61 protein-coding genes and 1 riboswitch (1 of these 62 running past the window's edge) are annotated in these 53874 nt (G+C 65.1%); of the genes, 37 read left to right on the forward strand and 24 right to left on the reverse strand.

The window, feature by feature from the left end; translation table 11 throughout:
* Together SE91_RS24400 and asd are read right to left on the reverse strand one after the other, a co-directional pair.
* Positions 1-393 (reverse strand): NUDIX hydrolase (locus tag SE91_RS24400; RefSeq protein ID WP_061851287.1); only part of this gene is annotated, 393 nt, incomplete at its 3' end.
* 67 nt (positions 394-460) lie between these two features.
* Positions 461-1324 carry an archaetidylserine decarboxylase gene (gene asd, locus SE91_RS24405; protein ID WP_061849415.1) on the reverse strand — a complete coding sequence of 288 codons (864 nt, stop codon included), beginning with the start codon at positions 1322-1324 and terminating at the stop codon, positions 461-463.
* Positions 1325-1359: 35 nt separating this feature from the next.
* Between asd and SE91_RS24410 the strand changes: the two genes are divergently transcribed.
* Entirely contained in the window at positions 1360-3024 is a 1665-nt protein-coding gene (locus SE91_RS24410; RefSeq protein WP_061849416.1) for an aminotransferase class III-fold pyridoxal phosphate-dependent enzyme, read from the forward strand.
* Positions 3025-3167: 143 nt separating this feature from the next.
* Here SE91_RS24410 and SE91_RS24415 read toward each other — a convergent pair whose 3' ends face one another.
* The 3 genes from SE91_RS24415 to SE91_RS24425 all read right to left on the reverse strand — a co-directional run bounded on the left by SE91_RS24415 (position 3168) and on the right by SE91_RS24425 (position 5725).
* The gene (locus tag SE91_RS24415) at positions 3168-3827 is read right to left on the reverse strand and encodes a hypothetical protein (protein ID WP_061849417.1); all 660 of its coding nucleotides are present in this window, start codon (positions 3825-3827) and stop codon (positions 3168-3170) included.
* Between the two features lie 121 nt (positions 3828-3948).
* On the reverse strand, positions 3949-4638 hold the full coding sequence (locus tag SE91_RS24420; RefSeq protein WP_061849418.1) for a class I SAM-dependent methyltransferase: 690 nt from the start codon (positions 4636-4638) through the stop codon (positions 3949-3951).
* Between the two features lie 34 nt (positions 4639-4672).
* A complete protein-coding gene (locus SE91_RS24425; RefSeq protein ID WP_061849419.1) occupies positions 4673-5725 on the reverse strand; it encodes a glycosyltransferase family 4 protein in 1053 nt (350 codons plus the stop codon).
* A gap of 275 nt (positions 5726-6000) precedes the next feature.
* Between SE91_RS24425 and SE91_RS24430 the strand changes: the two genes are divergently transcribed.
* Together SE91_RS24430 and SE91_RS24435 are read left to right on the forward strand one after the other, a co-directional pair.
* A complete protein-coding gene (locus SE91_RS24430; RefSeq protein WP_061849420.1) occupies positions 6001-6726 on the forward strand; it encodes a L,D-transpeptidase in 726 nt (241 codons plus the stop codon).
* A gap of 111 nt (positions 6727-6837) precedes the next feature.
* Positions 6838-7251, forward strand: coding sequence for a c-type cytochrome (locus tag SE91_RS24435; protein WP_061851288.1), 414 nt, complete (start codon positions 6838-6840; stop codon positions 7249-7251).
* A gap of 52 nt (positions 7252-7303) precedes the next feature.
* Here SE91_RS24435 and SE91_RS24440 read toward each other — a convergent pair whose 3' ends face one another.
* Positions 7304-7576, reverse strand: coding sequence for a hypothetical protein (locus SE91_RS24440; RefSeq protein WP_061849421.1), 273 nt, complete (start codon positions 7574-7576; stop codon positions 7304-7306).
* Positions 7573-8364 carry a DUF899 domain-containing protein gene (locus SE91_RS24445; RefSeq protein WP_061849422.1) on the reverse strand — a complete coding sequence of 264 codons (792 nt, stop codon included), beginning with the start codon at positions 8362-8364 and terminating at the stop codon, positions 7573-7575. Before SE91_RS24445 ends, SE91_RS24440 begins: the two co-directional genes overlap by 4 nt.
* A gap of 90 nt (positions 8365-8454) precedes the next feature.
* On the opposite strand from SE91_RS24445, the gene SE91_RS24450 reads away from it, so the two are divergent.
* From SE91_RS24450 to SE91_RS24485, 8 genes are all read left to right on the forward strand, one after another.
* Positions 8455-9675, forward strand: a complete 1221-nt coding sequence (locus SE91_RS24450; RefSeq protein ID WP_061849423.1) for a winged helix-turn-helix domain-containing protein — start codon at positions 8455-8457, stop codon at positions 9673-9675.
* Between the two features lie 36 nt (positions 9676-9711).
* Complete coding sequence (locus SE91_RS24455) at positions 9712-10350, forward strand: Vgb family protein (RefSeq protein WP_061849424.1); 639 nt, start codon at positions 9712-9714, stop codon at positions 10348-10350.
* A 139-nt stretch (positions 10351-10489) separates the two neighbouring features.
* Complete coding sequence (locus SE91_RS24460) at positions 10490-12052, forward strand: DUF4403 family protein (protein WP_061849425.1); 1563 nt, start codon at positions 10490-10492, stop codon at positions 12050-12052.
* Between the two features lie 96 nt (positions 12053-12148).
* A complete protein-coding gene (locus tag SE91_RS24465) occupies positions 12149-13258 on the forward strand; it encodes an ABC transporter ATP-binding protein (RefSeq protein WP_061851289.1) in 1110 nt (369 codons plus the stop codon).
* A gap of 42 nt (positions 13259-13300) precedes the next feature.
* Complete coding sequence (locus tag SE91_RS24470; protein ID WP_061849426.1) at positions 13301-14359, forward strand: ABC transporter substrate-binding protein; 1059 nt, start codon at positions 13301-13303, stop codon at positions 14357-14359.
* Positions 14360-14590: 231 nt separating this feature from the next.
* The gene (locus tag SE91_RS24475; protein ID WP_061849427.1) at positions 14591-15856 is read left to right on the forward strand and encodes an ABC transporter permease; all 1266 of its coding nucleotides are present in this window, start codon (positions 14591-14593) and stop codon (positions 15854-15856) included.
* Positions 15853-16683, forward strand: coding sequence for an ABC transporter permease (locus SE91_RS24480; protein ID WP_061849428.1), 831 nt, complete (start codon positions 15853-15855; stop codon positions 16681-16683). Before SE91_RS24475 ends, SE91_RS24480 begins: the two co-directional genes overlap by 4 nt.
* Before the next feature lie 162 nt (positions 16684-16845).
* Positions 16846-18057: an ABC transporter substrate-binding protein gene (locus tag SE91_RS24485; protein ID WP_061849429.1), complete on the forward strand. Its 1212-nt coding sequence runs from the start codon at positions 16846-16848 to the stop codon at positions 18055-18057.
* Positions 18058-18273: 216 nt separating this feature from the next.
* On the opposite strand, the gene SE91_RS24490 is transcribed toward SE91_RS24485, so the two are convergent.
* Together SE91_RS24490 and SE91_RS24495 are read right to left on the reverse strand one after the other, a co-directional pair.
* Entirely contained in the window at positions 18274-18804 is a 531-nt protein-coding gene (locus SE91_RS24490; RefSeq protein WP_061849430.1) for a PRC-barrel domain-containing protein, read from the reverse strand.
* A 227-nt stretch (positions 18805-19031) separates the two neighbouring features.
* The gene (locus SE91_RS24495) at positions 19032-19622 is read right to left on the reverse strand and encodes a hypothetical protein (protein WP_061851290.1); all 591 of its coding nucleotides are present in this window, start codon (positions 19620-19622) and stop codon (positions 19032-19034) included.
* Between the two features lie 180 nt (positions 19623-19802).
* On the opposite strand from SE91_RS24495, the gene SE91_RS24500 reads away from it, so the two are divergent.
* Together SE91_RS24500 and SE91_RS24505 are read left to right on the forward strand one after the other, a co-directional pair.
* A complete protein-coding gene (locus tag SE91_RS24500) occupies positions 19803-20558 on the forward strand; it encodes a response regulator (RefSeq protein ID WP_061849431.1) in 756 nt (251 codons plus the stop codon).
* A gap of 12 nt (positions 20559-20570) precedes the next feature.
* Positions 20571-21896: an ATP-binding protein gene (locus tag SE91_RS24505; protein WP_061849432.1), complete on the forward strand. Its 1326-nt coding sequence runs from the start codon at positions 20571-20573 to the stop codon at positions 21894-21896.
* Here SE91_RS24505 and SE91_RS24510 read toward each other — a convergent pair whose 3' ends face one another.
* A complete protein-coding gene (locus SE91_RS24510; RefSeq protein ID WP_008556166.1) occupies positions 21897-22097 on the reverse strand; it encodes a hypothetical protein in 201 nt (66 codons plus the stop codon).
* 231 nt (positions 22098-22328) lie between these two features.
* On the opposite strand from SE91_RS24510, the gene SE91_RS24515 reads away from it, so the two are divergent.
* The 9 genes from SE91_RS24515 (at position 22329) to SE91_RS24560 (ending at position 31339) form a co-directional block, all read left to right on the forward strand.
* Complete coding sequence (locus SE91_RS24515) at positions 22329-22874, forward strand: lytic transglycosylase domain-containing protein (RefSeq protein WP_061849433.1); 546 nt, start codon at positions 22329-22331, stop codon at positions 22872-22874.
* A 210-nt stretch (positions 22875-23084) separates the two neighbouring features.
* Positions 23085-23213, forward strand: a riboswitch (TPP riboswitch).
* Positions 23201-24211: an FAD-dependent oxidoreductase gene (locus tag SE91_RS24520; RefSeq protein WP_061849434.1), complete on the forward strand. Its 1011-nt coding sequence runs from the start codon at positions 23201-23203 to the stop codon at positions 24209-24211. Its footprint overlaps the riboswitch before it by 13 nt.
* Positions 24202-24399, forward strand: coding sequence for a sulfur carrier protein ThiS (gene thiS / locus SE91_RS24525; protein ID WP_061849435.1), 198 nt, complete (start codon positions 24202-24204; stop codon positions 24397-24399). Before SE91_RS24520 ends, thiS begins: the two co-directional genes overlap by 10 nt.
* A 171-nt stretch (positions 24400-24570) precedes the next feature.
* A complete protein-coding gene (locus tag SE91_RS24530; protein WP_060735160.1) occupies positions 24571-25353 on the forward strand; it encodes a thiazole synthase in 783 nt (260 codons plus the stop codon).
* A complete protein-coding gene (locus SE91_RS24535; RefSeq protein WP_061849436.1) occupies positions 25340-25948 on the forward strand; it encodes a thiamine phosphate synthase in 609 nt (202 codons plus the stop codon). Before SE91_RS24530 ends, SE91_RS24535 begins: the two co-directional genes overlap by 14 nt.
* 283 nt (positions 25949-26231) lie before the next feature.
* Entirely contained in the window at positions 26232-28130 is a 1899-nt protein-coding gene (thiC, locus tag SE91_RS24540) for a phosphomethylpyrimidine synthase ThiC (RefSeq protein ID WP_061849437.1), read from the forward strand.
* Between the two features lie 792 nt (positions 28131-28922).
* Positions 28923-29444 carry a mismatch-specific DNA-glycosylase gene (locus tag SE91_RS24550; RefSeq protein ID WP_245318518.1) on the forward strand — a complete coding sequence of 174 codons (522 nt, stop codon included), beginning with the start codon at positions 28923-28925 and terminating at the stop codon, positions 29442-29444.
* A gap of 326 nt (positions 29445-29770) precedes the next feature.
* The gene (locus tag SE91_RS24555; RefSeq protein ID WP_061849439.1) at positions 29771-30418 is read left to right on the forward strand and encodes a glutathione S-transferase family protein; all 648 of its coding nucleotides are present in this window, start codon (positions 29771-29773) and stop codon (positions 30416-30418) included.
* 228 nt (positions 30419-30646) lie between these two features.
* Complete coding sequence (locus SE91_RS24560) at positions 30647-31339, forward strand: glutathione S-transferase C-terminal domain-containing protein (protein ID WP_061849440.1); 693 nt, start codon at positions 30647-30649, stop codon at positions 31337-31339.
* Between the two features lie 110 nt (positions 31340-31449).
* Here SE91_RS24560 and SE91_RS24565 read toward each other — a convergent pair whose 3' ends face one another.
* On the reverse strand, positions 31450-31884 hold the full coding sequence (locus SE91_RS24565; RefSeq protein WP_061849441.1) for a hypothetical protein: 435 nt from the start codon (positions 31882-31884) through the stop codon (positions 31450-31452).
* A gap of 467 nt (positions 31885-32351) precedes the next feature.
* Here SE91_RS24565 and SE91_RS24570 point away from each other — a divergent pair, with 467 nt between their 5' ends.
* The 3 genes from SE91_RS24570 to SE91_RS24580 all read left to right on the forward strand — a co-directional run bounded on the left by SE91_RS24570 (position 32352) and on the right by SE91_RS24580 (position 33637).
* A complete protein-coding gene (locus SE91_RS24570; protein ID WP_061849442.1) occupies positions 32352-32735 on the forward strand; it encodes a RidA family protein in 384 nt (127 codons plus the stop codon).
* A 149-nt stretch (positions 32736-32884) separates the two neighbouring features.
* Positions 32885-33145, forward strand: coding sequence for a hypothetical protein (locus SE91_RS24575; protein ID WP_060735157.1), 261 nt, complete (start codon positions 32885-32887; stop codon positions 33143-33145).
* Positions 33146-33385: 240 nt separating this feature from the next.
* On the forward strand, positions 33386-33637 hold the full coding sequence (locus SE91_RS24580; protein ID WP_060735156.1) for a hypothetical protein: 252 nt from the start codon (positions 33386-33388) through the stop codon (positions 33635-33637).
* Between the two features lie 75 nt (positions 33638-33712).
* Here the strand turns inward: SE91_RS24580 and SE91_RS24585 are convergent, their stop codons facing one another.
* Positions 33713-34198, reverse strand: coding sequence for a molecular chaperone DnaJ (locus SE91_RS24585; protein WP_061849443.1), 486 nt, complete (start codon positions 34196-34198; stop codon positions 33713-33715).
* A 111-nt stretch (positions 34199-34309) separates the two neighbouring features.
* Between SE91_RS24585 and SE91_RS24590 the strand changes: the two genes are divergently transcribed.
* From SE91_RS24590 to SE91_RS24600, 3 genes are all read left to right on the forward strand, one after another.
* Entirely contained in the window at positions 34310-35077 is a 768-nt protein-coding gene (locus tag SE91_RS24590; RefSeq protein WP_061849444.1) for an SDR family NAD(P)-dependent oxidoreductase, read from the forward strand.
* A 202-nt stretch (positions 35078-35279) separates the two neighbouring features.
* Entirely contained in the window at positions 35280-35528 is a 249-nt protein-coding gene (locus SE91_RS24595; RefSeq protein WP_061849445.1) for a helix-turn-helix domain-containing protein, read from the forward strand.
* Between the two features lie 112 nt (positions 35529-35640).
* On the forward strand, positions 35641-36171 hold the full coding sequence (locus tag SE91_RS24600; protein WP_061849446.1) for a collagen-like domain-containing protein: 531 nt from the start codon (positions 35641-35643) through the stop codon (positions 36169-36171).
* A 139-nt stretch (positions 36172-36310) separates the two neighbouring features.
* Here the strand turns inward: SE91_RS24600 and SE91_RS24605 are convergent, their stop codons facing one another.
* Positions 36311-36532, reverse strand: coding sequence for a hypothetical protein (locus SE91_RS24605; protein WP_008556082.1), 222 nt, complete (start codon positions 36530-36532; stop codon positions 36311-36313).
* A 97-nt stretch (positions 36533-36629) separates the two neighbouring features.
* Positions 36630-36896, reverse strand: coding sequence for a DUF2277 domain-containing protein (locus tag SE91_RS24610; protein WP_061849447.1), 267 nt, complete (start codon positions 36894-36896; stop codon positions 36630-36632).
* A 276-nt stretch (positions 36897-37172) separates the two neighbouring features.
* Here SE91_RS24610 and SE91_RS24615 point away from each other — a divergent pair, with 276 nt between their 5' ends.
* Both SE91_RS24615 and SE91_RS24620 read left to right on the forward strand, forming a co-directional pair.
* The gene (locus tag SE91_RS24615) at positions 37173-37517 is read left to right on the forward strand and encodes a hypothetical protein (protein ID WP_060735153.1); all 345 of its coding nucleotides are present in this window, start codon (positions 37173-37175) and stop codon (positions 37515-37517) included.
* A 120-nt stretch (positions 37518-37637) separates the two neighbouring features.
* A complete protein-coding gene (locus SE91_RS24620) occupies positions 37638-38240 on the forward strand; it encodes an MSMEG_1061 family FMN-dependent PPOX-type flavoprotein (protein ID WP_061849448.1) in 603 nt (200 codons plus the stop codon).
* Between the two features lie 126 nt (positions 38241-38366).
* Here SE91_RS24620 and bfr read toward each other — a convergent pair whose 3' ends face one another.
* From bfr to SE91_RS36490, 3 genes are all read right to left on the reverse strand, one after another.
* A complete protein-coding gene (gene bfr, locus SE91_RS24625) occupies positions 38367-38855 on the reverse strand; it encodes a bacterioferritin (RefSeq protein ID WP_008556076.1) in 489 nt (162 codons plus the stop codon).
* Positions 38856-38989: 134 nt separating this feature from the next.
* Entirely contained in the window at positions 38990-39262 is a 273-nt protein-coding gene (locus tag SE91_RS24630) for a (2Fe-2S)-binding protein (protein ID WP_060735152.1), read from the reverse strand.
* Complete coding sequence (locus SE91_RS36490; RefSeq protein WP_156489760.1) at positions 39259-39501, reverse strand: hypothetical protein; 243 nt, start codon at positions 39499-39501, stop codon at positions 39259-39261. The genes SE91_RS24630 and SE91_RS36490 overlap by 4 nt, the downstream gene beginning before the upstream one ends.
* Before the next feature lie 370 nt (positions 39502-39871).
* Here SE91_RS36490 and SE91_RS24635 point away from each other — a divergent pair, with 370 nt between their 5' ends.
* Positions 39872-40192 (forward strand): hypothetical protein, encoded by a 321-nt coding sequence (locus tag SE91_RS24635; RefSeq protein ID WP_061849449.1) that lies wholly within the window; start codon positions 39872-39874, stop codon positions 40190-40192.
* 214 nt (positions 40193-40406) lie between these two features.
* The gene (locus tag SE91_RS24640; protein ID WP_008556068.1) at positions 40407-40688 is read left to right on the forward strand and encodes a hypothetical protein; all 282 of its coding nucleotides are present in this window, start codon (positions 40407-40409) and stop codon (positions 40686-40688) included.
* A gap of 82 nt (positions 40689-40770) precedes the next feature.
* Here SE91_RS24640 and SE91_RS24645 read toward each other — a convergent pair whose 3' ends face one another.
* Both SE91_RS24645 and ettA read right to left on the reverse strand, forming a co-directional pair.
* Positions 40771-41997: a lytic murein transglycosylase gene (locus tag SE91_RS24645; protein ID WP_061849450.1), complete on the reverse strand. Its 1227-nt coding sequence runs from the start codon at positions 41995-41997 to the stop codon at positions 40771-40773.
* A 7-nt stretch (positions 41998-42004) separates the two neighbouring features.
* Positions 42005-43654 (reverse strand): energy-dependent translational throttle protein EttA, encoded by a 1650-nt coding sequence (ettA, locus tag SE91_RS24650; RefSeq protein WP_061849451.1) that lies wholly within the window; start codon positions 43652-43654, stop codon positions 42005-42007.
* Between the two features lie 235 nt (positions 43655-43889).
* Between ettA and SE91_RS24655 the strand changes: the two genes are divergently transcribed.
* Positions 43890-44105, forward strand: a complete 216-nt coding sequence (locus SE91_RS24655; protein ID WP_060735149.1) for a hypothetical protein — start codon at positions 43890-43892, stop codon at positions 44103-44105.
* Positions 44106-44236: 131 nt separating this feature from the next.
* Positions 44237-45199 carry a D-2-hydroxyacid dehydrogenase family protein gene (locus SE91_RS24660; protein ID WP_061849452.1) on the forward strand — a complete coding sequence of 321 codons (963 nt, stop codon included), beginning with the start codon at positions 44237-44239 and terminating at the stop codon, positions 45197-45199.
* A gap of 57 nt (positions 45200-45256) precedes the next feature.
* On the opposite strand, the gene SE91_RS24665 is transcribed toward SE91_RS24660, so the two are convergent.
* Positions 45257-46444 carry a L,D-transpeptidase gene (locus SE91_RS24665; RefSeq protein WP_061851292.1) on the reverse strand — a complete coding sequence of 396 codons (1188 nt, stop codon included), beginning with the start codon at positions 46442-46444 and terminating at the stop codon, positions 45257-45259.
* Between the two features lie 364 nt (positions 46445-46808).
* Between SE91_RS24665 and SE91_RS24670 the strand changes: the two genes are divergently transcribed.
* On the forward strand, positions 46809-47549 hold the full coding sequence (locus SE91_RS24670) for a hypothetical protein (protein WP_061849453.1): 741 nt from the start codon (positions 46809-46811) through the stop codon (positions 47547-47549).
* 141 nt (positions 47550-47690) lie between these two features.
* On the opposite strand, the gene sseA is transcribed toward SE91_RS24670, so the two are convergent.
* The 3 genes from sseA to SE91_RS24685 form a co-directional block, all read right to left on the reverse strand.
* Positions 47691-48545, reverse strand: coding sequence for a 3-mercaptopyruvate sulfurtransferase (sseA, locus tag SE91_RS24675; protein ID WP_061849454.1), 855 nt, complete (start codon positions 48543-48545; stop codon positions 47691-47693).
* 135 nt (positions 48546-48680) lie between these two features.
* On the reverse strand, positions 48681-49094 hold the full coding sequence (locus SE91_RS24680) for a rhodanese-like domain-containing protein (protein WP_061849455.1): 414 nt from the start codon (positions 49092-49094) through the stop codon (positions 48681-48683).
* 148 nt (positions 49095-49242) lie between these two features.
* Entirely contained in the window at positions 49243-50418 is a 1176-nt protein-coding gene (locus SE91_RS24685) for a vWA domain-containing protein (RefSeq protein ID WP_061849456.1), read from the reverse strand.
* Between the two features lie 122 nt (positions 50419-50540).
* On the opposite strand from SE91_RS24685, the gene SE91_RS24690 reads away from it, so the two are divergent.
* Positions 50541-50786, forward strand: coding sequence for a GlsB/YeaQ/YmgE family stress response membrane protein (locus SE91_RS24690; protein WP_061849457.1), 246 nt, complete (start codon positions 50541-50543; stop codon positions 50784-50786).
* 105 nt (positions 50787-50891) lie between these two features.
* Positions 50892-51734 (forward strand): AAA family ATPase, encoded by an 843-nt coding sequence (locus SE91_RS24695; RefSeq protein ID WP_060735146.1) that lies wholly within the window; start codon positions 50892-50894, stop codon positions 51732-51734.
* Positions 51735-52711: 977 nt separating this feature from the next.
* Here the strand turns inward: SE91_RS24695 and SE91_RS24700 are convergent.
* A protein-coding gene (locus SE91_RS24700) for a GMC family oxidoreductase (protein ID WP_061849458.1) crosses the window boundary here: on the reverse strand, positions 52712-53874 show its 3' portion. Its footprint extends 484 nt past the window's final position; only the last 1163 of its 1647 coding nucleotides appear in the window; its start codon lies beyond the right edge, outside the window; its stop codon occupies positions 52712-52714.

The raw sequence follows: 53874 nt of genomic DNA on the forward strand, positions 1-53874 counted from the left end.
GATCGGGCCGATCTGTGTGAGGAACGCGCGCTCGTACTCGCGCGACAGGCGTGCGATGGCATCGTCGAGCGTCAGCCAGTCCACCGCCTTGATGTCATTCATCAGCTTGCGGACCGGACCGCCATCGGCCTCCATGCGCCAGAAGTGCACAACCTTGCTGCGCCCGCCGGACTGGTAGACCAGCGTGCCCAGGAATTCGTGGATAGCGACGTCGTGGCCCGTCTCTTCCAGCACCTCGCGATGAGCGGCCTCCTTTGGAGTTTCGCCGTCGTCGAGCTTGCCCTTGGGCAGGACCCATTCGTTGCGCTTGCGCTGGCGCACCACTGCAATCAGCGGCGTCGCAGCACGCCGCAGCACAATACCACCCGCCGCCATCACCGGCGCCCGCGCCATCGTCCGATCCGTCGTCGTAGAATCGCCCCCACGGAGGATATAGGCGTCGGACGCGGCGGATTGAAGGCTAGTTTCGCTTCAACAGCGCTTGACCTGCGCGAATGCGCGTGCCCTCGGCAATACCGTCGCAGAAGGTGAAATCACCGGGCGCCAGAATGATGATGGTCGAGCCGTGCTCGAACCAGCCGAGCTCCTCGCCCTTGGTGACGTTGACGTCGCAGGGGAAATTGACCGGGCCGCGGGTTTGCGCGTTCAGCACCATGTCGAGGATGTGCAACCGGATGCTCGCGACCAGGATGGCGGCGACCGGCACCAGCGTCACCGCCTCACCGGACGAGAGATGCGTGCGGATCACCGCGCGCTCGTTCTTGCAGAACAGACGTTCCACTCGTTTGAGCGCGATCGGATTGACGTTCCAGACGTCGCCATGGATCAGCGTCACGCGTTCGATCTGCGCGTCAAAGGGTGCATGGAAGCGATGATACATGCTCGACGTCAGCCGCAGCGTGACGAAGCTTCCGTTGCGGTGCTGATCGACCAAGGCTGAATCGCCGAGCAGATCGAGCAACGAATAGGGCGCGCCCTTGACCTGAAACAGTTCGGTGTCGGCGATCTTGCCGTGAGCTCCGACAATGCCGTCCGAGGGGCTCGCCACCACTGACGGATCCGGATCGAACGGCCGCAGGCCCGGCTTCAGCTCCCGGGTGAAGCAGTCGTGCAGACTGCTGAAATGCGTCTTACGCGCCTCCGACAGATCGAGATCGGAGAACAGTTTCCACAGCGCGATCGAGAAATCCCGGACGAAGGGATTCTCGATCTTGGAGAACCAGCCCATGAAGCGGGTCAGGGCGGCGCGGGGGATGCGGTTGGTCAACAGGAAGTTGAGGTCTTCCTGCTGGGTGAAAGAGGCGATGAGGGCTTTGACTGTCATGAATCTGTCAGCTCGCAGGGTTAGCGCTTGTTGTCATGGAAACGACACTCCCGATTCTCTCGATGTCCGTGGCCGCCGCAGCGTCCGCTGCCGCCGTCTTCCCGAAGCTCAAGGCGCGGGTCGAACTCTCCCGCGCCAAGCACCGCTCGCTCGCCGGACACTCCAAGATGTCGCGGCGGGTGGCAAAGCTGCTGCCGTTCTACGAATTTAGCGGCGACCAGTACTTCGGCTGTGACGGCGCGCCCGCCAACGTCGTGATGCAACGCAAGGACGCCTTCTTCCGCCTCGCCAGGCTCTACGCCGAGCGCTACCCCAAGGGCCGCGCGATCACGAAGGAGGCGGCGGAGACGATCTCCGACCTGAACTTCACGGAGAGCTACCGCGTGCCGTTCCAGTTCTCGCGCCTCGTCCGCGAGCATCTGGGCACCTCGACCTTCATGGAATCGTCCAGCGGCGTCACCGTCACCGATGTCGACGGCAACAGCTTCTACGACCTCACGGGATCCTACGGCGTCAACATCTTCGGTAACGACTTCTACAAGGAGTGCATCGAGGGCGCCGAGAAGCGGGCGCATGCGCTCGGCCCGGTGCTCGGTCCCTACCATCCCGTCATCCTCGACAACGTGGCGCGGCTCCGTCAGATCTCGGGTCTCGACGAGGTCTCCTTCCACATGTCCGGCACCGAGGCCGTGATGCAGGCGGTGCGGCTCGCGCGCTATCACACCAAGCGCACGCACCTCGTCCGCTTCGCCGGCGCCTATCACGGCTGGTGGGGCGACGTGCAGCCCGGCGTCGGCAACCCGATCACCGCGCACGAGACATACACCCTCGCCGAGATGTCGGAGAAGACGCTGCACGTCCTGAAGACGCGCAAGGACATCGCCTGCGTGCTGGTCAACCCGCTCCAAGGGCTGCACCCGAACGCCAACGCGCCCGGCGATTCCTCGCTGGTCGATTCCTCCCGCGGCGGCAACTTTGACCGCGCGGCTTACACCGATTGGCTCAAGAAGCTGCGTGAGGTTTGCACCGAACGCGGCATCGTGCTGATCTTCGACGAGGTGTTCGTCGGCTTCCGTCTCGCCGCCGGCGGCGCCCAGGACTATTTCGGCGTGCGCGCCGACATGGTGACCTACGGCAAGAGCCTCGCCGGCGGCCTGCCGGTCGGCGTGGTCTGCGGCAAACGCGAGCTGATGCGCCGCTTCCGCGACGATCGTCCCGCCGACATTTGCTTCGCCCGCGGCACCTTCAACTCGCATCCCTATGTCATGACGGCAATGGACGAGTTCCTGAGCCGCCTCGCCAGCCCCAATTTTCGCGCGGTCTATGACGGCCTCGACGAGACCTGGAACAGCCGCGTCCAGAAGCTCAACCAAATGATGACCGATGCCGGCCTGCCGGTGCGGTTCGCGAACTTCTCGTCGATCTGGACAGTGAAATACACCACCCCGTCCCGCTACAATTGGATGCTGCAATACTACCTGCGCGCCGAGGGCTTGGCGCTGAGCTGGGTCGGCACCGGACGGCTGATCTTCAGCCTCAATTACACCGACGCCGACTTCACCGAGGTCGCCGAACGCTTCGTTCGCGCCGCCGAGAAGATGAAGGCCGACGGCTTCTGGTGGCACGACGGCGTACTCACCAACAAGAACATCAAGCGTCAGATCCTGAAAGAGATGCTGGCCAAGCGCTTCGGGCGCTGAGGCTGACTGCCGCAATACCGTCATGGCCGGGCTTGTCCTGGCCATCCACGCGTCTCCACACGATCGCTCCAAGACGTGGATGCCCGGCACAAGGCCGGGCATGACGTAGATCATGAACATTCGCGATCCGGACGACGGCCGTATCAGGCGTGCTGCTCTTCGAGCGTGGGCTCGCCGATCAGGCCCAGCGTGTGCTCGGGGTTGAGGTGCAGGCCGGGGTCCATCAGCTCGCCGCGCATCAGCGCCAGCGGAGCCTTGCGATAGAGCATCAGATCGTGGAACGGGTCGGTCAGGATCTTGGTCATCCAGACGAGGCCGGTCTCGACGTCGCGGATGAAGAACAGATGCACGGTGCGGAACAGAAGACCGCCGCCGCCGATGAAGAGCCAGATCTTGGCCGTCTGGCGCATGAAGTCGGCCGCGCTCGCCCAGGGCGTGAACAGGCCGAACAGCGTGGGATCGGCGAACAGCACGAGCGGCGAGAGCGCCCAGATCGCCATCAGCACCACCTTGCGCTGCAGGTTGTAACCGACCTTGATCTCTTCCTTGTACTCGTGCGTCGCCTGATTGATGTGGTCGTAATCGTGCGGCTCGAAGAAGAAGTGACCGGCCTGGCGCGAGGTCATCGAGACCAGCCAGCCGACCAGCGCCGAGATCACGGGGTCGATAAAGAGCCAAACATAGGCGAAGAGAAAGCTCAGCGCGCTGACGAAGTGCAGGCTCTGATTGATGCGGCTGTGGTGATAGTAGCGATGGTCGTCCCAGCGCTGGATCCGCAGCTGCTCGAGATAGTTCTTGATCATGCTCTCCCCCAAATGCTTTCGGGTTCAGGATTTACAGGGATTCGATGTAGACCGTGTGACATCATCATTTTGTCATGTGACGATGCGCAGCGGCGCGATGACGCACGAGGGACGCGTAAGCTCACGCCGCTTTGGCGACGTCGGCCTTGCGGAAGCGCACCAGCGAGAAGTGCCCGAGCGGCGGGATCAGGCGGCGCTCGGCGAGCTCCATGCCGCGCGCGCCGGCAAGCCACTTGGCGTAACGCGACCAGGCGAACTCGGCGGTGCGGAAGCCGAGCGGACGCACCACCGGCTGGAGCTTCTGCTCGATGAAGCGGCGCATGCCGGTGTCGGCGCTGACGCGGGTGAGGATGATCAGCTCGCCGCCGGGGCGCAGCACGCGCGCGAATTCGTCGAGCGCCTTTTCCGGGTTGGGCACGGCCGTCACGACATATTGCGCCATCACGACATCGAACGAGTTGTCGGGAAATTCGAGCTTCTCGGCGTCCATCACCGCGAGGCCCTCGACGTTCTTCAGATTGCCTTCGCTGACTCGGCGCCGCGCCTTCTCCAGCATCGCTTCCGAGATGTCGGTGCCGAAGATGCGCAGGTTGGGCGCGTAGAGCGGCAGCGAGATGCCGGTGCCTACGCCGACCTCGAGCACGCGGCCGCCAATCTTGTTGGTGGCTGCGATCGCCGCCTGCCGGCCCTTGGCGAACACGCCTCCGAACACGAGATCGTAGACGGGCGCCCAGCGGTCATAGGCCTGCTCCACCGTGCCACGGGTGAGGTCGAGCTGCTGAGTGCCGTCAAGGTTCATGATCTTAGCCATCGATGAGGTTCTCGCTGTGGTTCTAATCTTGAAATCAACCGCGGACCGGCCGCCGCGCCATCCGTGGCGAGGCGCGCAAGGCGCGGCTGGGCTGAAGTGAGGTGAGATTGCCGACGAACTGGCGCGCGCTGTTCTCCCAGGAGCGCTCCAGCGCGAAGTTGCGACAGGTCTCGCGCGACATGGCGAGCGCACGCAAGCAGGCGGTGCGCAGATCATGATCGATGGCGCCGATCGGATGATCGGCGATGACGTCCTTCGGACCCGTGACTGGAAACGCCGCCACCGGCGTTCCGCAGGCGAGCGCCTCCAGCTGCACCACGCCAAAGGTGTCGGTCAGGCTCGGAAACACGAACACATCGGCCGCGGCGAGATGCGCGGTGAGATCGGCGCCCTTCTTCTCGCCGAGGAAGATTGCGGCGGGATATTCCTTTTCGAGCGCCGCCTTCTGCGGGCCGTCGCCGACGACGACCTTGGTACCGGGCAGATCGAGCGAGAGGAACGCGTCGAGATTCTTCTCCACGGCCACGCGCCCCATCGTCATGAAGATCGGCCGCGGCAGGTCGAGCTGCGCCGGAGCGTCGGGATGGAACAGCTCGGTGTTGACGCCGCGCGTCCAGAAGCCGAGCCGCTTGAAGCCGCGCTCGGACAATTCCTGCCGCAGCGAAGGCGTCGCCACCATCGTCATCGCGGCGGCGTCGTGGAAGTGGCGCAGCACGGCATAGCCGACGCCGGCGGGAATGCCGGTCCGCACCGAGACGTATTCGGGAAAGCGCGTCGTATAAGAGGTGGTGAAGGCGAGCCGGTTGCGGCGGCAATAGGCCCGCGCGGCCCAACCGATCGGCCCTTCGGTGGCGATGTGCAGCGCATCCGGCGATGCCTTCTCGATCCGCCGCGCGATCTCCTTCGCCGACGGCAGCGCGAAGCGCAGGCCGGGATAGGTCGGCAGCGGCCAGGACCTAAAGCCGTCCGGGGTGAGGAAGTCGATCTCGACGTCGAGGGCCTTGGCCGCTTTCGCCAGCGAGGTGAGCGTCCGCACCACGCCGTTGACCTGCGGATGCCAGGCGTCCGTCGCGATTAATACCCGCATGGGAAAGTCCCGAGAGTTTGATGATTCTCAGGCACCGACCATCAACGAAGGATATTTCAGGCGTGTGACGTCATAGAAATGTCCGCAGGCTGTTTTGTTCGTTAACGCCCCGGCACGGCCACGAAACTGTCATGAAACAATTCTTGCCGCGATGAAACCGTTTTCGGTTTTCCGCGCAAATGTCCCGAAACGTCTTGCCGTTAGTGATTTTGCGCAACGGAGCACCGAGACGGTGCCGCGGTGATCAACAACACCGAGCAAACAGGGGCGATCAAATGTTCAATCTGGACACTTTCAAGACCTATTCGCGCGCCGTTGTCGTCGGTGCAGTCGCGATCTCCGCCATCGCGTTCGCAGGTGCGGCCAACGCCGCGCCGGTGCAGATATTCCCGTTCTTCCAGCCGCTGCCGCCGATGGCCGCGCCGCAGCCGTTCCAGCCCTATCAGCCTTATCAGCCCCATCAGGCGCCGACCTATCAGACCGAGCCGTCCGAGGATCAGGACGCGGTCGAGATGCCGGCCCGCTTCCGCCGCCAGACCGTCGCTTACGCGACGCGCGAAGCGCCGGGCACCATCATCATCGATACGCCCAACACCTATCTCTATTACGTGCTCGGCAACGGGCAGGCGCTGCGCTACGGCATCGGTGTCGGCCGCGACGGCTTCACCTGGTCCGGCATCCAGTCGGTGAGCCGCAAGGCCGAGTGGCCGGCCTGGACCCCGCCGCCGGAAATGATCGCCCGCCAGCCCTATCTGCCGCGCCACATGGCCGGCGGCCCCGGCAATCCGCTCGGTGCGCGCGCCATGTATCTCGGCGGCACCATCTATCGCATCCACGGCACCAACGCTCCCGAGACCATCGGCAAGCGCGTCTCCTCCGGCTGCATCCGCATGACCAACGAGGACGTCACCGACCTCTACGCCCGCGTCAGCGTCGGCACCAAGGTCGTGGTGCTGCCGATGACGGAACGCAGAGCGGAACTCGGCAGCGCAACACGCTGAGCAGAACGACATTCTGACGCGAGCGGCCCCGGAACCCACCGGGGCCGTTTTCGTTTGCCCTCGACACGCTGGCGCGCGCTTGCTGCGGCGCGGTCCCCAATGGAGGCGCACATGCAATCACGCCTGCAATCCTCGCCAAGCCCATGGCTGCACGCCATCGCCGGGGGAGCACTGGCGTTGCTGTTGTCCGCGCCCTCTTCGCTCGCGCAGCAGCCGGCAAGCGGCGAGGCAGGCCAGCAGGCCTTCAACAATTCCTGCCGCACCTGCCACTCCATGAAGGAAGGCGACAACCGCCTCGGCCCCAACCTCAACAAGATCGTCGGCCGCAAGGCCGGCTCGCTGCCGAACTACAACTACTCGTCCTCGATGAAAGAGGCCGGCTTCAACTGGGACCAGGACAAGCTCACGCGCTTCATGGTGAAGCCGGACGAGGTCGTCTCGGGTCACAAGATGCAGCCCTATGGCGGAATCTCAGCGGAGGAGGCGGCGAAGGTGGTGGCTTATTTGCAAACCGCTTCGCAGTGACAGCTCCGGCAAATGCCGGAGCCGTGGCTGTGTGAGCCGGTGGTCACCATCCTTACAGGCTCGCCCCGCCGCCGCCCGCAATCAGCCGCAGCCACGCTGCCGAATGAAACGCGCTCATCAACAGATACATCGGCACCATTCCGCCGAGCACGGACCCATGTCCGGTGGCGCAGAGCGTGTCCGCGGCGCCGCTGCCGGACAGAGCCGTCGCCACGGCCATGATCGCGAAGGTTGGCGTCGCCGCCAGCCCCAGCCATCTGGCGAGATGGCGCGCGGCGGCGACGCCATCACGGCTGCCGGCGGCCGTGCCGACGGAGCAGCTCATTTCCGTTCTCCCGCGGCCTCCTCGCGAAAGGCCTTCTCGCCGGCGTCCGAAATCTCGACCCATTTCTTGTCGGGCGCCGCGCCTTCGGCGTAGCTGTCGTGCCAATTCCACCATTTGTAGGTCGGCGTCTGCGGATAGCCCTGCGGCGAGTCCTCCCACACCTCCTGCCGGCCGAGCGGGGTGATGTCGAGATAGTTCCAGGTGCCGCCCATCTGCTCGTCGCCGCGGCTCTTGACGAAATAGGTGCGGAAGACCCGGTCCCCGTCACGGAAGAACACGTTGGTGCCGTGCCATTCGTCCACGCCGAAATCGGCATCGAAGCTGTCGGTGATAGTGACCCAGGGCATGGTCCAGCCCATCCGCTGCTTCAGCCTGATGATGTCGGCCTGCGGCGCGCGCGAAGCGAATACGAGGGTGGTGTCGCGGGCGTTGAGATGCGCGACATGGGCGACCTGGTCGGCGACCATGGAGCAGCCCCGGCAGGCGTGATCGGGCCAGCCGAACACGCCCGGCTCGAAGAAGGCGCGATAGACGATCAGCTGCCGCCGGCCTTGGAATAGGTCGACCAGACTGACCTTGCCGCCGGGGCCCTCGAACGCATAGGTTTTGTCCACCGCCATCCACGGCATGCGCCGACGTTCGGCGGCCAGGGCATCGCGGGCACGGGTATGGGCCTTTTCCTTCACGAGCAGCTGCAGACGGGCGGCCTCCCAGTCCTGCGGCGACACCACCGGCGGCGTCTGCATGGCGGGCTGCCCATTCATCCCTGCGTTTTGAATTGATGTCATGTTGGCTCTCCTCATCTCCTGCTTCGGCCGTCAACGATTTCTGCCACCGCGCGGTTGCGCGGCGGGAGTAACAAGTGTGGCGGGATTGGCATGGAATCGCTGATCACCGCCGCCGCGCGTGCGCTGGAAGCCGGCGATCCGCTCGGCGCGCTGAACCGCGTTGCGCTGCGCAACGATGCACCCTCGCTGGCGCTGCGCGGCATCGCGATGGCGCAGCTCGGCGATCTCGCCAAGGCGAAGACGTTGCTGCGCAGCGCCGCGCGCGCGTTCGGTCCGAGAGAGGCGGTGGCGCGCGCACGGTGCGTGGTGGCGGAGGCCGAGATTGCGCTGGTCTCGCGCGATCTGAATTGGCCGATGAAGGCGCTCGCAGCGGCACGCGCGACGCTCGAAAAGCACGGCGATCTCGCCAATGCCGCCCATGCGGGACACATCGAGGCACGCCGTCTGCTCCTCCTAGGCCGCCTCGACGAAGCCGAGCGGAGCCTGACCGAGCTCGGCGCCTCGACCCTGCCACCAGCATCGCAGGTCGCTCGCGAGCTCGTGGTCGTCGGCATTGCCATCAGGCGGCTCAGGACGAAAGAGGCACGCGCCGCGCTTGGCCGCGCCGCCCGTGCGGCGCACCTTGCCCACATTCCTGCCCTCGCGGCAGAGGTCGAGAGTGCGAGCCTCGTGCTCGATACGCCTGCGGCGCGCCTGATCGCGCGCGGCAAGGAGCGCCCGCTGTTGCTTGGCGAGGTCGAGGCACTGGCAGTATCCAAGGCGCTCGTCGTGGACACCTTCCACTACAGCGTTCGCAACGGAGGCATCTTCGTGTCGCTCGGAACGCGGCCGGTGCTGTTCGCGCTGGCGCGGCATCTGGCGCAATCGTGGCCCGCGGACGTGTCCCGGGAGGCGCTGATCGCCGCAGCGTTTCGGGCAAGGCACGCTGATGAATCGCATCGTGCCCGGCTGCGCGTCGAGATCGGCCGGCTGCGCGCCAAGCTCAAGCCGCTCGCGGATGTCACCGCGACCAAACAGGGGTTTGCACTGACGCCGCACAAGACGCGAGACGTGCTCGTGCTGGCGCGACCGGTCGAGGAGAAGCACGCCAGCGTCCTCGCCCTGCTTTCCGACGGCGAGCCGTGGTCGAGTTCGGCGCTCGCGCTGGCGCTGGACACGAGCGCGCGGACCGTGCAGCGCGCGCTCGATGAGCTCGCGCGCGCGAATAAGGTGCAGTTCTTCGGGCACGGCCGTGCGCGGCGCTGGATGATGCCGCCCGTTCCGGGTTTCCCGACAGGCTTGTTACTCCCCGTCCCGCTCCTGAAGACCTAGGATCAGATCAGGTCACATCCACGAGGGATCGTACACATGAAGCGTTCAGCCGCCGAGATCGTCAGAGAATATGGGCCCTTTGCAGGCGTCGAGGCCGTGCACGGCGTCACCTACGACGGCAAACATGTCTGGTTCGCGTCCGGCGACAAATTGAACGCGCTTGATCCGGCCGAGGGCAAGATAGCGCGCTCGATCGATGTCGCCGCGCATGCGGGAACGGCGTTCGACGGCCGGCACCTGTTCCAGATCGCCGAGGATCGCATCCAGAAGATCGACGCCGCCACCGGCAAGGTGCTCGGCACGATCCCGTCACCCGGCGCCGGCGGCGATTCCGGATTGGCCTGGGCGGAAGGATCGCTCTGGGTCGGGCAATATCGCGAGCGCAAGATCCACCAGGTCGATCCCGAAACGGGAAAGATCCTGCGCACCATCGAGAGCAAGCGCTTCGTGACCGGCGTGACCTGGGTCGACGGCGAGCTCTGGCACGGCACCTGGGAGAACGAAGAAAGTGACGTGCGGCGGATCGACCCGGAGACCGGCAAAGTGCTCGAGCAGCTAGATCTGCCCGCGGGGACGGGGGTTTCAGGGCTGGAGTCCGACGGCGGCGACAATTTTTTTTGCGGCGGCGGCGGTCGCGGCAATGTTCGGGCAATTCGCCGTCCCCGGCGCAGCTAGTCCCAACGACGGCGCGAATGTGTGGCAACAGCGCGTTCGCAGCCGTTAACCTGTTCGCCCCAATTCCACCCCACCGGTGCGCTCTAGCGCCCTCCTCGCCCGCCCTGTAAAACCTCTGTCGGGGCGGCTTGGGGGACTGATGCGACTGACGTTGAATCTGAAGACGATCCTGATCGCCGTCGCGGTGCTCGCGGCGTCGTTCTTCATCAGCCTGAAGGCGATGGATCTGCTGTCGCCGCGCGCGGCCAACCCCGCGCCGCCGGTCGCGCAACTGCCGCCGCTGCCGCCGGCCTCGAAGAGCTCGATCGTGATCGCGCCGGTCGCCATCGCGCTGTCGGCGATCCGTCAGCAGGCCGAGAAGGCCGCACCGCGCAATTTCGCCGGAAAGGCCGACAACCCGATCTCGCAGATCCTGGAGAACGCCGACATCGGCTGGTCCGCCGTGCGCGGGCCGATGGCGGCCGCCGGCGACAAGGACGTGCTGACGATCTCGACGCCGCTCTCCGGCAAGCTGAACGTGACGGGCTCGGTGTCCGCAAAGGCCACCGGCGCGCTCGGTGACGCCCTCGGCAGCGTGCTCGGCGGCGATGCGGCAAAGCGCATCGGCGCGGTCAACATCAAGAATTTGAACGCCAGCGCCGAGATCAAGGGCAACGTCATCGTCACCTCGCGCCCCAAGCTCGCAGCCAACTGGCATCTCGAGCCCAATCTCGGCGCCCAGGTCAATCTCGGCGATACCAACCTCAATGTCGCCGGCGCCAAGGTCAACGTGCCGGCGCAGGTGAAGCCGCTGATCGACAAGAACGTGGGCGAGCAGATCAACGCCGTCTCCGAGCGCATCCGCAACGATCCGTCGCTGCGCGACAATGCGAAAGCACAATGGGTCAAGGCCTGCCGCTCGATCCCACTGCAGGGCTCGGGCTCCGCGCTGCCGCCGCTGTGGCTCGAGATGAAGCCGGTGCGCGCGATCGCGGCGCAGCCACGCGTCGACGCGCAGAACGTGACGCTGCTGCTCGGCCTGGAAGCCGAAACGCGCGTGACCTCGACGCCGACCAAGCCGGACTGTCCGTTTCCCGACAAGATCTCCATCGTGCCGCCGACCGGCACCGGCGTCAGCATCGGCGTTCCGATCGACGTGCCCTTCACCGAGATCAACAAGCTGATCGCGGCGCAGATGGTCGGCCGCACCTATCCCGAGGACGGCTCCGGTCCGGTCGACGTCACCGTCAAGAGCGCCAACGTGACCCCCTCGGGCAACCAGTTGCTGATCTCGCTCCTGGTGCGCGCCAAGGAGAAGAAGAGCTGGTTCGGCCTCGGCGCGGAAGCGACCGTGCACATTTGGGGCCGGCCGGTGCTCGACCAGGCGCAGCAGACCTTGCGGCTCACCGACATCCAGCTCGCGGTGGAATCCGAGGCGGCCTTCGGCCTGCTGGGCGCCGCGGCGCGCGCCGTCGTGCCGCAGATGCAGCAGGCACTGCTGCAGAAGGCAACGCTGGATCTGAAGCCGATCGCCGCCAATGCGCGCGAGAAGATCGCCGCCGCGATCGCCGACTATCAGAAGAGCGAGGACGGCCTCAAGGTCGATGCCAAGATCGACAGCCTGACGCTCGCCGACATCGCCTTCGATTCCAAGACGCTGCGCGTCGTCGCGGAAGCCGGTGGCACGCTGAACGTAGCAGTGACGAAGCTGTCGGGAATGTAGCGCGCCGTCGCTTCCCCGGTCCCGCGCGTCATCGCTTGCGCCGCTGGCATTCTCGCCCGAGGATGCTAAGCTGTGGCAGGCAACGAGAGGACGAGCATGGAAGCCGGCATGGTCAAGCCTGCGCCGGCATTGGTGCGCTTTTCCGGCATTCAGAAGACCTATGATGGCGAGCAACTCGTGGTGAAGAACCTCGATCTCGACATCAGGAAGGGCGAGTTCATCACCCTGCTCGGCCCGTCGGGCTCGGGCAAGACGACCACACTGATGATGCTGGCCGGCTTCGAGATTCCGACCCATGGCGAGATCTACCTCGCGGACCGGCCGATCAAGAACGTGCCGCCGCACAAGCGCGACATCGGCATGGTGTTCCAGAACTATGCCCTGTTTCCGCACCTGACGATCGCGGAGAACATCGCCTTCCCGCTGTCCGTTCGCAAGGTCAGCAAGGCGGAAGCGCAGGAGCGCGTGATGGCAGCGCTGCGCATGATCAAGATGGAAAGTCTGGCCCACCGGCGGCCCGGCCAGCTGTCCGGCGGCCAGCAGCAGCGCGTGGCGCTGGCCCGCGCGCTGGTCTTCAACCCGCAGCTCGTGCTGATGGACGAGCCGCTGGGCGCCCTGGACAAGCGCCTGCGGGAGCAGATGCAGCTCGAGATCAAGCAGCTGCACGAGACGATGGGCATCACCATCGTCTACGTCACCCACGATCAGAGCGAAGCGCTCACCATGTCGGACCGCATCGCCGTGTTCAACGACGGCATCGTGCAGCAGATCGACAGGCCGGACGCGCTGTATGAGCATCCGGTCAACAGCTTCGTCGCGCACTTCATCGGTGAGAACAATGTGCTGGCCGGCACCGTCGAGACGGTCGAACGGGACTATTGCCGCGTCGCGCTGGCCGCTGGCGGTGCCGTGACCGCGAGGGCGATCAACGTCTCGGGCGTGGGCGCATCGACCTCCCTGTCGGTGCGGCCGGAGCGGGTCTCCATCATCCTGGACGGCACGTCCAGCGAAGGACCGAACCGGCTGCCAGCCAAGGTGCAGAACACCATCTATCTCGGCGACCACGCGCTCGCCGTGCTCGATGTCGCCGGCAACGGGGAGTTCATGGTCAAGCTTCAGCCGCGGGCTCATGACAGGCTGAGCCATGGTGAAAGCGTGTTCATCACGTTCCGCCCCGAGGACTGCCTGGCGCTCGATCCCGTCTGATCCGACCAGCACGATGCAACTTAGATAGAGAAGGGAAAAACCATGCTGAAGCGCAAGATTGGCAAGATCGCTCTGGGCTTGGCTGCGGCATTGAGCGCCGGCGCCGTGCTGGCGAGCGCCGCGCAGGCGCGTGACCTCACCGTCGTGTCCTGGGGCGGCGCGTATCAGGAGGCCCAGAAGAAGGTCTATTTCGAGCCGTTCAAGAAAGCCTCCGGCCTTCCCATGAACGACGAATCCTGGGACGGCGGCGTCGGCGTGTTGCGCGCCAAGGTGCAAGGCGGCGCCGCCACCTGGGACGTCGTCCAGGTCGAAAGCGACGAGCTCGCCGTCGGCTGCGAGGAAGGCCTGTTCGAGAAGCTGGATTATTCGAAGATCGGCGGCGAGGCCGCCTACATCCCGCCAGCGGTCAATCCATGCGGCGTCGGCGCCATCCTCTACGATTTCGTTCTCGGCTACGACAAGGACAAGCTGAAGGAAGCTCCCAAAGGCTGGGCTGACTTCTTCGACACCAAAAAGATTCCGGGCAAGCGCGCCTTGCGCCAGGGACCCAAGACCACGCTGGAGATCGCCCTGATGGCGGACGGTGTCGCGCCGACGGACGTCTACAAGGTGCTGGCGACCGACGAAGGCATCGATCGCGCCTTCAAGAAGCTCGACACCATCAAGGGCGACATCGTCTGGTGGAAGGCCGGCGCCCAGCCCCCGCAATTGCTCGCCTCCGGCGAAGTGGCGATGACCTCGGTCTACAACGGCCGCATCGACACCGCGAACAAGAACGAGAAGAAGAATTTCGGCATGGTGTGGGACGGCGCGCTGTTCACCCTCGACAGCTGGGTCATCCTGAAGGGCAGCCCGAACAAGGACGCGGCCTACAAGTTCCTGGACTTCGTCGGCAAGGCGGAGAACCAGTCGAAACTGTTGGAAAACATCGCCTATGGCACCTCGAACAAAGACGCAGCGGGGCGGCTCGCGCCTGCCGTTCTGAAGGACCTGCCGACGGCGCCCGACAACATCAAGAACGCGGTCGAGATCAACGTCGGCTTCTGGCTCGAGAACATCGATCGCCTGACCGAGCGCTTCAACAAATGGGCGGCGAAGTAGCGCGGCCGAAATGGGCATGCGGCACGCATTGAGAGCAGTTTCGTTGCGGCCATCCTTCGAGACGCCCGCCCTAGGCGGGCTCCTCAGGATGAGGACGGAGTGTGCGGCAGCGACGCCAGAGAGCCTCATCCTGAGGAGACCGCGAAGCGGTCGTCTCGAAGGACGAGGCGCTTGCTCAGGCCGCGCCCGACCTGAAATGGCGCGAGATCTCCGTTCAAAGGGGCTCATGCCATGACAGCGGCGCCCCTAAAGGCGGCGCCCCTAACCGAGACCGAAGTGCCGCTCAAGCGTCGCCTGAAGCACGCAGAGCGAAGACGCCAGCTCAAGGCACTTGGACTAATCCTGCCGCTGTTCGTCTTCCTGCTCTTCACCTTCGCAGGCCCCATCGCCGGCATGCTGTGGCGCTCGGTTGAAGACAAGGAGGTGCGTCAGGTCCTGCCTCACACCGTCGCTGCTCTTGCCGGCTGGGACGGCAAGGGCCTGCCGGATGAGGAGGCCTTTGCTGCGCTGGCAAGCGACATCCTGGCGGCGCGCGCCGCCGGCACCATCGCCGTCGCGGCCAAGCGGCTGAACTACGCGCTCAACGGCTTCCGCACCATCCTGACCAGCACGGCCCGCAATCTGAAGGCGCTGCCGGAGCGCGGGACGGCCAAGGAGACGCTGGTCAAGATCAATCCAGCCTGGCGCGAACGCGCGACATGGACGACGATCAGGGACGCCAGCGGTCCCGTGACGAGCTTCTATCTGCTGGGCGCCCTCGACCTCGTCAGGAACGCGGACGGCGCGATCGTCGAAGCTCCGCCGGATCAGGCCATCTACCGCAACGTTTTCGCCCGCACCTTCCTCATCAGCCTCAGCGTCACGGCGCTCTGCCTGATCCTCGGTTTCCCGGTCGCCTATCTCTTGGCGACGCTGCCGCCGGCCCGGTCGAACCTGCTGATGATCTTCGTCCTCTTGCCGTTCTGGACGTCGCTTCTGGTCCGCACCTGCGCCTGGATCGTGCTGCTGCAGAGCAAGGGCGTCGTGAACGATAGTCTGCACTGGCTTGGCATCATCGACGAGCCCTTGCGCCTGATCTACAACCGCTTCGGTGTCTGCGTGGCGATGACTCACGTGCTCCTGCCGTTCATGATCCTGCCGCTGTACAGCAGCATGAAGGCGATCTCGCCTGCCTACATGCGTGCCGCTGCCTCGCTCGGCGCGCCGCCGGTCACAGCTTTCCTGCGCATCTACCTGCCGCAAACCCTGCCCGGCATCGGCGCGGGAAGCCTGCTCGTCTTCATCCTCGCGCTCGGCTACTACATCACGCCGGCCCTCGTCGGCGGCGCCGCCGACCAGATGATCAGCTACTTCATCGCGCTCTACACGACCGAGACGGCCAACTGGGGCCTTGCTTCGGCCTTGGGAGCGGTGCTGCTGCTGGCCACGGTTCTGCTCGCGCTCGTCTACGGCAAGCTGGTGCAGGGACAGCAGGTCACCGGAGGCATGAAGAATTGAGCGATCAGTCTTCCCTTCGCACGCCCAGCCAGCGCATCGCGTGGAGCACGACCATCATCGTCTCGACGCTGGTGTTCATCTTTCTGATCGCGCCGATCCTTGCGATCATGCCGCTGTCCTTCAGCTCGGGTTCGTACCTGACCTATCCGTTGCCGGGCCTCTCCTTGCGCTGGTATGACGACTTCATCAACTCGCCGCGCTGGATGAATGCGCTGAAGAACAGCCTGATCATCGGCGTCGCCTCGACGGCGCTGTCCATGGTGCTCGGCACGCTCGCCGCGCTGGGCTTGGCGCAGTGGAAGAGCCGGTTCAAACCGCTGGTGCTGGCCTTCGTGCTGTCGCCGGTGGTCGTGCCCGGCGTCATCACCGCCGTCGGCCTCTATTTCTTCTTCGCACCGATTGGGCTGACCGGCAGTTACCTCGGCTTGATCCTGGCCCACACCGCGCTGGCGACGCCCTTCGTGGTGATCACGGTCGGCGCCACGCTGCAAAGCTTCGATACCAATCTGGCGCGCGCGGCAGCCTCACTCGGTGCCTCGCCACTTTACGCGTTCCGCCGCGTGATCCTGCCGCTGATCCTGCCGGGCCTTGCCTCGGGCGCGCTGTTCGCCTTCGCGACCAGCTTCGACGAGGTCGTGATCGTGCTGTTCATGGCAGGTCCCGAGCAGCGCACATTGCCACGCGAGATGTTCAGCGGCATCCGCGAGAACATCAGCCCGACCATCACGGCGGCGGCGGTGATCCTGACGGCGGTCTCGGTCATCCTCCTCGCCACCCTGGAAGGCCTCCGCCGGCGCAACGAACGGCTCAAGAGCGGCGGCGTCTGATCGGCATTACGACGCGATCTCGAGAGCTCACGGTACGTCCCGCTCCAGCCCCCGCCGTTTTGCATCTCCGCTATGGCGCAGATTGCTTAGCTGCCGCGACGGATTGTCGCTAGAACGTCCCTCGCAACAAATCCCCAACAACAACACACAGGGAGCAACACCATGCAAAAACTCATCGCCGCCGTCGCGGCCGGCCTCGCCCTCGCCGCCACGTCAGGCGCGGCGCAGGCCCAGATCTCCGACGATGTCGTCAAGATCGGCGTGCTCACCGACATGTCGAGCCTCTATGCGGACGCGACCGGCAAGGGTTCGCTCGTCGCCGTCGAGATGGCCGTCGCCGATTACGGCGGCAAGGTTGCGGGCAAGCCGGTCCAGGTCGTCGCGGCCGATCACCAGAACAAGCCCGATGTCGGCGTTAACATCGCCCGCAACTGGTACGACAACGACAAGGTCGACGCGATCTTCGACGTGCCGACGTCCTCGGTCGCATTGCCGGTCTCGGCCCTGACGCGCGAGAAGAACAAGATCAACATCAATTCCGGCGGCGGCTCGTCCGACATCACCGGCGTCGCCTGCTCGCCCAATACGGTGCACTGGACCTACGACACCTATGCGCTGTCGAATGTCGCCGGCAAGGCCATGGTGAAGCGCGGCGAGGATACCTGGTTCTTCGTCACCGCCGACTATGCCTTCGGCATGGCGCTGCAGCGCGACGCCGCCAACGTCGTCAAGGAGAGCGGCGGCAAGGTGCTCGGCGAGGTCCGCCATCCCCTCAACTCGTCGGATTTCTCGTCCTTCCTGCTTCAGGCCCAGGCCTCCAAGGCCAAGGTGGTCGCGCTGGCGAATGCCGGCGGCGACACCACCAATGCGCTGAAGCAGGCCTCCGAATTTGGCCTGACCCAGGGCGGCCAGAAGATGATCGCCCTGCTGCAGGAGATCACCGACACCCATTCGCTCGGCATCAACGCGACGCAGGGCCTGATCGTCACCGACGCCTTCTACTGGGACATGAATGACGAGACGCGCGCCTTCTCGAAGCGCTTCAACGACAAGGTCGGGCACATGCCGACCATGATCCAGGCCGGGCTCTATTCGGCGACCATGCACTATCTGAAGGCAATCGAGGCCATCAAGACCGACACGGCGCCGAAAGTGATGGAGCAGATGCGCGCGACACCGGTCAACGACTTCTTCGCCAAGAACGGCAAGATCCGCATCGACGGCCGCATGGTCCACGACATGTATCTGTTCGAGGTCAAGAAGCCCGAAGAATCCAAGGGCGAGTGGGACCTCTACAAGCTCATCGCCACCGTGCCCGGCGACGAGGCCTTCCGGCCGCTCGACAAGGGCGGTTGCCCGCTGGTGACGCATTAGCTCTGCTGCGTCGCTGCCAATTCCTCATCCTGAGGAGCTTGCGGAGCAAGCGTCTCGAAGGATGAAGGCCCGGCTGGTGGCGCCCTTCGAGACGCGCGCCGGAGGCGCGCTCCTCAGGGTGAGGGTCAGCATTTCGCAAGGACTTCATGAAGAAGACACGACAGCGCGCCCGGTGAGAACCGGGCGCCCGTCGTTTGGGTCGTCAGTCGAGCCGCCTTACTCCGAGTACTTGAACTGCGGCATGTTCTTCAGCTCGTCCTTGCTGGCATTGAACACGGCGTGGTCCGGGTACCATTTCGAGGTGGACGACGTCGAGGTCGCAGCCGGCTTGTCGGTGCCGGTCGCAGCGCCCGTGGTGGTAGTCGCGGCGGGCTTGGCGCCCGGGTTCGCGCCGGTACCGGTGTAGGCGACGGCCTCGTTGACGAACTTCAGCTTCTCATAGGGCACGGCGACGAGATGCTCGCCCATGCCGAGGAAGCCGCCGACGCCGATCACGGCAATCTTGATGTCGCCGTTCTTGTCCATCAGCAGGTCGTTGATCGTACCGATGTTCTCGTTGGCTTCATTGTAGACCTTCAGGCCGTCCATCTTCGACGTACGCCACTGGCCGGACGCGGTCGTGGACGTCGTCGTGGCGGTGGTGGCCGCAGGTGCCGCCTTGTCGGTGGTGGCGGCCGGCGATTGCGCGAACGCAACGGTCGTCAGCAGGGCAGTGCCGGCGAGGCCGGCAACGATCGACTTCATCATGTTGTCCTCTCCTTCAGCAGAAAACTTGTGCGGAGAAAACAGCGCTGATCACGCGCAGTTCCTTGTGCGCGGCAATTTCGTCGCGCTATGCGCGAGCACGATATCGAGTGTGAGATGTTCCTGCGTCACTCAGGAACATTGTGCGGCGCACGGTTTCCCGCCGACGATCATGCGCCCTGGGTGAAGCATGATCGCGGCGAGGACACGCCGACCTGGCGTCGCCCGGGTCAGCTCTTGTAGTCGATCAGCAGCGCGGACAAGCTAGAGCCGCTCGACGCGCTGCCATTGGCACCGTAGGACGCCGCCGACGATTGCGATTGCTGGAGCGCCTGGAGGAACTGCTCGAGGATTTCCGCCGTCGTGGCGTCGGCCGACGTGCCGCTGGCGGAATCCGTGGATGACGCCGAATCCGAAGAGCCGTCATCCGGCGGCGGGCCGGGGGGCGGTCCGCCTGCTCCACCGGGACCGCCTGCTCCACCAGGGCCACCCGCCCCGCCCGGGCCGCTGGCGAAGGCGGACTGAAACACGCTCTTCAGCTCCTCGGCCTGGTCGGCGGTCAGCGTCCCTTTCGACACCTCGTTCGAGATCAGGTCGTCGATCTTCGACTGCATCTCGTCCTTGGAGGGCCGCGTGCCGCGCGACTGGTCGCTCGTCCGACTCTGCTGGAGTGCGGTGTCGATGTCGGTCAGCGCCGTCGAGAGCGCGGACTGGTCCGACGACGAGATCGTGCCCGCGGAGACTTGCGATTGCAATTCCTGCTGTAGCCGCTGCAGCGGCGATTGGTGGCTGCCGGCGGAGGCCGCCGAAATCAAGGTCATGATGGCTCCGTGCATCTTGCGGGGTTTCGTCGCGAGCGGCGCCACGGTATGGTTTACGGCCTTAACGAGAACTTGCCACTTCACGGTCCGGTCGTGTCCCGGCATTGCGGCAAGTTCTCCAGAAACATCCTGAAACAAAATTCTTCGCCATTCGGCCCAAATCTTGGACAAACAAAGCGCATGGCCATTCCCAATCCCAGCATCCTGGTCGTCGAGGACGACCGCGAAACCCGGACGTTGATTGCGAAATACCTGCGCAACAACGCGTGCAACGTCACCGCCGTGAGCGACGGCCGCGAGATGTCGCGCGCGATGGCCGACCATCGCGTCGACCTGATCATCCTCGACGTCATGCTGCCGGGCGAGGACGGCCTCAGCCTCTGCCGCAAGGTGCGTTCGGAATCGCAGACACCGATCATCATGCTGACCGCGCGCGGCGAGGACGTCGACCGCATCGTCGGCCTCGAGATGGGCGCGGACGACTATCTGCCGAAACCGTTCAACCCGCGCGAGCTGCTCGCCCGCATCAACGCGGTGCTGCGCCGCCAGGCCGCGGCGCAAGCGGCGAGCGCGATCGAAGGCGCTTCCACGCTCGCCTTCGAAGGCTGGCGCATCGATCTGCGCATGCGCGAGCTACGCAATCCCGAAGGCGCGCGCGTCGCGGTGACCAGCGCCGAGTTCGATCTGCTGAGGACGTTCTGCGAGCGCCCCGGCCGCGTGCTGTCGCGCGACAGCCTGCTCGACCTCACGCAAGGACGCAACGCCGGCTCGTTCGAGCGCTCCATCGACGTGCTGGTGAGCCGCATCCGCCGCAAGATCGAACCCAATCCGTCCGATCCCACCATCATCAAGACGGTGCGCTCCGGCGGCTATCTGTTCACGCCGCGGACCGAAGCGGCAAGTCCCGAAGCGGTGACCGCGCCTCTGAGCAGCTGAGGAACGGCCGTCATGACGCCGTTCCGCTTCTTCCACCTCAACAGCATCGGCGGACAGATCGCCGCGCTGGTGGTGGCCTCGATCGTCGCGCTGCATCTGATCCTGACCGCGAGCTTCCTGATCAGCCGGCCGAACCGCGCCGAGCCGCCCGACAGTGCGCACCAATTGGCCGATGCCGCCCTGCTGCTCAACGGCGCCGATGCGGGCGAGCGGCCGCGCATTCTCGCCGATATCGTGCGCGCATTTCCCAAGGCGAACATCGAGGTCCTCGCGCCGGAAGCGGCTGCCCCCGCCGTCGATAGCGAGAGTCCCCACCTGCGCAATCTGCGCCGGCATCTCGGCCCTCGGTACAAGGTGGTCGCGCTGGCGCCGCAGGACGGCGTGCAGCGGGTCGCGGTCGAACTGTCCGACGGCACCATGATCGCGGGCCGCGTCGAGCACGGTCCCCGTCCGCCGCGGTTCTGGGGCGGACCGTGGATGATCACGCTGCTGTTCGCGCTGATCAGCGTCACCATGCTCGGCCTGTGGGCGGCCTATGCGCTCGCCGCGCCGCTGTCGTCCTTCGCCAAGGCCGCCGAGAATTTCAGTCTGGACGGCACCGCCGAGCCGCTGCCCGAGCGCGGCCCCGAGGAGATCCGCTCGGTGGCGCGCGCACTCAACCGCATGCAGGAGCGCATCGCGCGGCTGATGTCGGACCGCACGCGGATGCTCGCCGCGATCAGCCACGATTTGCGCACGCCGATCACGCGCCTGCGGCTGCGCGCCGAGTTCATCGAGGACGAGGGCAATCGCAAGCGCACGCTGATGGACCTCGACCAGATGCGCTCGATGCTGGAATCGGTGCTGTCGCTGCTCCGCAACGACCGCAAGGTCGAGGCGGTGACGCTGGTGGACATCGCCAGCACGCTCCAGCTCGTCGCCGACCAGTTCGGCGACATGGGCCATGTCGTGCATTACGAGGGACCGGCCTCCGCGACCGCCGCGGCGCGGCCCGACGATCTGCATCGCGGCGTCACCAACCTCGTCGAGAACGCGGTGCGCTTCGGCGCCAAGGTGACGATCCGCCTCGACGTCTCCAGCACCACGCTCGTCATCGACGTCGAGGATGACGGCCCCGGCATCTCGGATGCGCGCAAGCAGGAGATGCTGGAGCCGTTCGTGCGTGGCGACGATGCGCGCACGATGGACGAGTCCACCGGCTTCGGCCTCGGCCTGTCGATCGCGCGCGCGATCGCGCTCGCCCATGGCGGCGAGCTGTCGCTGCACGACCGCGCCCCACACGGATTGATCGTGCGGATGCAATTGCCGGTCTGGCAGGAGCCGCGGCTGGCGGCGTAATCAAGCCGCGAGCGGCGGGTGCGCGATGGCCTCGCGTTCGAAGATCGCCACCGCCTCGAAGCGATAACCGCAGGCCTGGCAGGCCCAAAGATAAGATACGCGGCCTTCGCCCGGTTCGATCCAGTCCGGGAACGGGATCGGTGTGCCACATTGCGCACAGGGGTTCTGCTTGGGGATGTCGCCGATGTCTGCTCGGGTCATGGACGTCCTCCCAAATGCTGTTTTCGAAGAGCGATTTTTGGGCGGATGCGCGAAGGGACAAACCTGCTGTCGCGTCGACGCGCACCACCAGCTCGAATCGTGACTCGGGTTTAAGTCGTAAAAGCGACCGCGCGGCGAAAATCGCCGCCGGCGACTTTTCGCCACATCATCGCCGTGTTCCCACGGCCTAACGCACAAGGGTGCAGGTCCGTTCGACCGAGGAACATTTCGATGAAGATTTTACGCATTGCCGCGCTGCTCGCGGCCGCACTGACGTTGCCGCAGGCCGCCTTCGCCGGCGAGGCCGAATATGCCGAGATGGTTGCAGCCCATGCGCGCGCCAATGGCGTGCCGGAGGCGCTGGTGCACCGCGTGATCATGCGCGAGAGCCGCTATCAGCCGCATCTCGTCGGCCGCGGCGGCACCATCGGACTGATGCAGATCAAGCTCGCGACCGCCCGCGGCGTCGGCTACACCGGCGATGCCGCCGGCCTGCGCGACCCCAACACCAACCTCACCTATGCCGTAAAATACCTCGCCGGCGCCTATCGCGCCGCCAATGGGGACCACGCCCGAGCCGTGCGTTATTTCGCGGGCGGCTATTACTACGCTGCAAAGCGCCAGCGCCAGGAGATGGTGCAGGTCGCCAACATGGGCGAGACCATGGGTCAACCCTGGCTGGAGCCGAACGGCAACCCGCAGCCGATGTTCGGCGCGCCGTCGCACCGCAAGCTGGCGCAGCGTGTCCGCAACGCGCGGGCGCAGGCCTTGAAATAGCTCCCGTGTCCCGGACAAGCGGCAGCGCGAAGCGCTGCTGCGCCGAGCCGGGACCCAGCATCCGCACATAAGCAGTGGGCCCCAGCAATGGGCCCCGGCTCTGCGACGCATCACGCCGTCAAGAGGCGGCGCGCTGCATCGCGTCCGGGGCACGGACGGTGTGGTTCCGTCTCTAACGCGTTGACACCGTCCGTCACTGGCATACATTAGAGCCGTTCCGAGGGGTGCTCCGAGGAGGAGCTGAGATACCGCTAAACGGGCAATAACGCCCGGGACCGCGGTGACCCTTTGAACCTGATCCGGGTCATGCCGGCGAAGGGACAGGGATGTTGCAGACGACCAAGCGACCGGATTCACCGGTATCCATCATCGGCGCAGGCATTGCCGGAGCCTGGCAGGCGCTGTTGTTCGCGCAGGCCGGCCATGTCGTGACCCTACACGAACGCGGTGACGCCGCGATGACCGATGCCACCAGCCACTGGGCCGGCGGCATGCTCGCGCCCTATTGCGAGGCCGAGGTCGCCGAGCCCATCATCAGCCGCCTCGGCTTGCGCTCCCTCGACATCTGGCGGCGCGAGCTGCCCGATACGCCCTTCAACGGCTCGCTCGTCGTCGCCCATCCGCGCGAGCGCAACGATTTCGAGCGCTTCGCCCGGATGACCGAGGGGCACCAGCGGCTCGATGCCGCCGGCCTTGCGGCGCTGGAGCCCTCGCTGGAGGGCCGTTTCCGCGACGCGCTGTTCTTTCCGACCGAAGGCCATGTCGAGCCGCGCCGCGTGCTGCCCAAGCTGCACGAGCGCATCAAAGCTGCCGGCGGCACCATCAGGTTTTCCAGCGACGTCAGTGCTGCCGAGCTGGACGGCATCGTGATCGACTGCCGCGGTCTTTCCGCACGCGACGAGCAAAGCGAGCTGCGCGGCGTCAAGGGCGAGATGATCCTGATCGAGACCGATGAGGTGCAGCTGTCGCGCCCGGTGCGGCTGATCCATCCGCGCTGGCCGCTCTACGTGATCCCGCGCGAGGACGGCCTGTTCATGCTGGGCGCGACCTCGATCGAGGCGGAAGACACCGGCGTCAGCGTCCGCTCCGCGCTGGAGCTGTTAGGTGCCGCCTATGCCGTGCATCCCGCGTTCGGCGAGGCCCGCATCGTTGAGTTCGGCTCGGGCCTGCGCCCGGCCTTCCCCGACAACCTTCCGCGCATCGGCATCCGCGGCAGCCGGATCAGCGTCAACGGGCTCTACCGCCACGGCTTCCTGCTCGCGCCGGCGCTTGCCGAGCTGACGCTCGCTTTTGTCCAGCGCGGCCAGATCGACAACGAGGTGATGCAATGCGCGTGATCGTGAACGGTGAGCAGCGCGAGGTGACGTCCGCCAGCGTGGACGCGCTGCTCAGCGAGCTCGACTACGAGGGCAGCCATTTCGCCATCGCGCTGAACTACGACGTCGTGCCGAAAAGCCGCTGGGCGGAGACCCAGCTGAAAGCCGGCGACGAGATCGAGATCATCACGCCGCGGCAGGGAGGGTGAGGTGATGGTCTCACCAAACACTCCACTGTCATCGCCCGGCTTGACCGGGCGATCCAGTACGCCGCGTCGTCACGTTTCCAGCCGCGCTGCCACGGCGTACTGGATCCCCGCCTTCGCGGGGATGACAGCTATGTTTGGGTCGGCACCGTCACTCCAGGAGACACCTTCACCATGGTGACCTTCTACGGCAAGACCTTCGCCTCGCGCCTGCTGATCGGCAGCGCGCTCTATCCCTCCCCCGCGATCATGCAGGAAGCGATCCGCGCCTCCGGCTCCAACATCGTCACGGTGTCGCTGCGGCGCGAATCCGCCGGCGGCAAGACCGGCGATGCCTTCTGGAAGCTGATCCGCGAGCTCGACGTCACCGTGCTGCCGAACACCGCCGGCTGCCGCACCGTGCGGGAAGCCGTCACCACGGCCAAGCTCGCCCGCGAATTGTTCGGCACGTCCTGGATCAAGCTGGAGGTGATCGCCGACAATGACACGCTACAGCCCGACGTCGTCGGCCTGGTCGAGGCCGCCACCATCCTGATCAAGGACGGCTTCGAAGTGTTCCCCTATTGCACCGAGGATCTCTCGGTCGCGAACCGCCTGGTCGATGCCGGCTGCAAGGTGGTGATGCCGTGGGCAGCCCCAATCGGCAGCGCCAAGGGCATCATCAACCGCGACGCGCTCAAGCTTCTGCGCGACCGCCTCCCCGACATCACGCTGGTGGTCGACGCGGGCCTGGGCGCACCGAGCCACGCCGCCCACGCGCTCGAGCTCGGCTATGACGCCGTGCTGCTCAACACCGCCATTGCCAAAGCCGCCGATCCCGTCGCGATGGCGAATGCCTTCCGCCTCGGCTGTGATGCCGGCCGCACCGCTTATGAAGCCGGGCTGATGAACGCCCGCGATTTCGCTTCCCCCTCCACCCCTGTCGTTGGGACTCCGTTCTGGCATGCCGTATCCTGATCGCTTTTATCCCGTCGTCGACAGCCTCAAATGGGTCGAGCGGCTGACCAAGCTCGGCGTCGGCACCATCCAGCTGCGCGCCAAGGAGCTCAACGACGCCGACGCGCTGCAGATCGTCACCGATGCGCTGGCGATCACGAAAGGAACGCAGGCCAAGCTGGTCGTGAACGATTATTGGCGCGCGGCAGTCGTCGCCGGGGCCAAATATCTGCATCTCGGCCAGGAGGATCTCGCCGAAGCCGACCTCAAGGCGATCCGCGAGGCCGGGCTGTCGCTCGGCATCTCCACCCATGACGACGCCGAGCTCGCGACCGCGCTCGAAGCAAAGCCCGATTACGTCGCGCTCGGCCCGATCTTCTTCACCACGCTCAAATCGATGCGCTTCGAGCCGCAGGGCATTCCGAAGATCACGGAATGGAAGAAGCGCATCGGCACCATCCCGCTGGTCGCGATCGGCGGCATCAAATTCGAGCACGCCGCGGAGATCTTCGCCGCCGGCGCGGATTCGATCGCGGTCGTCTCCGACGTCACGCAGAATCCCGATCCGGACGCCCGCGTGAAGCAATGGCTCGGCCTGTCGAAGGAAGCGCCATGATGCAGGTCTCACTCTCTCCAAATACTCCACCGTCATCGCCCGGCTTGACCGGGCGATCCAGTACACCGCGGCCTCTCGGCTTGAGCCGCACCGCCCCGGAGCACTGGATCCCCGCCCCCCGTGCGCAATTGCGCACTAGGCGGGGATGACGGAGAACCTTCCACCGGCGTCATTCCGGGGCGCGCATCGGCGCGAACCCGGAATCTCGCTCAACAACCTCGAGGTTCCGGATCGGACCGCAATGCGGTCCGTCCGGAACGACGCCCCATAAAAGGAGGATCCCATGAACATCCGCTCCAACCCTGATAAGACCGTCCCCGCCGTCACCACCGGCCCGCTCCCCTCCTCGCGCAAGATCTTCGCATCCCCGGATGCCGCGCCCGATCTCCGCGTGCCCTTGCGCGAGATCATCCTCTCCGAAGGCGCCGGCGAGCCCAACCTGCCAGTCTACGACACTTCCGGCCCCTACACCGACCCGTCCGTCACCATCGACGTCAATGCCGGCCTGGCCCGCAACCGCAAGCAATGGGTGCTGGAGCGCGGCGGCGTCGAGGAATACGAGGGTCGGCAGATCAAGCCGGAGGACAACGGCAGCGTCTCCACCGACAAGGCCGCGCGCGCCTTCTCGGCCTATCACAAGCCGCTGCGCGGCCTCGACGGCCACAAGATCACCCAGCTCGAATTCGCCCGCGCCGGCATCGTCACCAAGGAGATGATCTACGTCGCGGCTCGCGAGAATCTCGGCCGCAAGCAGCAGCTCGAGCGCGCCGAAGCAGCCCTTGCCGACGGCGAGAGCTTCGGCGCCTCCGTGCCCGCCTTCATCACGCCGGAGTTCGTGCGCGACGAGATCGCGCGCGGCCGCGCCATCATCCCCTCCAACATCAACCACTCCGAGCTCGAGCCGATGATCATCGGCCGCAACTTCCTGACCAAGATCAACGCCAATATCGGCAACTCCGCGGTGACCTCGTCGGTCGAGGAGGAGGTCGAGAAGATGGTGTGGGCGATCCGCTGGGGCGCCGACACCGTGATGGACCTCTCGACGGGGCGCAACATCCACACCACGCGCGAATGGATTCTGCGCAACTCGCCGGTGCCGATCGGCACCGTGCCGATCTACCAGGCGCTGGAGAAATGCAACGGCGACCCCGTCAAGCTGACCTGGGAGCTCTACAAGGACACCTTGATCGAGCAGTGCGAGCAGGGCGTCGACTATTTCACCATCCACGCCGGCGTGCGCCTGCAATACATCCATCTCACCGCCAGCCGCGTCACCGGCATCGTCTCTAGAGGCGGCTCGATCATGGCGAAGTGGTGCCTGGCGCATCATAAGGAAAGCTTCCTCTACACGCATTTCGACGAGATCTGCGACCTCATGCGCAAATATGACGTCTCGTTCTCGCTCGGCGACGGCCTGCGCCCGGGCTCGATCGCAGACGCCAACGACCGCGCCCAGTTCGCGGAGCTGGAGACGCTCGGTGAACTCACGAAGATCGCGTGGGACAAGGGCTGCCAGGTCATGATCGAAGGCCCCGGCCACGTGCCGATGCACAAGATCAAGATCAACATGGACAAGCAGCTCAAGGAGTGCGGAGAGGCGCCGTTCTACACGCTTGGACCGCTGACCACCGACATCGCGCCGGGCTATGACCACATCACGTCAGGCATCGGCGCCGCCATGATCGGCTGGTTCGGCTGCGCCATGCTCTGCTACGTCACGCCGAAGGAGCATCTCGGCCTGCCCGATCGCAACGACGTCAAGACCGGCGTCATCACCTACAAGATCGCCGCCCACGCCGCCGATCTCGCCAAGGGCCACCCCGCCGCGCAGCTGCGCGACGACGCCCTCTCCCGCGCCCGGTTCGAATTCCGCTGGACCGACCAGTTCAATCTCGGCCTCGACCCCGACACGGCAAAGAGCTTCCACGACGAGACCTTGCCGAAGGAAGCCCACAAGGTCGCCCATTTCTGCTCGATGTGCGGCCCGAAATTCTGCTCGATGAAGATCACGCAGGACGTCCGCGACTATGCGGCGACGCTTAACGATCCGAACAGCGTGGGCATGTCGATGAGCGGCACCGCCGAGGACGGCATGGCCAAGATGAGCGCGAAGTTCAAGGAGATGGGCGAGAGCCTGTATCTGGATGCGGAGAAGGTGAAGGAGAGCAATCGGGTGTTGTGAGCAGTCCGGGCACCTCATGCCCGGGCTTGAACCGGCATTCATCGACTGCAAAGGACCGGGCAACGCCCGGTCTTTTTCTATGCGCCCTCATGGGTATTGTGATCCGTCTGCTGGGACCCAGAAAATGAAATCCGATGCAGTGTTGCGAAGTCTCTTGGATTTGATGGCGCAGATGACTGACGCCGATGTGTCCGTGCTCATTGCTGCAGTTCAGAACCGCACCTCAGCTATGTCACCGATCGTCGGCAGTTCTAACCACATCTTGTGGTCCGAGCTTGCAAAGCGCGGATTGTTGGAGGAGCAAGGGGACGCCTCCCATCGCGCAATTGGATCAGATGAGAGTCTTCTCTGTCGCTCCGGAAGGCATACCTGTTCTCGAGGAGCTACTCTCGGAGTTCAGGCAGCGCAAAGTACATCAGGGCATGAACGAGATATTTGAGACATTCTGCGTTCCTGCCGGCAAGCGGATCGTTGAACGTGTCTACCAGATTGGTGGAGACAATGCGGAGGTTCAGATCCTGATGGGTCTCACACTAGCGTCTGTTCTCAGCAAGTGTGTCTCGCCAGAGTCCTACGATAGGGCAGTGCAACAGGTTGCAGATTTGGCCAAGAGACGTTTGGCCGGTAGCGCTTAGGTTCTCGGGTTAAGCGCGCTCGGACAAGCGCATTTCGTTGATGAGTTAGCCCTGCGGGTGCGCGAAGCGCAGCCCGTGTAGTCGGGTGAGCGCGCCTTGTCCAGATTGACAGTTGTCCCCCATGTCGCTGACTCTCACGCAAGCTAGAATGTTTGCGATGGTTCATTTGCTCGTGCCAAGCCCCCACCGCCTCCCCGACCAGCTCCGCCCCGACCTCCGCCTCGTCTTCGTCGGCACCGCCGCCTCGACGCGTTCGGCCGAGCTCGGGCACTATTACGCGCATCCCGGCAACCGCTTCTGGCGCGCTCTCCATGAGGCCGGGATCACGCGTCGGCGCTATCAGCCAAGCGAGTTTGCCTCGCTGATCGAGCTCGGGATCGGCTTCACCGATCTCTGCAAGACGGGCGCCGGGATGGATCACCAGATCGCGGCGGAGGCGATCGACGTGCCGGGCTTCAGGGCGAAGATCGAAATGTACCGGCCGCGGACGATTGCGTTCACCAGCAAGAAGGCGGCGAGCTTGTTTTACGGGAGGCCGTCGACTGCGATTTCGCTGGGGCGGCAGGCGTCGGATGGAAGTCTGCCGGAGATATTTGTGCTGCCCTCGCCATCGGGTGCGGCGTCCGGGAACTGGACGCTGAGGCCTTGGCGGGAGCTTGCGGCGTGGATCGCGGCGTAGGGCACAGTCGCGCCCCAACCTCCGCCGTCGTCCCGGCGAAGGCCGGGACCCATAACCCCAGGGAGTAGTTGGGCGAAGACTCGTCGTTCGGTACTGCGACCGTCCGCAATACATAGATCACGCGGTATGGGTCCCGGCCTTCGCCGGGACGACACTGGTGGTCTGGCCGCGGTGTGTAGCCCGGATGAGCGGAGCGAAATCCGGGATTGGCGGTTGATCCGCATATCGCTTCGCTCATGCGGACTACAGACCTGCCAAAATCGCCTGTCGGAATCCGCGCAGCCGGTTCGTCCTCCGGACAAACCACGACCACCCGGAGCCGTCCGATGCCCACCATCACCGCTTTCGAATCCTCCCCCGATCGCGGCCGCGGGCAGGCGCGCGACATGCGTGTTCGCTGGGCGCTGGAGGAGATCGGCCAGCCCTACAGCGTTCGCCTGCTCTCCTTCGCCGCGATGAAGGTACCCGCGCACGTCGCGCTGCACCCGTTCGGGCAGATCCCGACCTATGAGGACGGCGATCTCGCGCTGTTCGAGTCCGGTGCGATCGTGCTCCATATCGCCGAGCGTCACACCAAGCTGCTGCCCGGCGATGCAAACGCGCGCAGCCGCGCCATCGCGTGGATGTTCGCCGCGCTGAGCACCGTGGAGCCGCCGATCGTCGAGCTCACCATGGCCATGCTGTTCGAGCGCGACAAGAGCTGGTACGCGGAGCGCCTGCCCATGCTGCAGGACCGCGTGCGCGTCAGGCTCGGCGAACTCTCCCGTCACCTCAGCGGTGCCGACTGGCTCGACGGCGCGTTCAGCGCCGGCGATCTCATGATGGTGACGGTGCTGCGCCGGCTCAATACGTCCGGCCTGCTGGACGAGTGCCCCGAGATCGCCGCCTATGTCGCCCGCGGCGAGGCGCGGCCGGCGTTCAAACGGGCGTTCGAGGCGCAGCTCGCGGTGTTCAAGGCGGCTTCGAATTCGTAGGGTGGGTTAGCCGTGCGGCTGCGCGAAGCGCAAGTCCGCACGGCGTAACCCACCGATTCTGTCGCGGCGGATACGAAGGTGGTGGGTTACGCCTTGCACCTTCGTGCGTTGAACGACTGCGCTCGTGAGCGGCTAACCCACCCTACGAGAGCTGCGCCAGGTGCAACCCGTTGCGCCCGCCGTAACGCTCCGGCATCCTGGCCTCCGCCACCCCAGAGGAGCCCGCCCATGCTGACCCTCTACTCCTACCCGGAACTCTTCGGCGTCGCCGACAACAACGGCTACGGCCTCAAGGTCTACGCCTTCTTCAAGCTCGCGGGCGTGGCGTTCGTGCACGAGCACGTGTTCGATGCCTCCGCTGCGCCGCGCGGGCAGCTGCCTTACATCGTCGACGACTTTGAGACCATCGGCGACAGCGAGACCATCATCGCGCACGCGACCGCGAAATATCGCCTCACGATCGATGCCGGCCTGTCACCGGACCAGCGCCGCACCAACCATTTCGTCACGCGCATGCTGGACGATCTCTACTGGGTGATGTCCTATTCGCGCTGGAAGGACGAGCGCTTCTACCCGGCGTTCCGCGATGCCTTCATCGCGCAGCATCCGCAGATCGACGCTGCCGGCTTCGAGAGGGCCAAGGCCTATAACGCGCAGCGCTATCATTTCCAGGGCATCGGCCGCTACACGCCCGAGCAGGCTTATGCGCGAGGGCTCGCCGATCTGCAGGCGCTGGCGGACATCGTGCCGGCGCAAGGCTTCGTGCACGGCGCGGCGCCGACCAGCGTCGATGCCGGCATCTATGGCTTCATCGCCAACATCTATTACTTTCCGATCCCGACGCCGCTAAAGGCCTTCGTCGATGCACACGCAAACCTCGTCGCGCATTGCGGGCGGATTCATGCGATGGTGAGCGCGTAGGCCGTACTTCGTAGGGTGGGTTAGCGCAGCGTAACCCACCACTTCTGCTACTGCGGAAACCAAAGAGGTGGGTTACGCCTGCGGCTAACCCACCCTACGGCACCGCGCGGCTACCGCATCGTGATCGCAAGGCCGCTGAGATCGGCATTCGCCATCAGGCCGACCTGCGTGCCCGAGAGCTCCAGCACGGCGCCCTTCTGGTTGGTCAGCACGATGGCGCGGGCGCCGGAGCCGACGGCGATGCCGGCACCTGCGGCGCCGTAGACGCCGGCGACGTCGGAGGGACGGTTGATGTTGGAGACGCGGCCGCGCAGCACGGTCTTCGAGCCGCCGAAGACGAGGCCGTAATCGAGCCCGCCGGTGGAGAGCCCGTAGGTGCGGCCGCGGAAGTTGAGCACGCCCGAGCCGCCGGAGCCGCCGATGATCCAGCCCGCCTTGTAGATCGTCAGCGTCACGAAGCCGCTGTCGGCCTGCGCCGCAGTCGAAAGGCCGGCAAAAGCGGCGATGGCGACGAGCGCGGCGCGGACGGTGGATGCGAGCTTCATGGGGCGTCTCCGGGGGCTAATTTTTCGAGGCAGGATTCGAATCAGACGCAGCGAATGTATCCGATCGATCGCGGCGGCAACATGATCGGGGTGGAGGTGAGGCGTGCGGAGAGGACGGTTCACACAGGGTCGTCTCATTCGAACTCGCGCTGGAGGCACCGTGTCGCCACAGCGTCATGGCCGGGCTTGACCCGGCCATCCACGTCTTCCTCTCGGCGCAAAGAACGTGGATGCCCGGGACAAGCCCGGGCATGACGGCATAGCCTGAGTGGCCAACCGACCATCGCCAATCATGCCATTCTGCCCCTGTTTTGCCCGACGAAGCAACATCGAATTCCGTTTTTCGGAACATGCTGACGAACCTCGACTTTTCTACTGTGCATGGGGTTGTTTTCGCACTTTGTATTTTGAGAAGCCCTCGCCTGCCGCTACGCTGAGGCGTCAGCGAACGTTCCCGAGGTGATCCCATGCCGATCCAGCATTTCGCACCCCCGCCGCACGTCAAAGCGCCGCCGCTGTCCTTTGCCACCCGCGTCGGCGACCTCCTGTTCGTCTCCGGCATTCCCGGCTTCGATGCGGCTGGCGCGCTGCCCGACGGCTTCGAGGCGCAGTTCGCCAATGTCGTCGTCAACATCCGCCGCGTGCTGGACGAGGCCGGCGCGACCTTCCGCGACCTCGCCAAGGTCAACGTGCTCCTGACCCGCGCCAGCGATGTCGCCGCCATGAATGCGCTCTATGCCGGCGCCTTCGGCCCGCCGCCGTATCCCGCACGCACCACCTGCGTGGTGCAGGCGCTGCCCGATCCGAAGATGCTGATCGAGATCGAGGCGGTGGCCTCGCTGTCGCGGTGAACCTGCTACGTGTGACCCGACGGGCACGCAGGCAAACCAAATGCCGGCTGCACCTGACATGTCCGTGAACGGCCGCTTGCCCCGGCTTGCAAAGGACCTGCTTTTACCGCACGAATTTTCGCATCCCACATCCCCACAGGAGATACTTCATGCGTCGCGTTCTCGCCCTCTGTGCCGTTGCCGGCATCGCCAGTTCCGTGTTCGCCGTGCCCGCCTCGGCGAAGGTCGGCTATTACGTGATCCGCTGGGACAACACCGGCATCTGCCAGATCTGGAATGAGGACCTTCAGCAGAAGCCGTTCCAGTTCGGGGTGTCGACCTACAAGGTCGTCAGCAAACCGTTCCCGACCTTCCAGCAGGCTTCCGACGTTCAGATCAAGATGCGTGGGGAGCGCCGCTGCACGCTCTGAGCGCGGCACGACGGATCGAGTTCGAAGGGCGGGTCGCGCGGGCGATCCGCCCTTTGCTTTTGCGGGCGGCGCCGGCGTTTTGCGGCCTTAAAGTCGCGCATTTTCCGAACGCCTTTTTGAACCTCATTGGCAGGCGGAACTACTCACATCTTGTCCGGGGCGCCTGCCAAGCGCGTCCCGCACCAGCCCTCCCCATCATTGTCGGGAGGCGCATTCCATCTTTCATTTGAGGAGCTGATCATGCGTCGTATTTCCATGCTGTGCGCTGCCGCGGGTCTCGCCGTCACTGCGTTCGTCGCAGCGAGCCCTGCCGAAGCCAGCTATCACCTGATCCGCTGGCAGGACAGCGGCTTCTGCCAGATCTGGGACGAGAGCATCCCGACGACGCCGTGGCCGGCCGGCTATCATCGCGCCAGCGCGAGCGTGCCGACCTTCATCGACGCCCTCGCGGTCAAGGACGCCGCGCTCAAGAGCGGTAGCTGCACCTGGTAAGATTTCGATCGGCGGACGAAGAACCGGGCAAGGACGCCAGCGTCCTTGCCCGGCTTGTTTTTCAGGAGACTGAACTCACGCGTCCTTGTGCGCGCCGGGATGGATCAAGATGTCGCGCGCGGCGGCGAGATCGATGAAGGCCTCCGCGCTGCCGCCGTGATCGGGATGCATGCCCTTGGCGGCGCGGCGATAGGCCCGGTTGATGTCCTCGCAGGTGAGCTGCACCGCGAGCGGCAGGCCGAGCACCTTGCGGGCGCGATCCTCGCTCGACAGCTTCTTCGGCATGGCGTTGCGGCGGCCGAAGCGCGGTGCACTCAGATCATGAATGACCTCGAGCACCACGCCGATGCGGCGCTGCGCTGCCAGCGTGACGCTGTGATCGTCGTTGTTCACGGCCTGGCGCAGCACCGGAAGCGCCTGCTCGGCGGCCTGGCGCAGCGTGACGTCCGTGCTCATCCGCACGATCTCGGCCACGACCCGGCCGGCCTCGGCCCAGTCAGCCGCTTGCGCCGACCGCAGCCGTTCCAGTGCGAGTTTCCAGGTTTCGAGCCGTTCCATCATGCGCGCAACGTTTAGCAATGAAGATCATTATGCCAAGGCCGCCGTTTCCGACCCCTTAATTTCGAGTTAGCCTTTCATGAAACTTCGCAACGAAATCGGGAGGAAATTGTCATGGCATTGCTCGCAAACCACATCGCCGTCGTCACCGGCGCCGGTTCCGGTATCGGCCGGGCCATTGCGGCCGGCTACGCGCGGGAAGGCGCGCAAGTGGTGCTGCTCGACGTCAATGCCGACACCGTCGCGGAGGCCGCCGAGGAGATCCGCAAAGCCGGCGGCAAGGCCGAGAGCTTTGCGCTCGACGTTGTCAGGCGCGAGGACTGCTTTGCGCTGGCGAAGCAAGTCGCGGACAAGGTCGGGCAGGTCTCGATCCTCGTCAACAACGCCGGCATCACCCGCCGCAACGCCTTCACCGCCGAGACCGAAACAGTGGCGAAGGACTGGAACGACATCATCTCGCTCAATCTCAATGGCGTCTTCAACATGACGCAGGCGTTCCTCGCACCCTTGCGCGCAGCCAAGGGCCGCATCGTCAATATCGGCTCGATCCAGTCCTTCGTGCATCTGCGCACGCCGAGCTCGGCGGCCTACACCACCTCGAAGCACGGCGTGCTCGGCTTCACCAAGGCGCTCGCCGTCGAGCTCGGCAAGGAAGGCGTCCGCGTCAACGCGATCGGGCCTGGCTTCATTGAGACCAACATCAACGCCAATGTGCGCGCGACCAATCCGGCGCTGGTGCAGGCCTTCGTCGATCACACCCCGCTGGCACGCACCGGCAAGCCCGAGGACATCGTCGGCCCCGCGATCTTCCTGGCGTCGGATCTGTCCGCCTATGTGACGGGAACGATCGTGATGGTGGACGGCGGCTATCGGACGGTGTGAGCGGAGCGAGATAGGTCCGCATCACGATGCATCCCGCAGCAAACGCGGCGGCTTCGCGGCATTCCTGGGGTCAATTGGTGCGATCGCCCGCGATTAACCTTTCGTTAACCAAACCCGCCCACCGTGGATCTACGGCTTGGGGGTCGTTTGTTCTCGATCCGCTTCCAACGATGGAAGCGGGCGTTGGTCGGGGAGTATATTGATGACCACTGTTTATGTCGCTGCGCCCGAGCAGGGCGCCCAATTCCTTGCACCCAACCAGATCGTTCCGTTGCTGATCGGCGCAACCGTCGACGAGGTCGAGCGTGAGCTCGTGCTCCAGACACTGGCGCGCTGCGACGGCAACCGCACGCGCGCCTCGCGCGTGCTCGGCCTGTCGGTGCGCACGCTGCGCAACAAGATCCGGATCTATGCCGCGTCCGGCATCGACGTACCCGCCTGTCAGGACTAGCGCGCAGCAGCGCGGCGATTGATGTTGACCGATCCTGAGCGATGCGCCGGCGGAATTGCTGCTGTCGTCAAACGCCGCTAAGTAGCTTGCTTCCGTGACAGGGAGCAGCGGCGTGGCAGACGATCAGGGACGACGGCAGGGACCTCAGGGACCGCGCGGGCGGCAAGGCGAGCCGGGACGGCCGGGGCCGCAGGGTCATCCGGGCCGGCGCGGCCCCGACGGCGCGCGCGGCAAGCCGGGTCCGCAGGGCAAGCCAGGCCCGATCGGAAAGGCCGGACCGCAAGGCAAGCCCGGTCCGCAAGGCAAGCAGGGCGAAGCCGGACTGCGCGGGCCGGCTGGCGCGCAGGGACCTGTCGGCGCGCAAGGGCCGGCAGGACCACAAGGCCCGCGCGGCGAGCCGGGGCCCGCCGGTCAACTGCCGTCGATCGAGCAGGTGCTGCCCTGGCTCGAGCAGCTGTTCGATGCCTGGGACGAACGCCGCCGCCAGCGTGAGCATGAGGCCGCCGAGCGCGAGGCGCTGGAGGCAGCCGTGCAGGAGACTGACGCACCGATCGTCGATGACGACAGCGAGGGCGACGACGGCGGCGACGGCGACGGTCACAAGAAAAAGAAGAAAAAGAAGAAGCACGGCAAGGATCAGTGACGCGCTCCCGCCCCGGCCGAAGCGCGGCATGCAATGCTGCGCTGCTGAGCGGGCCGTATACCGAGATCCGCGTGTGTGGCTCCCGGCTCTGCGTCGCACCGCTAACGCGCTGCGCCGCGTCCGGGACGCGAGTCTCGGCTTAGGAAGCTGCCGATGAATCATCCTTGCGCGGCAGCATGCCCATGCGCTCGAACTGCCAGCGCATGGCGCGATACCAGAGATAGCCGACCAACGTGCCGAGCAGCATCAGGACGACGAGGTTGACGCTGCTGGAAGATCCGCTCCACCACATCATCCAGGCGGTCCACAGCACCGTGAAGGTGACGGCTCCTGCTTTTAGCGGAAGAAGGGGACGGCTCATGTTCCTGCTCCGGGCTTGTCAAGATCCCGGTGAGCATCATCGCGCAGTGAGGCGGCCTTTTCCGTGAGCCAAATCACGTATCGGGCTCGCGCGAGAGCTAGCCGAACCGCAGCCGCGAGCGCTCCCTGGCCTTCTCCGCCTCGATCTCGCGATCGCGCGCCGGCGCATGGGTGTGTAGCGAGCTCAATAGCTTTCGCGCGGCCTCCGACACCTCAGCCACTGCGCGCTCGAACACTTCCTCATTGGCCTGCGACGGCTTGTTGAAGCCGGACAGCTTTCGCACGAACTGAAGTGCGGAAGCATGAATCTCGTCCTCCGTCGCCGGCGGCTCGAAGTTGAACAGCGTCTTGATGTTGCGGCACATGCAGTCTCTCCGGATATGACTCAAGGACGATCGGTGGCGACGAAATCCTACATCCTTCCCCGGACGTCTGTAAGTTTCCCCGCAACGCGGCCGCCGAACGCAACAAAACATGGAACTGGCGCGCCGCTGATTTTGCAGGGCGTCAACGCCCGTCGATGCCGCATATTATTTGAGCATGCATTGCACTGACAGCTCAGGCTCAATCGCGCCAACGATACGAATCGACGCGCGGGGCAATCGCGCGCCAATGGCACGACAGGCGACGAGGAGGATCGCATGCACAGGCTCGTATTGTGCGTTTGGCTGATCACGCTGACGAGCGCCGCGTCCGCGGTCGACAACGGCCAATACGATCACGTCCCGCCCGACATCCGCGCCTGGTTCAAGAGCGTGATTGCGCCGAACGGCGTGCCCTGCTGCGACATTTCGGATGGCCATCGCACCGAATACGACGTGCGCGGCGGCAGCTATTGGGTGCCGATCGAAGGACAATGGATTGAGGTGCCCGAGCGCGCCATCATCCGCGATCGCGGCAATCCCGTCGGTCAGGCCGTGGTGTGGTACGTCCACCACCGCGGCGCCATCATCATCAGCTGCTTCGTGCCGGCGGATGCGGTGTAGAGCATGATCTGGAGAAGTCGGTTTCCGAAAGGATCATGCTCAAGCCGAACATCATGGATTTCGTTGGCTGCAGGCGCCCGATCGGGTAGCTTGAGGCTACGCTGATCCGGAGGCACGTCGTTGACCAAACTGAGCGCCGAAGACCTCGCCACCATCTATGCCAAGCCGACCCCGCGCGTGATCGCGAAGGCACGGCCCGCGATCGATGCGCATGCGAAGAAGTTCATCGAGATGTCGCCGTTCTGCGTGCTCGCGACATCAGGCGCGGACGGCAACGTCGATGCTTCGCCGCGCGGCGGCGGCGTCGGCTTCGTCCAGGTCGCCAGCCCCAACCAGCTGCTGATGCCCGACCGCTCCGGCAACAATCGGATCGACAGTTTTCGCAACGTCGTCGAAGGCTCCGGCTTCGTGCATCTGTTGTTCTTCGTGCCGGGGATCGATGAGACGCTGCGCGTCGGCGGACGCGGCACGCTGTCGGCTGATCCGGATCTGCTGGCCTCGATGGTGGAGTTCGGCAAGCCGCCGCGCGCGGTGCTGAACGTCGCGGTCAGCGAAGTCTATTTCCATTGCGGCAAGGCGCTGATGCGCTCGAAGCTATGGTCATCGGAAAAGGTGCAGCGCTCGGTGATGCCGAGCATCATCGAGGTCATCCACGATCAGACTGGCCTCGGCGAACGGCAGAGCCAGGAGGTCGTGGAAGAACTCTACAAGACGCAGCTGTAGCCGGGCTTGCTTGCTGTTCAAACAGGCCGTCATGCCCGGGCTTGATCCGGGCATCCACGCCTTCGTCGTGCGGCATCACGTGGATGGCCGGGTCAAGCCCGGCCATGACGAAGGAGCGAGCAGAACTTAGTGCCCCTCGCCCTCAAGGCCGCCAACGTGCTTCTGGGTGTAGAGCTCGAGGCCGATACGGCCGATCAAATCGAGCTGGGTTTCGAGGAAGTCGATGTGGTGTTCCTCGTCGCTCATCAGCTTCTCGAACAGGTCACGCGTGACGTAGTCCTTGGCGCCGTGGCAGTACGTCGCCGCTTCCTGATAGAGCGCCCGCGCGCTCATCTCGGCGGCAAGATCGCATTCGATGATCTCCTTGACGTTCTGGCCGATGCGCAGGGGATCGAGCACCTGCATGTTGGGAAAGCCGTCGAAGAACAGGATGCGCGCGGTGAGCTTGTCGGCGTGCTCCATCTCCTCGATCGACTCCTTGCGCCAGACCTTCGCCATGTCCAGCAGCCCCCAATTGTCGAGGAAACGGTAGTGCAGCCAGTACTGGTTGATCGCAGTCAGCTCGTGACGCAGCGCCTTGTTGAGATAATCGATGACTTTTGCGTCGCCCTGCATGGTCCACTCCAGCTCTTTGCAGTCCAAATCGGCCGTAAACCGACTTTAGAATGCTTCTAAATGAGTTTGCGAGGGAGGGCAACGGGCTACGGAGCCGCAACCGGGGAAAAACTCAGCTGATCGTCTGGAGGGGTTCAGCAGGCCGCGAGAGCGAACTGGGCCGGTTCGGAGGTCTCGTCGTTGGCCGCCACGGTGTGGCTGTGCGGACAGCCGGCACAGCAGGACTGGGCGCAGGGGCCGAGCGCTTCGTCGATGATGGTCTTGATGGTCCGGGCGCAGCGGCCGCATTCGGCGCTACAGCCGAGGCATCCATAAATCTGCTTGGCATGGCGCACGGCGTCGTCGGACTCGGCGACGGCGGCGCGGATATCGTCATCGCTCAGCACGTTACAGGAACAAACGATCATGGAAGCGGCAGGCCCTTCGGTGATGCACCATCATCGATATTTAAGGGCCCGGCCGGATGCAAAAGGAAAAACCGGTATTTGAAGCTATTCCAAACTGGCCCGGGGTGCAGCTTAGAACGGTTCAAGATCAGCGCGTTGCGGCGGATCAAGATTGGAGCGGATCTAGTCGCCGCCTCCACCACCACCACCACCATCGCCGCCTCCGCAATCCCCACCGCCGCTGCTGCTGCTGCCGCCATCGCTGCTGGAGCAGGTGCCCCCGTCAGTCGAACTTCCCGAACTGCCGCCGGAAAACCAGCTTCCCAGCGCGAAGCTATCGCTGGTTCCGGAATAGCCGCCACCACTGCTAGTCCCGTTGTCGCCGCCGGCTATCGCGCGGGAGCGTCGGCCGCCGTCCCGGAGATGCACGATCCAGCCGTAGCCGATCGCGCAAACGATACCAGCTACAATCAGCGCCATCGCGTTGCCCATCATCGTCTCCTGGTGGAGCTGCGGTCCTTATCCATTGGTCGCCCCCCGCAGGGGAGCCGTTCATTGATCATTCAAGCGAAGTATGGAACCTTACGCCCCAAAGAGTTCCCGCGTGTTCGTGCGAAAGGTCTTGCCCCCATGAAGAAGTCGCTCCTGGCAGTCGCTGCCGTCGCCGCCCTGGCCGTGACGGCCGTAACCCCGGCCCAAGCCCAGCGCGGCGTCGCTGCTGGCGTGGCGGCCGGGATCATCGGCGGTGCCATCGTCGGCGGCGCGCTGGCCTCTCCGTATTATTACGGACCCGGTCCCGGCTACTACGAACCGGGCTATTATCCGCCCCGCTACTACGCCCCCGGTCCGGGCTATGTCTCCGATGGTTATTATGGCGGCTGCGCCTGGCAGAAGCAGCGCTTCTGGGACGGTTATGCCTGGCGCGTCCGCCGCGTCAGAGTCTGCGGCTGAGGCGCCGCAGGACGGCTCTCTACGGATGCGCCGTTCATCTCGGAGCCTGAAAAAGACCGCTTTTTCTCGTCACAGCTCCGTGTGCGTTTACCGTGGGTTGACCATTTGCGCGCTTCCTAAGCCCAACGGCCAATTCCATCAGAGTGTGCGTGAACCTTCGAAAACCCGGCCGCCCCTCACAAGGGGAGCCCCTTCTCCCAGGAGAGCCAAGAGCATGAAGAAGACTGTAGTTGCTGCCCTCACGGTCGCGACGGTTGCCGGTTCGCTGGTGACCGCCACCCCGTCCGCGAAGGCCCATGACGGCATCGGCGCCGGCATCGCAGCCGGCCTGATCGGCGGCGCGATCGTCGGCGGTGCCATCGCCTCGAGCCGCCCCGCTTATGGCGGCCCGGTTTACGTGGCCGAGCCCCCGCCGCCCGCGCCCTGCTATTGGCGTCGTGAGCGCTATTGGGACGGCTACGGCTGGGTCAGCCGTCCGATCCGCGTCTGCTACTGATCTGATCGCTGCGCGCGCATCCCGCGCCACGATCGAAGCCCGGCCGAGACCATCGGCCGGGCTTTTTCTTTGGTCGAAATCGTTATCGCGCCGCCTGGATCGAGCGCAGCACTTCTTCGCTCGGCCAGCAATCGACCTTGAGACCGGCCGACTTCTGGTAGGCGCCGAGCGCGGCGCGGGTCTGCATGCCCGCCTTGCCGTCGATCTTGTCCTTGTAGAGCCCGATGCGCGTGAGCCCGCGCTGCATGGTCTCGACGTCTGTCGTCCGCAGCTGCTTCGAAGCCGACCAGGGCGTTGCGAATGGCTGCGGGCTGGTCATGCGGTCGCTGAGATGGCCGACGAACAGCACATAGAGATCGGAGAAATTGTATTCCTTGATGACGAAGTAGTTCTTCGTGGTCAGGAATGAGGGACCATAGATGCCCTCCGGCTGGAGCAGCGAGGCCGGCTGCGCCTGCTCGGCCGCACTGAGCCTCGCGCCACGCACCGGCACAAAGCCTTCGCGTAGCCACTGGCCGATCGGCTTCGTCACCTCGGGCACGCCGATGGTGCAATCGACCTTGGCCGGCGCCTGCACCTCATAGGCCCAGCGCACACCGCTTTGCCAGCCCTTGTTGACGAGTTGCTGCGCCGCGGAGGCCAGCGCATCCGGCACCGAATGCCAGATATCGATGCGGCCATCGCCGTCGAAATCGACGCCGTGCTTGTAAAATTCGGACGGCAGGAACTGCGTCAGCCCGGTGGCGCCGGCCCAGGACGAGCGCATGTCCTTGCGCGTGACGACACCTTCGTTGAGGATCTTGAGCGCGACGATGAACTCGTTGCGATACTGATCCTTGCGCCGTCCGACATAGGCCTGCGTCGCCAGCACACGCACCAGATCATGGGGCAGCGTATGGCGGCCATAGTCCGTCTCGCGCCCCCAGATGGCGAGCATGACGGTCGCCGGCACGCCGGATTTCTTCTCGATCTCGTTCAGCGAGGCGCGGTATTTCTGCAGCAGCCGCTGCCCCTCGCCCGCAAGCCGCGCGATCGAGGCTTCCTTGACATAATCGGCGGGCACCTGCACGAACTCGGCCTGCGAAGGTGCACCGGTGGCGGGACGGCCCGGCAGCAGCAGATCGGGCAGCTTGTAATCGGGTTCGAGCCCGCGCGTCTCTCGCTCGAACGTCGCGCGCGACACGCCTGCCGCCTGCGCGTCCGGCCAAAGCGAGGCGATGAACTGGGTGAAGGCAGCGTCGGCGGCGCGGGCGGACGACCAGCCGCAGGTGACCACGATCACCGCAGCGATGAGCGCCCGCCGGATCATGCCGGGGTCACCGCGTCAGCTTCTTGTACTTCACGCGGTGCGGAATGATGCTGTCCTGGCCAAGCCGGCGCATCTTGTCCTTCTCGTAATCCTGGAAGTTGCCCTCGAACCATTCGACGTGGCTGTCGCCCTCGAAGGCCAGGATGTGGGTCGCGATGCGGTCGAGGAACCAGCGATCGTGGCTGATGATGACGGCGCAGCCGGCGAAATCCTCCAGCGCCTCTTCGAGCGCACGCAGCGTGTCGACGTCGAGGTCGTTGGTGGGCTCGTCGAGCAGCAGGACGTTGGCGCCTGATTTCAGCATCTTGGCGAGATGCACGCGGTTGCGTTCACCGCCGGAGAGCGCGCCGACCTTCTTCTGCTGATCGGCGCCCTTGAAGTTGAACGACGAGCAATAGCCGCGCGAGTTCACTTCCTTCTTGCCGAGCAGGATCAGCTCGTTGCCGCCGGAGATTTCCTCCCACACGTTCTTGTTGCCGTCGAGCGCATCGCGGGACTGGTCGACATAGCCGAGATGCACGGTCTCGCCGACCGTGATCGTGCCCTGATCCGGCGTTTCCTGCTTGGTGATCATCTTGAACAGCGTGGTCTTGCCGGCGCCGTTGGCACCGATCACGCCGACGATGCCGCCGGGCGGCAGCTTGAAGGTGAGATCGTCGATTAGCAGGCGATCGCCATAGCCTTTGCTGAGGCCTTCGAAATCGACCACGTTGGCACCGAGCCGCTCGGCGACCGGGATGATGATCTGTGCGGTCTGGGTCTGCTTCTCGCTCGCCTGCTTGAGCAGCTCCTCATAGCGCTGATAGCGCGCCTTCGACTTGGCCTGGCGTGCCTTCGGCGAGGACGCGACCCATTCCTGCTCGCGGGCAATCGTCTTCTGATGGGCGGCGTCCTCCCGTCCCTCCTGCTCGAGGCGCTTCTGCTTCTGCACCAGCCAGGACGAGTAGTTGCCCTCGTAGGGAATGCCCTTGCCGCGGTCGAGCTCGAGAATCCAGCTCGTGACGTTGTCGAGGAAGTAGCGATCGTGGGTGACGATCAGGATCGCGCCGGGATAATTGCGCAGATGGCCTTCCAGCCACGACACGGATTCTGCGTCGAGATGGTTGGTCGGCTCGTCCAGCAGCAGAAGCTCCGGCTGATCGAGCAGCAGGCGGCACAGCGCGACGCGGCGGCGCTCACCGCCCGAGAGCTTGGTCACGTCGGCGTCATCAGGCGGACAGCGTAGCGCGTCCATGGCCTGGTCAACCTTGCTGTCGAGATCCCAAAGGCCCTGGGCCTCGATCTCGTCCTGCAGCTTGGTCATCTCGTCGGCGGTTTCCTCGGAATAGTTCATCGCCAGCTCGTTGTAGCGATCGAGGATGGCCTTCTGCTTGGCGACGCCCAGCATGACGTTTTCGCGCACGGTGAGCGCCGGGTCGAGATGCGGTTCCTGCTCGAGATAGCCGACGCGGGCGCCCTGGGCGACCCAGGCCTCGCCGTTGTACTCCTTGTCGAGGCCGGCCATGATCTTGAGCAGCGTCGACTTGCCCGAGCCGTTGACGCCGAGCACGCCGATCTTGGCGTCCGGGTAGAAGCTCAAGTGAATGTTATCGAGCACCTTCCGGGTCGGGTAGCTCTTGGTCAGGCCCTGCATGAAATAGATGAACTGGCGCGCCATCGGTCCCGTGAAACCTTCGATTTGAGGAAATTTGCTTTGGCAGCGATGTAACGATCCCGCCCCCAAAGGGCAACGTTTTCCGTCCGTTCACCACGGATGAATACGGTTCGGACACCATCTCGCCGCCGATCCGAACAATTGAAACCATCTTTTAATAAATCAGGCCAAAGCTCGGTTTCGCGCGGAAACAGCGCCACCCGCTCAGAACGAACGGGGAGCACGGCGAGACAGCGTCATGGCACTGATCGAAACCCACTCGCTTCCTGTGCCGGCAGAAACCGGGCACGCCTCCGGCTTCGTCTCGGAGATCAAGGGCTTCTGGAAGCGCTTCTTCGCCACGGCGTTCAACCCGTACCGGCCCGAGTTGCACTACATGCGCGGCCCCGGCCCGGCCTGGCGCGCCAAGCACGGCATGGATGCGCCGTTCCGCCTGAAGCCCCGCGACCTCTGAACCCTCCTTCCTATCGGATTTTTGAACGCGCCAGCTGCTTGCGCGCGGCTGCGATTGCGCGCAACCATGCTCCGGTTCCGACGATGGCGCCCTCGCCTGGCGCCGGCACCTCTCGCCATGGATGAATCCCGATGACGCAGCTGCGCTGTGCAATTCTCGACGACTATTTCAACCTCGCGCTCGACGTCGCGGATTGGCAAAAACTGTCCGGCCGTGTCGATGTCACCGTGTTCAGTCACCCCTTCGCCTCGGAGCAGGCCGCGGCGAGTGCGCTGGCCGATTTCGAAATCATCTGTGCGATGCGCGAGCGCACCGCGTTACCCAAGAGCCTGCTCGATCGCTTGCCGAAGCTGAAGCTGCTGCTGACGTCAGGCATGCGCAACGCCGCGATCGACATGGAGGCCGCCAAGGCACGCGGCGTCGCCGTCGGCGGCACGCAATATTCGCGTGACCCGACCGCCCCGCTCACCATGGGCCTGATCCTGGAGCTGACCCGCGGCATCGGCCGCGAGAATGCGCGCATGCATGACGGCGAGCCCTGGCAGACCTTCGCCGGCGTCGAGATCGAGGGACTGACGCTCGGCATCGTCGGGCTCGGCAAGCTCGGCAGCAAGATGGCCGGGATCGCAAAGGCGTTCGGCATGAACGTGATCGCCTGGAGCCCGAACCTCACGCCGGAGAAGTGCAAGGAAGCCGGCGTCGGCTTCGCCACCAAGGACGAGCTGTTCGCCAAGGCCGACATCGTCACCATCCACGTGGTGCTGAGCGAGCGCTCGCGCGGACTGGTTGGCCGCGCCGATCTCGCGCGGATGAAGCCGACCGCCTTTCTCGTCAACACCGCGCGCGGGCCAATTGTCGATGAGGCGGCGCTGCTCGAGGCCTTGCAGCAGAGGACCATCGCAGGCGCCGGCATCGACGTCTTCTCGATCGAGCCGCTGCCGGTCTATCATCCCTTCCGCAAGCTCGACAATGTCGTGCTGACGCCGCATCTCGGCTACGCCACCACGGACGGACTGCGCATCCATTACGGCCAGATGGTCGAGGCGATCGACGCTTTCACCAAAGGCAGTGAGCTGCCGCGCAAGCTGGCCTGAACGACGAAGGGCGTGCCGATGGCACGCCCTTCTGCAATCTGAATATTGTCGGCGCGCTCAGCGCACGGTGACCGGCGCAGGCAGCGGCGGCACCACGGTCGGCTGCGTGCCCGGAACGGGGCCAGCCTGCGCGGACATCGGGGCCGGACCGGCAGCACCCGGCGTCGGCGCGGCGGAGGCGGTCGCCGTTCCCGGCGGCGGACCGCCCGGCATCACGACCACGCGGGTGCCGACCTTGACGCGATCGAACAGGTCGGAGACGTCCTCGTTCAGCATGCCGATACAGCCCGACGACACGAACTTGCCGATGGTCGAAGGCTGGTTGGTGCCGTGGATGCGGTAGACGGTCGAGCCGAGATACATGGCGCGGGCGCCGAGCGGATTGCCCGGGCCGCCGGCCATGAAGCGCGGCAGATAGGGCTGGCGCTCGATCATCTCGGTCGGCGGATGCCAATCCGGCCACTCGGCCTTGCGGGTGATCTTCTGCACGCCGGTCCAGGTGAAGCCGTCGCGGCCGACGCGGACGCCGTAGCGGATCGCACGGCCATTGCCGAGCACGTAATAGAGGTAGGTGTTCGGCGTATCGACCACGAGCGTGCCGGCAGGCTCCTTGGTCTGGAACGAGACCTCCTGGCGGCGCAGGTTCGGCGGCAGCTGCACCGGCGCAGCATCGGGCTGCTCCTCGGGCGGCAGCGCGGCCAACGTCACCGGGCGACCATCGGTACCGACGGGCGGCTGCCCAGCCTGGACCGTTCCGGTCGCGGCGGGACCGCCCACGGCTTCCGGCGGACGCAGGCCGTCATTGGCCGGAGCCTGGCCCTGGCCCGGACGGTTGGCATAGATCACCGGCGGCGGACCGGCCGGACGGCCGTAGCGGGGATCGTCGGGCGACATCACCGGGCCTGAGTAGACCGGTGGCGCGCCAGCCGGACGGCCATAACGCGGATCATCCGGCGACATCACCGGGCCCTGCGGCGGAGCCGCCGAATAGACCGGCGGCGCGCCCATCGGGCGGCCATAGCGGGGATCATCGACCGGGCCGGGCGGCGGCAAGGATGCCTGCGGCATCGCGTCGTCGTCATCCTCCAGCGCGTCGAAATTGGGCGTGCGATCGCCGGGCCGATATTCGGCCGGGGCGCCATAGCTCGGCACCTGCTGGACTGGATAGCTCTGAGCCTGCGCGAGCGAGGTTCCCGCCGCAGCGACTGTTGCGGCAGCGCATATCGTCAGAAAATGTTTGATCATCATCGCTCTTGTATAGTCCCCAAGCCCGTCCGGACCGTTAACGGCCAGATGACGGAAGATAGCGGCACATTCAAGACATATCAGGCCTATTTGCGCCGGATTTGCCGATTTGTGATCCGCAAGACTACCGTTGCCCCGTTGCATCACGGGGCGGAAATCGCATCGCACCGTCAATTGCCGGAGTCTTCGGCCCCGAATTTAGGAAGCGGCGGTGAGACGTTGCGATATGGTCGAATCAGCCTGATTCGCCACTGCTTTGAGCTTCGATCCCGCGCGGCGAACGCGGCAATCAGTACCGTCACCGCGTTCAGATGGCTCATGGGCCCTGGCGACCCCGCCGGGGCGGAAATTCGCAACCCGTCCGATGCTTCCCGGCTTTCGCTTCCTGTTTGCCGCGATCCTGCTGTCAACGTCCATCCTGGTGTTCGGCCTAGGGGCCGCCGCGCTGCTGCGGGCGAGCCACGAGCAGTATGTCAGCAACCCCTCCTGGCGGAACGGCCCGAAGGAGAAGGTGTTTGCGCAGGCCCCCGAGCCGGCCCAGCCGGTGCTCGCGGTGTTGCGGGCCGAGCCTGAGGTGGCCGAGCCGGAGCTCTCCTTGCGCGACCAGATACCGACCATTGGGCTTCCAGTGAGCGAGCCGGAGCAGGTCGCCGCAGTGGCGACCGAAGCCGACGCTCAGTCCACGGTCATTGCACCGCCGGCTGAGGTCGCTGCGCTCGAACCGGCCAAGCCCGACGCGACCGTGGAGGTCGCAGCAGCGGCGCCCACCGACACGCTCACGCCTGACGACACCACGGCCGCGGTCCCCGAGGTCAAGCCGGCCGACGAGCCGGTGCCGGCTGGCTCCGATGCCGCCCTCGCCTCCTCAGCGCTCGATATCGCGTCTGCCAAGCTGGCCGCGCTGAACGATCCGGCGGCGACGTCCGTGAAGGATGCACCGGCAAAGGCCAAACCTGACATCAAGGCGGCCAAGCCGAAGGCGAAGGCCAAAGCCAAGAAGCGGCAGCGCGTGGTGCGCCGTCCGCCGCCTCAGCAGTTGCAGCAACAGCTCGATCCGTTCGGACAGCAGCAGACCTTCGCGACGACGACCACGCGCGCGCGGTGACGCGCCTTCTTTGCGGCTAATAATCATTTCGAAGAGATCGTCATGCCCGGGCTTGTCCCGGGCATCCACGTTCTGTGTACCGCGCCTCAAGGCGTGGATGGCCGGGTCAAGCCCGGCCATGACGATGTGGAAACAGCGAGTTTACGCCGGACCGGTCGCGATCGGCGGGCCCTTCTCCTGGCCCCATTCCGACCATGAGCCGTCATAGAGCGCGGTGTCGGTGACGCCTAAGCGATAGAGCGCGAGCGTCAGCACGCCGGCCGACACGCCCGAGCCGCAGCTCGTCACGATCGGGGAGTCGAGCTTGACGCCGGCATTGCTGAAGGCCGCGCGGAGGTCGTCGAGCGGCTTCATCTCGCCGGTCGCGGCGTCGAACAGCAGATTGTAGGGCACGTTGCGGGCGCCGGGGATGTGGCCGGAGCGGATGCCCGGCCGGGGCTCCGGCGCGCGGCCCTCGAAACGGTCGGCGGCGCGCGCATCGATCACCTGCTCGGCACGGCTTTCGACGTTGGCGATCAGCTGCTGCATGCTGCGCACGCGCTTTGCGTCGTAGCTCGCCCTAAACGTCGCCGGCTTCGGCTTCACCTCGCCGCTCTCGACCGGACGCCCCTCGGCACGCCATTTCTTCAGGCCGCCGTTGAGGATGCGCACGTTGGTGTGGCCGAAGGCCAGGAACATCCACCACGCGCGGGGCGCTGCGACCCAGCCGCCGGCATCGTAGAGCACGACGGTGTCGGCGTTGGTGATGCCGAGGTTGCCGATGTCGCGGCCGAACTGCTCGGCGCTCGGATACATGTGCGGCAGCGGGTTGGAATGATCCGACACTGCATCGACGTCGAAGAAGGCCGCACCGGGCAGATGGGTGGCGAGATAGTCGTCCTTCGGCAGCGGCAGCACGCCTGGCAGCTTGAAGCTGGCGTCGAGGATCTTGACTTCGGCGTCGTTGATGTGTGCGGCGAGCCATTCGGTGGAGATGAGGGGATCGGTGGCGGTCATTGCATGCTCCAGCAATTGTCTCAGTCGTCATGGCCGGGCTTGTCCCGGCCATCCACGTTCTTCGTCGCGGCAAAGACGTGGATGCCCGGGTCAAGCCCGGGCATGACGCAGTATGTGGTGAGGGAGGTGTTCACCTCACCCCTTCTTCTTCGGCACCCATTGCTCCGTCGGGCCGCCGGCATCGCGCCAGGCGGCGTAACCGCCGGCGATGTGGGCGACCGGCTTCAACCCCATGTCCTGCGCGGTCTTGGCGGCGAGCGCGGAGCGCAAGCCCCCGGCACAGTGGAACACGAACTTCTTGTCCTCCTGGAAGATCGGCTTGGCGTAGGGGCTCTGCGGATCAATCCAGAATTCGAGCATGCCGCGCGTGCAGGCGAACGCGCCGGGAATGCGGCCGTCGCGCTCGATCTCGCGGGGATCGCGGATGTCGACGATGACGACGTCGCCGTTCTTGGAGATCTCGATGGCGTCCTTGGCGTTGAGGGTCTCGATCTCGGCATTGGCCTCGTCGATCAGCGCCTTGATGCCGCGGGTGATGGTCTGGGGCATGGGTCTTCCCTTCTCTTTGTCATTCCGGGGCGATGCGCAGCATCGAGCTATGATGCGCAATTGCGCGTCTGAGAATCCATTTCGCCACCAACTCTGCCGCCCGAGGGATTCCGGGCTCGCGCTTCGCGCCCCGGAATGACGACACGCATCAGTGCGTCAATTCCTTCATCGCACCTTCCAGCCCCTCGATCGTGATCGGATACATCCGGTTGGCGAAGATGCGCTTGATGATGGTGGTGGATTCTGAATAGTCCCAATGCTTCTGCTGCACCGGGTTCAGCCAAACCGTATGCGGATAGGTGCGGATGATGCGATCGAGCCAGACCGAGCCCGGCTCCTCGTTGACGTGCTCGACCGAGCCGCCGGGCACCATGATCTCGTAAGGCGACATCGAGGCGTCGCCGACGAACACGACCTTGTAGTCGTGCGGGTATTTGTGCAGCACGTCCCAGGTCGGCGTGCGGTCGGTGAAGCGGCGCTTGTTCTGCTTCCACACGCCTTCATAGAGGCAGTTGTGGAAGTAGAAATACTCCATGTGCTTGAATTCGCTCTTCGCCGCCGAGAACAGCTCCTCGACCTGCTCGATATGCGCGTCCATGGAGCCGCCGATGTCGAAGAACACCAGAAGCTTCACCGCATTGCGCCGCTCGGGGCGCATGTGCACGTCGAGATAGCCGTGATTGGCGGTCTCGCGGATGGTGGTGTCGAGGTCGAGCTCGTCGGGCGCGCCGGTGCGCGCGAATTTGCGCAGGCGGCGCAGCGCCACCTTGATGTTGCGGATGCCGAGCTCGACATTGCCGTCGAGATCCTTGAACTCGCGCTTGTCCCACACCTTCACGGCGCGGTTGTTGCGGTTCTTTTCCTGGCCGATGCGCACGCCCTCGGGGTTGTAGCCGTGGGCGCCGAACGGCGAGGTGCCGGCGGTGCCGATCCACTTCGAGCCGCCCTGATGCCGTCCCTTCTGCTCCTCGAGGCGCTTCTTGAGCGTCTCCATGAGCTTGTCCCAGCCCATGGCCTCGATCTGCTTCTTCTCTTCCTCGGTGAGATACTTTTCCGCGAGCTTCTTCAGCCACTCCTCGGGAATCTCCGCCTTGTCCATGGCCTCGAGCAGGCTTTCGAGCCCCTTGAACACCGTGCCGAAGACACGATCGAACTTGTCGAGATTGCGCTCGTCCTTCACCAGCGAAGCGCGCGACAGATAATAGAAGTTCTCGACCGTGTAGTCCGCGAGGTCAGCGTCGAGCGCCTCCATCAGTGTGAGGTATTCGCGCAGCGTCACGGGGACCTGCGCGTCGCGCAGAGAGGTGAAGAATTGCAGGAACATGGGTGACAGATTGCCCGTCGGGGGGCGAACGTCAAGGGGCGGAAGCCCCTGCTCCGCGCTGGACCGCCAGGCTTTTTGCTCTAGAATTGACGCCATACGGGGTTGTTTTGGGGACGTTTGCAATGGGAATTCTCGCAGCGCTCATCATCGGCGCGATCGCAGGCTGGCTTGCAGGCAAGATTGTCCACGGGGCGGGATTTGGGCTGGTCGGCAACATCGTCGTCGGCATCATCGGCGCGCTGGTGGCGAGCTGGATTCTGCCTCAGCTGCATATCCAGCTGGCGACCGGTACGATCGGCGCCATCGTCGATGCCACGATTGGCGCGGTGATTGTGCTCGTCATCCTTTCGCTGATAAAACGGGTCTGAAAGCCTGACCGAACCAGGAACGGCCGCCGCGAGCGGCCGTTCGCTTGTCGTGACCACGGCAATGAATTGGCAATGCCTGGCAACGACGACCAACAAGGACGAGCGATGAAGTTTACCGGCACCAAGGACTATGTTGCGACCGACGATCTCAAGGTCGCCGTCAATGCTTCGATCGTGCTGGAGCGCCCGCTCCTCATCAAGGGCGAGCCCGGCACCGGCAAGACGGTGCTGGCGGAGGAAGTGGCGAAGGCGCTGAACGCGCCGCTGCTGACCTGGCACATCAAGTCCACCACCAAGGCGCAGCAGGGCCTCTACGAATACGACGCGGTGTCGCGCCTGCGCGACAGCCAGCTCGGCGATGCCCGCGTGTCCGACATCAGGAACTACATCAAGCGCGGCAAGCTGTGGGAGGCCTTCACGGCCGAGCAGCGCCCGGTGCTGCTGATCGACGAGATCGACAAGGCCGACATCGAATTCCCGAACGACCTCCTGCTCGAGCTCGACCGCATGGAATTCCACGTCTACGAGACCGGCGAGACGATCAAGGCGAAGCAGCGCCCGATCATGATGATCACCTCCAACAACGAGAAGGAGCTGCCGGACGCCTTCCTGCGCCGCTGCTTCTTCCACTACATCAAGTTTCCCGATGCCGACACCATGCATCGCATCGTCGACGTCCACTTCCCCGGCATCAAGAAGCGCCTGGTGGAAGAGGCGCTGCGCATCTTCTTCGAGGTGCGCGAGGTGCCCGGGCTGAAGAAGAAGCCGTCCACGTCCGAGCTTTTGGACTGGCTCAAGCTCCTGCTCAACGAGGACATGAGCGCCGAGCAGCTGCGCGAGCGCGACCCGCGCAAGCTGATCCCGCCGCTGCACGGCGCCTTGCTCAAGAACGAGCAGGACGTGCATCTGTTCGAGCGGCTGGCGTTCTTGAGCCGGCGGGAAGTGTGAGGCTGCTCGTTCTCTTGCGATAGCGCCACGCCCCGCCTCACCATCGGTGTCATGCCCCGACTTGATCGGGGCATCCAGTACGCCGCGACTTCTCGGCTCAATCACATGCGCCACTGGAATACTGGATCACCCGCGTTCGCGGGCGATGACGGGGCGTGTGGAGTTGCAGACACGCCTTCGCAGCCTCGCGGCGCATTTCGCCCGAGCCTTGCTTCATCTCGTTCCCTCTTCGAACAGAGGGCGCAGGGAAGGCCGGGTGCTGACCTCGCACCCGCGGTCTGCTGCGCAAAAGGTGCACGCAGAAAACCGCACAGCAGCATACAGGTGGTGCCGAACACACGGCCTCCCTGCGCGGTGGTCGGACGGCTTATGCCGTGCTCTCCCGGGAGCCGAGTTCCTTCTGGCCTCCCTCACCCCGGCGAAAGTCGCCGGCATTGCGCCGGTTGACGCGACTGCCGCATTCGCCAGGGCTTGGCCGTAGCAACGACGGCCAGGACCACACGGTTTTGCCGTACGCGCGGTTCGCTTGACCCCACCGGCTCCGACGGCCTTGTGCAAATTGCCATCGAAACACCAGTGGGACGAACCTGTCAGCGCCGTTCGTCCGCACGACGTTTTGGGCTCACGGAGAGCATCCGCCCTGCCCTTGCCTTTCGTGCCCGACGCTGCCGCGTCCATCGCAACCCGGCCCGCGTTTCGAACGACTCGCGAACCGCCCCTCTTCGTCGGGCCGGGCTGCCGCGACTTATGCCGCAATTCCGAATTTCGGTAAAGTGGAATATTTTTGCGGGAAGGGGTTGACGGCGAGCGAAACAGCCACCAGCGAGCGAACGCGTCCCGGCCGCGCTGCAGCGTGCAACGCTGCTGCGCAGCGCCGGGACCCAGAAGGCGACACGGCAGATTGCGGCGACATAGGCCCCGGCTCTGCAGCGCACCGCTGAAGAAGCGCTGCGCTGCGTCCGGGGCACGAGACCTTCCTAGGCCACCGCTGTATCCGGAATCCTTGCGGCTTCCATCGGCTGCTTGCCGCGAATCAGGTCGGAGGCGCGGTCGGCGATCATCATCGTCGAGGCATTCAAATTCGCCGAGATCATGCGTGGCATCACCGAGGCGTCGATGACGCGCAGGCCTTCCAACCCGTGGACGCGGAGCTGGTCGTCGACGACCGCCCAGGTCGAATCCGCAGGGCCCATGCGGCAGGTGCAGCCGGGGTGGAAGGTGGTGGTGCCGCGCTCGGTGGCCGCGTGCAGAAATTCGTCGTCGGTGTTGACGTTGGGACCGGGAAAATCCTCATAGGCGTAATAGGGCGACAGCGGCGCACTCTTCAGAAGGTTGCGCGCGAGCTTCATGCCGCCGACGATGACGCGGCGGTCGAGCTCGGCGTCGAGATAATTGGTCTGGATGATCGGCGGCGCGAACGGATCGTTGGAGCGGATGTGGACGTAGCCGCGGCTCTCCGGGCGCTGCTGCCAGGAGGCCACGGTCATGCCGGGCTCGTCCTCGAGCTGGCCCTGCACGCCTTCCTTGTAGGAGGCCGGAGTGAACGTGAGCTGGAGGTCGGAGCTCTCGGCGCTCTCGCCGGAATGCCAGAAGCAATAGACCATGGTTGGCGACAGCGACAGCAGGCCGCGGCGCGCGGTCGCCCATTTCAGCGCCTCGATCCACAGCGAGAAACCGCGGCGAAGCTCGTTGATGGTCTTGATGTCCTTGACCCGCGCCACCGTGCGCGGCGCGTAATGGTCCTGAAGGCCCTCGCCGACGGGGAGCGCGTGACGCACCGCGATGCCGTGCTGCTGCAACAGGTCGGGCGAGCCGACGCCGGAGAGCTGCAAGAGTTGCGGCGAGTTATAGGTGCCGCCGGACAGGATCACTTCCTTGTTGGCGCGCACCTCGACGGGATGTCCGCCGCGGCCGCCCTTGGTGTAGCGCACGCCGACGGCGCGCTTGCCTTCAAAAATGATCTCGGTCGCGTGCGCATGGGTGTGCACATGCACGTTCGGCCGCTTCATCGCGGGCTTGAGGAACGCGGTCGCGGCGGAGACGCGCAAGCCATTGTTGATGGTGCGCTGGCAATACGACACGCCCTCCTGGGTCTTGCCGTTGTAATCGGGATTGCGGGGAATACCGAGCGAGACCGCGC

It is taken from the genome of Bradyrhizobium sp. DOA1, assembly GCF_001593325.1.
Taxonomy (GTDB): Bacteria; Pseudomonadota; Alphaproteobacteria; order Rhizobiales; family Xanthobacteraceae; genus Bradyrhizobium.

Bases quoted from the DNA above. Each gene is read 5' to 3' on its own strand.
- thiC (WP_061849437.1), top strand. From the start codon at position 26,232: ATGAACATCCGCTCCAACCCTGATAAGACCGTCCCCGCCGTCACCACC.
- SE91_RS24535 (WP_061849436.1), top strand. From the start codon at position 25,340: ATGCCGTATCCTGATCGCTTTTATCCCGTCGTCGACAGCCTCAAATGG.
- SE91_RS24515 (WP_061849433.1), top strand. From the start codon at position 22,329: ATGAAGATTTTACGCATTGCCGCGCTGCTCGCGGCCGCACTGACGTTG.
- SE91_RS24680 (WP_061849455.1), bottom strand. From the start codon at position 49,094: ATGCCCCAGACCATCACCCGCGGCATCAAGGCGCTGATCGACGAGGCC.
- thiS (WP_061849435.1), top strand. From the start codon at position 24,202: ATGCGCGTGATCGTGAACGGTGAGCAGCGCGAGGTGACGTCCGCCAGC.
- SE91_RS24565 (WP_061849441.1), bottom strand. From the start codon at position 31,884: ATGAAGCTCGCATCCACCGTCCGCGCCGCGCTCGTCGCCATCGCCGCT.
- SE91_RS24640 (WP_008556068.1), top strand. From the start codon at position 40,407: ATGAAGAAGACTGTAGTTGCTGCCCTCACGGTCGCGACGGTTGCCGGT.
- SE91_RS24615 (WP_060735153.1), top strand. From the start codon at position 37,173: ATGCACAGGCTCGTATTGTGCGTTTGGCTGATCACGCTGACGAGCGCC.
- SE91_RS24490 (WP_061849430.1), bottom strand. From the start codon at position 18,804: ATGATGAAGTCGATCGTTGCCGGCCTCGCCGGCACTGCCCTGCTGACG.
- SE91_RS24425 (WP_061849419.1), bottom strand. From the start codon at position 5,725: ATGCGGGTATTAATCGCGACGGACGCCTGGCATCCGCAGGTCAACGGC.
- SE91_RS24590 (WP_061849444.1), top strand. From the start codon at position 34,310: ATGGCATTGCTCGCAAACCACATCGCCGTCGTCACCGGCGCCGGTTCC.
- SE91_RS24435 (WP_061851288.1), top strand. From the start codon at position 6,838: ATGCAATCACGCCTGCAATCCTCGCCAAGCCCATGGCTGCACGCCATC.
- SE91_RS24585 (WP_061849443.1), bottom strand. From the start codon at position 34,198: ATGATGGAACGGCTCGAAACCTGGAAACTCGCACTGGAACGGCTGCGG.
- SE91_RS24455 (WP_061849424.1), top strand. From the start codon at position 9,712: ATGAAGCGTTCAGCCGCCGAGATCGTCAGAGAATATGGGCCCTTTGCA.
- SE91_RS24550 (WP_245318518.1), top strand. From the start codon at position 28,923: ATGGTTCATTTGCTCGTGCCAAGCCCCCACCGCCTCCCCGACCAGCTC.
- SE91_RS24685 (WP_061849456.1), bottom strand. From the start codon at position 50,418: ATGTTCCTGCAATTCTTCACCTCTCTGCGCGACGCGCAGGTCCCCGTG.
- SE91_RS24560 (WP_061849440.1), top strand. From the start codon at position 30,647: ATGCTGACCCTCTACTCCTACCCGGAACTCTTCGGCGTCGCCGACAAC.
- SE91_RS24645 (WP_061849450.1), bottom strand. From the start codon at position 41,997: ATGATCCGGCGGGCGCTCATCGCTGCGGTGATCGTGGTCACCTGCGGC.
- asd (WP_061849415.1), bottom strand. From the start codon at position 1,324: ATGACAGTCAAAGCCCTCATCGCCTCTTTCACCCAGCAGGAAGACCTC.
- SE91_RS24415 (WP_061849417.1), bottom strand. From the start codon at position 3,827: ATGATCAAGAACTATCTCGAGCAGCTGCGGATCCAGCGCTGGGACGAC.
- SE91_RS24410 (WP_061849416.1), top strand. From the start codon at position 1,360: ATGGAAACGACACTCCCGATTCTCTCGATGTCCGTGGCCGCCGCAGCG.
- SE91_RS24695 (WP_060735146.1), top strand. From the start codon at position 50,892: ATGAAGTTTACCGGCACCAAGGACTATGTTGCGACCGACGATCTCAAG.
- SE91_RS24660 (WP_061849452.1), top strand. From the start codon at position 44,237: ATGACGCAGCTGCGCTGTGCAATTCTCGACGACTATTTCAACCTCGCG.
- SE91_RS24450 (WP_061849423.1), top strand. From the start codon at position 8,455: ATGGAATCGCTGATCACCGCCGCCGCGCGTGCGCTGGAAGCCGGCGAT.
- SE91_RS24655 (WP_060735149.1), top strand. From the start codon at position 43,890: ATGGCACTGATCGAAACCCACTCGCTTCCTGTGCCGGCAGAAACCGGG.
- SE91_RS24630 (WP_060735152.1), bottom strand. From the start codon at position 39,262: ATGATCGTTTGTTCCTGTAACGTGCTGAGCGATGACGATATCCGCGCC.
- ettA (WP_061849451.1), bottom strand. From the start codon at position 43,654: ATGGCGCGCCAGTTCATCTATTTCATGCAGGGCCTGACCAAGAGCTAC.
- bfr (WP_008556076.1), bottom strand. From the start codon at position 38,855: ATGCAGGGCGACGCAAAAGTCATCGATTATCTCAACAAGGCGCTGCGT.
- SE91_RS24670 (WP_061849453.1), top strand. From the start codon at position 46,809: ATGCTTCCCGGCTTTCGCTTCCTGTTTGCCGCGATCCTGCTGTCAACG.
- SE91_RS24605 (WP_008556082.1), bottom strand. From the start codon at position 36,532: ATGAGCCGTCCCCTTCTTCCGCTAAAAGCAGGAGCCGTCACCTTCACG.
- SE91_RS24635 (WP_061849449.1), top strand. From the start codon at position 39,872: ATGAAGAAGTCGCTCCTGGCAGTCGCTGCCGTCGCCGCCCTGGCCGTG.
- SE91_RS24505 (WP_061849432.1), top strand. From the start codon at position 20,571: ATGACGCCGTTCCGCTTCTTCCACCTCAACAGCATCGGCGGACAGATC.
- SE91_RS36490 (WP_156489760.1), bottom strand. From the start codon at position 39,501: ATGGCGGCAGCAGCAGCAGCGGCGGTGGGGATTGCGGAGGCGGCGATG.
- SE91_RS24475 (WP_061849427.1), top strand. From the start codon at position 14,591: ATGACAGCGGCGCCCCTAAAGGCGGCGCCCCTAACCGAGACCGAAGTG.
- SE91_RS24570 (WP_061849442.1), top strand. From the start codon at position 32,352: ATGCCGATCCAGCATTTCGCACCCCCGCCGCACGTCAAAGCGCCGCCG.
- SE91_RS24595 (WP_061849445.1), top strand. From the start codon at position 35,280: ATGACCACTGTTTATGTCGCTGCGCCCGAGCAGGGCGCCCAATTCCTT.
- SE91_RS24445 (WP_061849422.1), bottom strand. From the start codon at position 8,364: ATGACATCAATTCAAAACGCAGGGATGAATGGGCAGCCCGCCATGCAG.
- SE91_RS24470 (WP_061849426.1), top strand. From the start codon at position 13,301: ATGCTGAAGCGCAAGATTGGCAAGATCGCTCTGGGCTTGGCTGCGGCA.
- SE91_RS24665 (WP_061851292.1), bottom strand. From the start codon at position 46,444: ATGATCAAACATTTTCTGACGATATGCGCTGCCGCAACAGTCGCTGCG.
- SE91_RS24440 (WP_061849421.1), bottom strand. From the start codon at position 7,576: ATGAGCTGCTCCGTCGGCACGGCCGCCGGCAGCCGTGATGGCGTCGCC.
- SE91_RS24510 (WP_008556166.1), bottom strand. From the start codon at position 22,097: ATGACCCGAGCAGACATCGGCGACATCCCCAAGCAGAACCCCTGTGCG.
- SE91_RS24520 (WP_061849434.1), top strand. From the start codon at position 23,201: ATGTTGCAGACGACCAAGCGACCGGATTCACCGGTATCCATCATCGGC.
- SE91_RS24530 (WP_060735160.1), top strand. From the start codon at position 24,571: ATGGTGACCTTCTACGGCAAGACCTTCGCCTCGCGCCTGCTGATCGGC.
- SE91_RS24420 (WP_061849418.1), bottom strand. From the start codon at position 4,638: ATGGCTAAGATCATGAACCTTGACGGCACTCAGCAGCTCGACCTCACC.
- SE91_RS24575 (WP_060735157.1), top strand. From the start codon at position 32,885: ATGCGTCGCGTTCTCGCCCTCTGTGCCGTTGCCGGCATCGCCAGTTCC.
- SE91_RS24430 (WP_061849420.1), top strand. From the start codon at position 6,001: ATGTTCAATCTGGACACTTTCAAGACCTATTCGCGCGCCGTTGTCGTC.
- SE91_RS24485 (WP_061849429.1), top strand. From the start codon at position 16,846: ATGCAAAAACTCATCGCCGCCGTCGCGGCCGGCCTCGCCCTCGCCGCC.
- SE91_RS24465 (WP_061851289.1), top strand. From the start codon at position 12,149: ATGGAAGCCGGCATGGTCAAGCCTGCGCCGGCATTGGTGCGCTTTTCC.
- sseA (WP_061849454.1), bottom strand. From the start codon at position 48,545: ATGACCGCCACCGATCCCCTCATCTCCACCGAATGGCTCGCCGCACAC.
- SE91_RS24555 (WP_061849439.1), top strand. From the start codon at position 29,771: ATGCCCACCATCACCGCTTTCGAATCCTCCCCCGATCGCGGCCGCGGG.
- SE91_RS24610 (WP_061849447.1), bottom strand. From the start codon at position 36,896: ATGTGCCGCAACATCAAGACGCTGTTCAACTTCGAGCCGCCGGCGACG.
- SE91_RS24460 (WP_061849425.1), top strand. From the start codon at position 10,490: ATGCGACTGACGTTGAATCTGAAGACGATCCTGATCGCCGTCGCGGTG.
- SE91_RS24580 (WP_060735156.1), top strand. From the start codon at position 33,386: ATGCGTCGTATTTCCATGCTGTGCGCTGCCGCGGGTCTCGCCGTCACT.
- SE91_RS24495 (WP_061851290.1), bottom strand. From the start codon at position 19,622: ATGACCTTGATTTCGGCGGCCTCCGCCGGCAGCCACCAATCGCCGCTG.
- SE91_RS24500 (WP_061849431.1), top strand. From the start codon at position 19,803: ATGGCCATTCCCAATCCCAGCATCCTGGTCGTCGAGGACGACCGCGAA.
- SE91_RS24690 (WP_061849457.1), top strand. From the start codon at position 50,541: ATGGGAATTCTCGCAGCGCTCATCATCGGCGCGATCGCAGGCTGGCTT.